Annotated in this window: 55 protein-coding genes, 1 tRNA gene and 1 pseudogene (2 of these 57 running past the window's edge); 28 read left to right on the top strand and 29 right to left on the bottom strand. The window is 62.7% G+C overall.

Going from position 1 to position 55,090, the window contains the following annotated elements; translation table 11 throughout:
• The 3 genes in view from BG57_RS07325 to BG57_RS07315 are tightly spaced (each overlapping or abutting the next) and all read left to right on the top strand, a layout consistent with a single transcriptional unit that may run on beyond the window.
• Positions 1–668, top strand: the 3' portion of a protein-coding gene (locus BG57_RS07325) for a fumarylacetoacetate hydrolase family protein (protein ID WP_035961811.1). The gene continues 31 nt to the left of window position 1, outside the view; 668 of the gene's 699 nt are visible here — the last part of the coding sequence; its start codon lies beyond the left edge, outside the window; it ends in the stop codon at positions 666–668.
• Positions 665–1,309, top strand: a complete 645-nt coding sequence (gene maiA, locus BG57_RS07320; protein ID WP_035961810.1) for a maleylacetoacetate isomerase — start codon at positions 665–667, stop codon at positions 1,307–1,309. Before BG57_RS07325 ends, maiA begins: the two co-directional genes overlap by 4 nt.
• The gene (locus tag BG57_RS07315) at positions 1,306–1,938 is read left to right on the top strand and encodes a LysE/ArgO family amino acid transporter (protein WP_035961809.1); all 633 of its coding nucleotides are present in this window, start codon (positions 1,306–1,308) and stop codon (positions 1,936–1,938) included. Before maiA ends, BG57_RS07315 begins: the two co-directional genes overlap by 4 nt.
• Before the next feature lie 72 nt (positions 1,939–2,010).
• On the opposite strand, the gene ftsY is transcribed toward BG57_RS07315, so the two are convergent.
• Positions 2,011–3,252, bottom strand: a complete 1,242-nt coding sequence (gene ftsY / locus BG57_RS07310; RefSeq protein WP_035961808.1) for a signal recognition particle-docking protein FtsY — start codon at positions 3,250–3,252, stop codon at positions 2,011–2,013.
• 215 nt (positions 3,253–3,467) lie between these two features.
• On the opposite strand from ftsY, the gene rsmD reads away from it, so the two are divergent.
• From rsmD to BG57_RS07290, 4 genes are all read left to right on the top strand, one after another.
• The gene (gene rsmD, locus BG57_RS07305) at positions 3,468–4,103 is read left to right on the top strand and encodes a 16S rRNA (guanine(966)-N(2))-methyltransferase RsmD (protein ID WP_035961807.1); all 636 of its coding nucleotides are present in this window, start codon (positions 3,468–3,470) and stop codon (positions 4,101–4,103) included.
• Between the two features lie 127 nt (positions 4,104–4,230).
• Entirely contained in the window at positions 4,231–4,737 is a 507-nt protein-coding gene (coaD, locus tag BG57_RS07300) for a pantetheine-phosphate adenylyltransferase (protein WP_035961806.1), read from the top strand.
• 254 nt (positions 4,738–4,991) lie between these two features.
• Positions 4,992–5,552 carry a hypothetical protein gene (locus tag BG57_RS07295; RefSeq protein WP_035961804.1) on the top strand — a complete coding sequence of 187 codons (561 nt, stop codon included), beginning with the start codon at positions 4,992–4,994 and terminating at the stop codon, positions 5,550–5,552.
• A 225-nt stretch (positions 5,553–5,777) separates the two neighbouring features.
• Positions 5,778–6,035: a YfhL family 4Fe-4S dicluster ferredoxin gene (locus BG57_RS07290; protein ID WP_035961803.1), complete on the top strand. Its 258-nt coding sequence runs from the start codon at positions 5,778–5,780 to the stop codon at positions 6,033–6,035.
• A 24-nt stretch (positions 6,036–6,059) separates the two neighbouring features.
• Here BG57_RS07290 and hisC read toward each other — a convergent pair whose 3' ends face one another.
• The 8 genes from hisC to BG57_RS07250 all read right to left on the bottom strand — a co-directional run bounded on the left by hisC (position 6,060) and on the right by BG57_RS07250 (position 13,184).
• The gene (gene hisC / locus BG57_RS07285; protein ID WP_035961802.1) at positions 6,060–7,130 is read right to left on the bottom strand and encodes a histidinol-phosphate transaminase; all 1,071 of its coding nucleotides are present in this window, start codon (positions 7,128–7,130) and stop codon (positions 6,060–6,062) included.
• Between the two features lie 21 nt (positions 7,131–7,151).
• Positions 7,152–7,754, bottom strand: a complete 603-nt coding sequence (pth, locus tag BG57_RS07280) for an aminoacyl-tRNA hydrolase (protein WP_035961801.1) — start codon at positions 7,752–7,754, stop codon at positions 7,152–7,154.
• A 141-nt stretch (positions 7,755–7,895) separates the two neighbouring features.
• On the bottom strand, positions 7,896–8,510 hold the full coding sequence (locus BG57_RS07275; RefSeq protein ID WP_035961800.1) for a 50S ribosomal protein L25/general stress protein Ctc: 615 nt from the start codon (positions 8,508–8,510) through the stop codon (positions 7,896–7,898).
• A gap of 148 nt (positions 8,511–8,658) precedes the next feature.
• Positions 8,659–9,612 (bottom strand): ribose-phosphate pyrophosphokinase, encoded by a 954-nt coding sequence (locus BG57_RS07270; RefSeq protein ID WP_035961798.1) that lies wholly within the window; start codon positions 9,610–9,612, stop codon positions 8,659–8,661.
• Positions 9,613–9,660: 48 nt separating this feature from the next.
• Positions 9,661–9,737 (bottom strand) — tRNA-Gln (locus tag BG57_RS07265).
• 54 nt (positions 9,738–9,791) lie between these two features.
• Positions 9,792–10,670 (bottom strand): 4-(cytidine 5'-diphospho)-2-C-methyl-D-erythritol kinase, encoded by an 879-nt coding sequence (gene ispE, locus BG57_RS07260; RefSeq protein ID WP_035961797.1) that lies wholly within the window; start codon positions 10,668–10,670, stop codon positions 9,792–9,794.
• 22 nt (positions 10,671–10,692) lie between these two features.
• Positions 10,693–11,328, bottom strand: a complete 636-nt coding sequence (gene lolB, locus BG57_RS07255; RefSeq protein WP_035961796.1) for a lipoprotein insertase outer membrane protein LolB — start codon at positions 11,326–11,328, stop codon at positions 10,693–10,695.
• Positions 11,328–13,184, bottom strand: coding sequence for a tetratricopeptide repeat protein (locus BG57_RS07250; protein ID WP_035961795.1), 1,857 nt, complete (start codon positions 13,182–13,184; stop codon positions 11,328–11,330). The genes lolB and BG57_RS07250 overlap by 1 nt, the downstream gene beginning before the upstream one ends.
• Before the next feature lie 85 nt (positions 13,185–13,269).
• Here BG57_RS07250 and mutM point away from each other — a divergent pair, with 85 nt between their 5' ends.
• Together mutM and mutY are read left to right on the top strand one after the other, a co-directional pair.
• The gene (gene mutM / locus BG57_RS07245) at positions 13,270–14,100 is read left to right on the top strand and encodes a bifunctional DNA-formamidopyrimidine glycosylase/DNA-(apurinic or apyrimidinic site) lyase (RefSeq protein ID WP_035961794.1); all 831 of its coding nucleotides are present in this window, start codon (positions 13,270–13,272) and stop codon (positions 14,098–14,100) included.
• Positions 14,101–14,105: 5 nt separating this feature from the next.
• A complete protein-coding gene (gene mutY, locus BG57_RS07240; RefSeq protein ID WP_035961793.1) occupies positions 14,106–15,167 on the top strand; it encodes an A/G-specific adenine glycosylase in 1,062 nt (353 codons plus the stop codon).
• Here the strand turns inward: mutY and BG57_RS07235 are convergent.
• The 12 genes from BG57_RS07235 to kdsD all read right to left on the bottom strand — a co-directional run bounded on the left by BG57_RS07235 (position 15,164) and on the right by kdsD (position 24,695).
• Positions 15,164–15,796 (bottom strand): LON peptidase substrate-binding domain-containing protein, encoded by a 633-nt coding sequence (locus BG57_RS07235; RefSeq protein ID WP_035961792.1) that lies wholly within the window; start codon positions 15,794–15,796, stop codon positions 15,164–15,166. The genes mutY and BG57_RS07235 overlap by 4 nt on opposite strands.
• 30 nt (positions 15,797–15,826) lie before the next feature.
• Positions 15,827–16,723 carry an RNase adapter RapZ gene (rapZ, locus tag BG57_RS07230; RefSeq protein ID WP_035961790.1) on the bottom strand — a complete coding sequence of 299 codons (897 nt, stop codon included), beginning with the start codon at positions 16,721–16,723 and terminating at the stop codon, positions 15,827–15,829.
• Positions 16,724–16,799: 76 nt separating this feature from the next.
• Complete coding sequence (gene hprK, locus BG57_RS07225; RefSeq protein WP_008351692.1) at positions 16,800–17,768, bottom strand: HPr(Ser) kinase/phosphatase; 969 nt, start codon at positions 17,766–17,768, stop codon at positions 16,800–16,802.
• A gap of 183 nt (positions 17,769–17,951) precedes the next feature.
• A complete protein-coding gene (gene ptsN / locus BG57_RS07220; protein WP_035961933.1) occupies positions 17,952–18,407 on the bottom strand; it encodes a PTS IIA-like nitrogen regulatory protein PtsN in 456 nt (151 codons plus the stop codon).
• Between the two features lie 140 nt (positions 18,408–18,547).
• Positions 18,548–18,694, bottom strand: a complete 147-nt coding sequence (locus BG57_RS32945; protein WP_160174713.1) for a hypothetical protein — start codon at positions 18,692–18,694, stop codon at positions 18,548–18,550.
• A 123-nt stretch (positions 18,695–18,817) separates the two neighbouring features.
• Positions 18,818–19,180, bottom strand: a complete 363-nt coding sequence (hpf, locus tag BG57_RS07215) for a ribosome hibernation-promoting factor, HPF/YfiA family (protein WP_035961789.1) — start codon at positions 19,178–19,180, stop codon at positions 18,818–18,820.
• Positions 19,181–19,364: 184 nt separating this feature from the next.
• Positions 19,365–20,882: an RNA polymerase factor sigma-54 gene (locus BG57_RS07210; RefSeq protein ID WP_035961788.1), complete on the bottom strand. Its 1,518-nt coding sequence runs from the start codon at positions 20,880–20,882 to the stop codon at positions 19,365–19,367.
• 161 nt (positions 20,883–21,043) lie between these two features.
• Positions 21,044–21,826, bottom strand: a complete 783-nt coding sequence (gene lptB, locus BG57_RS07205) for an LPS export ABC transporter ATP-binding protein (protein WP_035961786.1) — start codon at positions 21,824–21,826, stop codon at positions 21,044–21,046.
• Positions 21,823–22,530, bottom strand: a complete 708-nt coding sequence (gene lptA / locus BG57_RS07200) for a lipopolysaccharide transport periplasmic protein LptA (RefSeq protein WP_035961785.1) — start codon at positions 22,528–22,530, stop codon at positions 21,823–21,825. The genes lptB and lptA overlap by 4 nt, the downstream gene beginning before the upstream one ends.
• A gap of 35 nt (positions 22,531–22,565) precedes the next feature.
• Positions 22,566–23,168 (bottom strand): LPS export ABC transporter periplasmic protein LptC, encoded by a 603-nt coding sequence (gene lptC / locus BG57_RS07195; protein WP_035961931.1) that lies wholly within the window; start codon positions 23,166–23,168, stop codon positions 22,566–22,568.
• Positions 23,169–23,172: 4 nt separating this feature from the next.
• Complete coding sequence (locus tag BG57_RS07190; RefSeq protein ID WP_035961783.1) at positions 23,173–23,712, bottom strand: KdsC family phosphatase; 540 nt, start codon at positions 23,710–23,712, stop codon at positions 23,173–23,175.
• Positions 23,712–24,695 (bottom strand): arabinose 5-phosphate isomerase KdsD, encoded by a 984-nt coding sequence (gene kdsD / locus BG57_RS07185; protein ID WP_035961781.1) that lies wholly within the window; start codon positions 24,693–24,695, stop codon positions 23,712–23,714. Before kdsD ends, BG57_RS07190 begins: the two co-directional genes overlap by 1 nt.
• Before the next feature lie 147 nt (positions 24,696–24,842).
• On the opposite strand from kdsD, the gene BG57_RS07180 reads away from it, so the two are divergent.
• From BG57_RS07180 to purU, 5 genes are read left to right on the top strand one after another with little or no spacing between them, the layout of a single operon-like run.
• Positions 24,843–26,837: a monovalent cation:proton antiporter family protein gene (locus tag BG57_RS07180; protein WP_035961930.1), complete on the top strand. Its 1,995-nt coding sequence runs from the start codon at positions 24,843–24,845 to the stop codon at positions 26,835–26,837.
• 56 nt (positions 26,838–26,893) lie between these two features.
• The gene (locus tag BG57_RS07175) at positions 26,894–27,460 is read left to right on the top strand and encodes an adenine phosphoribosyltransferase (RefSeq protein WP_035961780.1); all 567 of its coding nucleotides are present in this window, start codon (positions 26,894–26,896) and stop codon (positions 27,458–27,460) included.
• A 1-nt stretch (position 27,461) separates the two neighbouring features.
• Entirely contained in the window at positions 27,462–28,076 is a 615-nt protein-coding gene (locus BG57_RS07170) for a LysE family translocator (RefSeq protein WP_035961778.1), read from the top strand.
• Positions 28,077–28,079: 3 nt separating this feature from the next.
• Positions 28,080–28,925 carry an NUDIX hydrolase gene (locus BG57_RS07165; RefSeq protein WP_035961777.1) on the top strand — a complete coding sequence of 282 codons (846 nt, stop codon included), beginning with the start codon at positions 28,080–28,082 and terminating at the stop codon, positions 28,923–28,925.
• 38 nt (positions 28,926–28,963) lie between these two features.
• Complete coding sequence (gene purU, locus BG57_RS07160) at positions 28,964–29,833, top strand: formyltetrahydrofolate deformylase (protein WP_035961775.1); 870 nt, start codon at positions 28,964–28,966, stop codon at positions 29,831–29,833.
• 105 nt (positions 29,834–29,938) lie between these two features.
• Here the strand turns inward: purU and BG57_RS07155 are convergent, their stop codons facing one another.
• Positions 29,939–31,027, bottom strand: a complete 1,089-nt coding sequence (locus tag BG57_RS07155) for an AI-2E family transporter (RefSeq protein ID WP_035961774.1) — start codon at positions 31,025–31,027, stop codon at positions 29,939–29,941.
• A gap of 86 nt (positions 31,028–31,113) precedes the next feature.
• Positions 31,114–33,987 carry an excinuclease ABC subunit UvrA gene (gene uvrA, locus BG57_RS07150; RefSeq protein WP_035961773.1) on the bottom strand — a complete coding sequence of 958 codons (2,874 nt, stop codon included), beginning with the start codon at positions 33,985–33,987 and terminating at the stop codon, positions 31,114–31,116.
• Between the two features lie 227 nt (positions 33,988–34,214).
• Here uvrA and BG57_RS07145 point away from each other — a divergent pair, with 227 nt between their 5' ends.
• The 6 genes and pseudogenes from BG57_RS07145 to BG57_RS07120 all read left to right on the top strand — a co-directional run.
• Positions 34,215–35,417 carry an MFS transporter gene (locus tag BG57_RS07145; protein WP_035961929.1) on the top strand — a complete coding sequence of 401 codons (1,203 nt, stop codon included), beginning with the start codon at positions 34,215–34,217 and terminating at the stop codon, positions 35,415–35,417.
• A gap of 118 nt (positions 35,418–35,535) precedes the next feature.
• Positions 35,536–36,063, top strand: a complete 528-nt coding sequence (locus BG57_RS07140) for a single-stranded DNA-binding protein (RefSeq protein WP_035961771.1) — start codon at positions 35,536–35,538, stop codon at positions 36,061–36,063.
• A gap of 410 nt (positions 36,064–36,473) precedes the next feature.
• Positions 36,474–37,106, top strand: a complete 633-nt coding sequence (locus tag BG57_RS07135) for a response regulator (protein WP_035961928.1) — start codon at positions 36,474–36,476, stop codon at positions 37,104–37,106.
• A 124-nt stretch (positions 37,107–37,230) separates the two neighbouring features.
• On the top strand, positions 37,231–37,911 hold the full coding sequence (locus BG57_RS07130; protein WP_052005659.1) for a response regulator: 681 nt from the start codon (positions 37,231–37,233) through the stop codon (positions 37,909–37,911).
• Positions 37,912–37,949: 38 nt separating this feature from the next.
• Positions 37,950–38,666 (top strand): response regulator, encoded by a 717-nt coding sequence (locus BG57_RS07125; RefSeq protein WP_229753823.1) that lies wholly within the window; start codon positions 37,950–37,952, stop codon positions 38,664–38,666.
• Between the two features lie 301 nt (positions 38,667–38,967).
• A pseudogene (locus BG57_RS07120) lies at positions 38,968–41,823 on the top strand (ATP-binding protein); the annotation flags it as partial.
• 33 nt (positions 41,824–41,856) lie between these two features.
• Here the strand turns inward: BG57_RS07120 and BG57_RS07115 are convergent.
• Positions 41,857–42,792: a LysR family transcriptional regulator gene (locus BG57_RS07115; RefSeq protein WP_035961767.1), complete on the bottom strand. Its 936-nt coding sequence runs from the start codon at positions 42,790–42,792 to the stop codon at positions 41,857–41,859.
• Between the two features lie 438 nt (positions 42,793–43,230).
• Here BG57_RS07115 and BG57_RS07110 point away from each other — a divergent pair, with 438 nt between their 5' ends.
• From BG57_RS07110 to BG57_RS07100, 3 genes are all read left to right on the top strand, one after another.
• Complete coding sequence (locus tag BG57_RS07110; protein WP_035961765.1) at positions 43,231–44,376, top strand: porin; 1,146 nt, start codon at positions 43,231–43,233, stop codon at positions 44,374–44,376.
• A 150-nt stretch (positions 44,377–44,526) separates the two neighbouring features.
• Positions 44,527–44,973: a CHRD domain-containing protein gene (locus tag BG57_RS07105; protein WP_035961762.1), complete on the top strand. Its 447-nt coding sequence runs from the start codon at positions 44,527–44,529 to the stop codon at positions 44,971–44,973.
• Position 44,974: 1 nt separating this feature from the next.
• Positions 44,975–45,898 carry an alpha/beta hydrolase gene (locus BG57_RS07100; protein WP_035961761.1) on the top strand — a complete coding sequence of 308 codons (924 nt, stop codon included), beginning with the start codon at positions 44,975–44,977 and terminating at the stop codon, positions 45,896–45,898.
• Here BG57_RS07100 and BG57_RS07095 read toward each other — a convergent pair.
• A complete protein-coding gene (locus tag BG57_RS07095) occupies positions 45,868–46,716 on the bottom strand; it encodes an EcsC family protein (protein WP_035961759.1) in 849 nt (282 codons plus the stop codon). The genes BG57_RS07100 and BG57_RS07095 overlap by 31 nt on opposite strands.
• 106 nt (positions 46,717–46,822) lie before the next feature.
• Between BG57_RS07095 and BG57_RS07090 the strand changes: the two genes are divergently transcribed.
• Together BG57_RS07090 and BG57_RS07085 are read left to right on the top strand one after the other, a co-directional pair.
• Positions 46,823–48,418, top strand: a complete 1,596-nt coding sequence (locus BG57_RS07090) for an MFS transporter (RefSeq protein WP_035961757.1) — start codon at positions 46,823–46,825, stop codon at positions 48,416–48,418.
• A 20-nt stretch (positions 48,419–48,438) separates the two neighbouring features.
• Positions 48,439–48,903 carry a MarR family winged helix-turn-helix transcriptional regulator gene (locus BG57_RS07085; RefSeq protein WP_035961925.1) on the top strand — a complete coding sequence of 155 codons (465 nt, stop codon included), beginning with the start codon at positions 48,439–48,441 and terminating at the stop codon, positions 48,901–48,903.
• Here the strand turns inward: BG57_RS07085 and BG57_RS07080 are convergent.
• Positions 48,900–50,174 carry an amino acid deaminase gene (locus tag BG57_RS07080; RefSeq protein WP_035961924.1) on the bottom strand — a complete coding sequence of 425 codons (1,275 nt, stop codon included), beginning with the start codon at positions 50,172–50,174 and terminating at the stop codon, positions 48,900–48,902. The genes BG57_RS07085 and BG57_RS07080 overlap by 4 nt on opposite strands.
• Before the next feature lie 143 nt (positions 50,175–50,317).
• Here BG57_RS07080 and BG57_RS07075 point away from each other — a divergent pair, with 143 nt between their 5' ends.
• The 3 genes from BG57_RS07075 to BG57_RS07065 are packed head-to-tail and all read left to right on the top strand — an operon-like array spanning position 50,318 to position 53,121.
• Complete coding sequence (locus BG57_RS07075) at positions 50,318–51,214, top strand: MurR/RpiR family transcriptional regulator (protein WP_035961756.1); 897 nt, start codon at positions 50,318–50,320, stop codon at positions 51,212–51,214.
• Between the two features lie 11 nt (positions 51,215–51,225).
• The gene (locus BG57_RS07070; RefSeq protein ID WP_371875840.1) at positions 51,226–52,704 is read left to right on the top strand and encodes an N-acyl-D-amino-acid deacylase family protein; all 1,479 of its coding nucleotides are present in this window, start codon (positions 51,226–51,228) and stop codon (positions 52,702–52,704) included.
• A 30-nt stretch (positions 52,705–52,734) separates the two neighbouring features.
• Positions 52,735–53,121, top strand: a complete 387-nt coding sequence (locus BG57_RS07065; RefSeq protein ID WP_035961752.1) for a RidA family protein — start codon at positions 52,735–52,737, stop codon at positions 53,119–53,121.
• Between the two features lie 176 nt (positions 53,122–53,297).
• Here BG57_RS07065 and queF read toward each other — a convergent pair whose 3' ends face one another.
• The 3 genes in view from queF to ilvA are tightly spaced (at most 12 nt apart) and all read right to left on the bottom strand, a layout consistent with a single transcriptional unit that may run on beyond the window.
• The gene (gene queF, locus BG57_RS07060; protein WP_035961751.1) at positions 53,298–54,122 is read right to left on the bottom strand and encodes an NADPH-dependent 7-cyano-7-deazaguanine reductase QueF; all 825 of its coding nucleotides are present in this window, start codon (positions 54,120–54,122) and stop codon (positions 53,298–53,300) included.
• On the bottom strand, positions 54,119–55,030 hold the full coding sequence (locus BG57_RS07055) for a 5'-nucleotidase (RefSeq protein WP_035961750.1): 912 nt from the start codon (positions 55,028–55,030) through the stop codon (positions 54,119–54,121). The genes queF and BG57_RS07055 overlap by 4 nt, the downstream gene beginning before the upstream one ends.
• 12 nt (positions 55,031–55,042) lie before the next feature.
• Positions 55,043–55,090, bottom strand: the end of a protein-coding gene (ilvA, locus tag BG57_RS07050) for a threonine ammonia-lyase, biosynthetic (RefSeq protein WP_035961749.1). 1,476 nt of this gene lie beyond the right edge of the window; the window shows 48 of its 1,524 coding nt (coding positions 1,477–1,524); its start codon lies off the right edge, out of view; it ends in the stop codon at positions 55,043–55,045.

The following is a 55,090-nucleotide window of genomic DNA, read 5'->3' as shown; positions in this document are numbered from 1 at the left end:
TGACGGTGCCGGTCGCCGGACTGGACGAGCGGTTTCCCGTGCGCCGCATCTACTGCGTCGGACGCAACTACGAAGCGCATGCGCGCGAAATGGGTCACGACCCGGACCGCGAGCCGCCGTTCTTCTTCAGCAAGCCCGCCGATGCGGTGCTCTACGTCGCGCCGGGCGGCACGGGCGAATTCCCGTATCCGTCGCAGACGAAGAACCTGCACTTCGAGATGGAACTGGTCGCGGCCATCGGCAAGCAGGGCAAGAACATTCCGGCCGACAAGGCGCTCAACTACGTCTATGGCTATGCGCTCGGTCTCGACATGACGCGCCGCGATCTGCAAGCCGAAGCGAAGAAGCTCGGCCGTCCGTGGGATACCGCGAAGGGTTTCGATCACTCCGCGCCGCTCGGCCCGATCCATCCGGTTTCGAAGGTTGGGCATCTGGAGAAGAGCGCGATCTGGCTGACGGTCAACGGTGAAGAAAGGCAGCGCTCGGACATCTCGCAACTGATCTGGTCGGTCGGCGAGACGGTGGCGTATCTGTCGACGCTCTTCGAACTCTTCCCCGGCGATCTCATTTTCACCGGCACGCCCGAAGGCGTCGGCGCGGTCGTCAAGGGCGATCTGCTGAAGGGCGGCGTGGAGGGCATCGGCGAATTTTCCGTGCGCGTCGTATGAAGCTCTACAGTTACTTTCGCAGTTCGGCGGCGTATCGCGTGCGCATCGCGTTGAATTTGAAGGGCCTCGGATACGACTACGAGGCCGTTCACCTGCTGCGCGACGGCGGCCAGCAATTGAAGCCGGAATACCGCGCGCTGAATCCCGATGGCATCGTGCCGACGCTCGTCGACGGCGACGACGTGCTGACGCAATCGCTCGCGATCATCGAATATCTCGACGAGACGCATCCCGAGCCGCCGCTTCTGCCGCGCGGTCCGTCGGATCGCGCGTTCGTTCGCTCCGTCGCGATGCAGGTCGCGTGCGAGATTCATCCGCTCGACAATCTGCGCGTGCTCAAGTACCTGAAGCATCAGGTGAAAGTGCCCGATGAAACAAAGGACGCGTGGTATCGGTACTGGGTGGAGACGGGCTTCGCATCGCTGGAAAAGCGACTCGCGGGCGACAAGCGCGTCGGCAAGCTGACCTTCGGCGACACGCCGACCATCGCGGATCTTTGCATCGTGCCGCAGGTCTTCAACGCGCGCCGCTTTGGTATCGACCTCGCGCCGTATCCGACCATCGAGCGCATCGCCGACAACGCGAATCAGCTCGACGCCTTCGAACGCGCGGCCCCCGCGCAGCAGCCCGACGCCGAATGACGGCTGCGGTGGCGGCAGGGGCGCTCCCGAGCTATCTGTCGGGCGCGGGACTCGGCGCGAGCCTCATCATGGCGATCGGCGCTCAGAACGCCTTCGTGTTGCGGCAAGGCTTGAAGCGGCGGCACGTCGGCATCGTCGTGGCGATCTGCGCGAGCATCGATGTCTTGCTGATCGCGCTCGGCGTCGGCGGAATGGGCGCGCTGATCGCGCGTGCGCCGGTCTTGATGGAAGTGATTCGCTGGGCGGGCGCGGTGTTCCTGTTCTTATACGGCCTGCGCGCTTTTCTGGCGGCGTGGCGCGGGCCGGGGCATCTCGACGCATCCGATGGCGAAGCCCAGACGGCGCTGGGCGCGGCATCGACGGTGCTCGCGTTGTCGCTGCTGAATCCGCACGTTTATCTTGATACGGTGGTGTTGCTCGGCGGGATCGGCGCGCAACATGGCTGGCCGGCGAATGCGTGGTTCGCGGCGGGCGCGATGTGTTCGTCGGTCGTGTGGTTCACCGCGCTCGGCTTCGGCGCGCGCTTGCTGGAGCCGTGGTTTCGCAAGGACGTCTCGTGGCGCGTGCTGGATGTGATCGTGGGCTGCGTGATGTGGTGGATCGCGGCGGCGCTGGTGCTGTCGCGTTAAGCATGTCTTCGCGTCAAGCAAAAGGGCGTTCTTGCGAACGCCCTTTTTTTTCGGATGCTTTAGCCGGGAACCTTAGCCGAGCAGCGCGTCGGCGAATTCGTTCGCGCTGAACGGCTGCAAGTCTTCCACCTTCTCGCCGACGCCGATGAAGTAGACCGGAATCGGACGCTGGCGCGCGATGGCCGCGAGAATGCCGCCCTTCGCCGTGCCATCCAGCTTCGTCACGATGAGACCGGTCAGCCCGAGCGCATCGTCGAACGCCTTCACTTGCGCGAGCGCGTTTTGTCCCGTGTTGGCGTCGATGACCAGCAACACTTCGTGCGGCGCATCCGGCATCGCCTTCGCGATCACGCGGCGCACCTTGCGCAGTTCTTCCATCAGATGCAATTGCGTCGGCAGACGGCCGGCGGTGTCGGCCATCATCACGTCGATTTTGCGAGCGCGCGCCGCGCCGACGGCGTCGAAGATGACCGCGGCCGCATCGCCGCTTTCCTGCGCGATGACCATGACGTTGTTGCGCTCGCCCCAGACCGTCAACTGTTCGCGGGCGGCGGCGCGGAAGGTGTCGCCGGCTGCGAGCAGCACCGATTGATTGAAGCTCTGAAGATGCTTCGCCAGCTTGCCGATGCTCGTCGTCTTGCCGACGCCGTTGACGCCCGCGATCATCATCACGAGCGGCTGCGCGCGGCCGAGCATCAGCGACTTCTCGAGCGGACGCAAGAGGTCGACGAGCAGCGCACGCAAGGCCGCCTTCACCTGCGATGCGTCCGTCAGGCGCTCCGTGCGCACCTTCTCGCGCAGCGATTCGAGCAGGAACTCCGTGGCATCGACGCCGGCGTCGGACATCAGGAGCGCGGTTTCGAGCTCTTCGTAAAGGTCTTCGTCGATCTTCGCGCCGACGAAAATGCCGGTCAGGCTCGAACTCGTTTTGGACAGGCCGTGCTTCAGCCGCGACATCCAGGATTTCTTCGCGGCGGCGTCCGGCTCCGGTGGCGGGACGATTTCCTCGCTCGCCTCGTCGGTCTCGGGACCGCGCACCCATTGCGACTGCGTGCGGCCTTGCCAATAGGGCTTCGGCGCTTCACCGGCGGAAGAGACAGGCGCGACGGGTGTCGCGGTTTCACGGGCGGGTTCCGGATCGGCGGCGAGCGGCGCGTCGGCCGGAATCGCGGCGTCCACAGCGGGTTCGCGGTCCAACTCCGCCTCGATGACGGGCGCGGACGCTTCTTCGTCCGCCGCTTCCGCTGTTTCCTCTGCGGACGTATCGAGCGGCTCGTCAGCCGGCTTTTTGAATCGTTTGAAGAAGCTGAACATGGGTCTGTGACGATGAAGCGCGCGTCATTCGACGGCCTCGCGTGCATTCGAACGAACGCCGCGCGCGACGGCCCGCGCAGGAAGATGGAAGCCGGCTATTTTATCAGGCGTGGCCTGATGCGCTTGTGCGCTATCCGCCTGTGGTAACGTTGGCTTTCATTACGCGCCGCGCGGCCAATGCCGGGCGGCGCGCGCCGATATCACCACTTCTTCTCATGCCCCGTTCCTCCGCTCCACGCTCATCCGCATTCGCCGCCCCCAACCGCGCGCCGTCGCGAGGCAGCAAGCCGCATACGATCCGCATCATCGGCGGAAACTGGAAACGCACGCCGCTGCCCGTGCTCGATCTCGACGGGTTGCGCCCTACGCCCGACCGCGTGCGTGAGACGCTGTTCAACTGGCTCGGGCAGGACCTGAGCGGGCAACGCTGCCTCGATCTCTTCGCCGGCAGCGGCGCGCTGGGATTCGAAGCGGCGTCGCGCGGCGCGGCGCGTGTGCTGATGGTCGAGCGCAGCGGACGCGCCGCCGCGCAGTTGAAGGCGAACCAGGCGCGGCTCGATGCGCGCAACATCGAAATAGCCGAAGCCGATGCGCTGCGGCTCGCGGCCCGTCTCGCGCCCGGTTCGTTCGATGTGATCTTCCTCGATCCGCCCTTCGGCGACGAAGCGCTGCTTTCGCGCGCGCTCGAACTCGCCGCGCCGCTCGCTGCGCCCGATGGGGCGATTTACGTCGAATGTGGCGAGACGCTGGAACCGGGCAGCATCGACGCGTTGGCCGGCTGGAGCGTCGTTCGAGAGGGCAAGGCGGGAGCGGTCCGCTATCATTTGCTGCGTCGCGAAAATGAGGAATAATGCGCCTTCCTCGATCCGGCGCAGCGCGGGGAGCAGTGGCGCCTGCCGGTGCCGGCATCGATCGGGGAAGCGCGGAGAATAACGGTCGCAGCCAGCGGCCCAAAGGTAAATACAAGAGGAGAAGCTCATGGTTGTCGCCGTGTACCCGGGAACGTTCGACCCGCTGACGCGCGGGCATGAAGACATCGTGCGGCGCGCATCGAGCATTTTCGATACGCTGGTCGTCGGCGTGGCCGACAGCCGCGCGAAGAAGCCGTTTTTCACGCTGCAGGAGCGGCTGGATATCGCTCACGACGTGCTCGGCCACTATCCGAACGTGCAAGTGAGCAGCTTCACCGGACTTCTCAAGGACTTCGTGCGCAAGAATAACGCGCGTGTGATCGTGCGAGGGCTGCGTGCCGTCTCCGACTTCGAATACGAGTTCCAGATGGCCGGGATGAACCGCTATCTGCTGCCCGACGTCGAGACGATGTTCATGACGCCGTCCGATCAGTATCAGTTCATTTCCGGCACCATCGTGCGCGAGATCGCGCAGCTTGGCGGCGATGTCAGCAAGTTCGTGTTTCCATCGGTGGAAAAGCGGCTGATGGACAAGGTCGCCGATGCGTTGCAAAACAATCCGACGACGCCGTGAGCAGGAGCTGCGGTTGATTCGATGCGGGCGTGAAGTGTTGCGGTCGAGTTGAACTGACTTTGCGCCGTTATATGCCGCGTGGAAATCCGCTCGCTCTTCGAGGGCATTGAAGGCTGGCCGCGCAAAGCATCGGCAAGTCGAAGAAAGGGTACGCGGTATCGGCGGGGCGCGTCATTCAGTGTGGTTGCTCGGACAGTAATGACCGCCCAAACCATGATGCACTTTCGCAAACAACCAGTGGTCGGCATTCAACCATGTCCAACCTGCGTTTGCATGTCTTCGCGGTGCTCGGCACAGCGCTGGTATTTGTATTGGCCCTCTGGGTGAATCAGGAGATTTTCACGCATACGGAATTCGTGCGCGGTATCAACTGGGTTTATCTGCCATCCGGCGTCAGGCTTCTCAGCACCCTTCTGCTAGGCGGCGATGGCGCCCTGGGCTTGCTGCTGGCAAGCTGGCTCGTCAGCTTTTTCTATTTCTTCCCCCACGATCCGGTTCGCGCATTCGCTGGCGGAATAATCGCGGCGGTGGCGCCTTATGCCGTGTATAGGCTGGCGAAAGAGTGGTACGGATTGAAGGCTTCACTGTCGAATCTGACGGCGCAGCGCCTGCTTATGCTTGCACTGGCTTATTCGATCGCTAATCCGCTCTTGCATCACATCTGGTTTGCATTGCGTGGAGAGTCGCAGCATCTCGTCGAGGGATTCTCCATCATGTTCATCGGTGATTTGCTCGGCGCGCTCATCGTCCTGTATGCGGTGAAAATGGCGCTCTGGTTTGTGAGGAGAAGTGCAGCCGCGCGCACCGGCCTTTAAGTAATTGCCGCGAATAAGAGAATCAGCGAGATCGAACCAAACGGGCTGACGAGCGGAAGCGCATTCTGTAAGAGGAAGTCGAAGCGTGTTGGCGCGCGGTGTTCAAAATTGCTCCCGGCTGTGAACGGTTAGCCAACGGCACTATCGAGGACAAACACCGACCCACCGCCGAATTCGCACCGGCGCTATAATTTATTGTTTTTAAACGAAAAGCCGGTAGCAGCAATGTCCCTGATCATTACCGACGAGTGCATCAACTGCGACGTCTGCGAGCCCGAGTGTCCGAACGACGCCATTTCGATGGGACCGGACATCTACGTGATCGATCCGAACAAGTGCACCGAATGCGTCGGCCATTTCGACGAGCCGCAATGCCAGCAAGTCTGCCCGGTGGAGTGCATACCGCGGGACCCCGCGCACGCGGAAACGCCCGAGCAATTGCTGACGAAGTATCACGCGCTGATGGCGGCGAAGGGCGCGTAAGCCCTTCCGCAAGCGCTCAGCCACTCAACCGCCGATAATCGCCGTCAAAGCCGCGACGAGCGCATCGCATTCGGCGTCCGTGCCGATTGAAATGCGCAGATGCTGATCGATGCGCGGCATCGCGAAGTGGCGCACGAAAATTTCTTGCTGCTTGAGCGCGGCGGCGAGCGCAGCCGCATCGTGGGCCGGATGCTTCGCGAACACGAAGTTGGCCGCCGACGGCACTGACTCGAATCCCAACGACGCCAATCGCGCGATGAGCCGTTCACGGCTCGCCACGACCTTCGCGCAGCTCTCTTCGAACCACGCCTGATCCTCATATGACGCGAGCGCCGCCGCTTGTGCGAGGCGATCTAGCGGATACGAGTTGAAGCTGTCCTTCACGCGCGTCAGGGCGTCGATCAACGCTGCATCGCCGAATGCGAAGCCAACGCGCATGCCCGCGAGCGAGCGTGATTTCGACGTCGTCTGCACGACGAGCAGATTCGGGTACGTGTCGACCAGCGACACCGCCGATTCCGCGCCAAAGTCCACATACGCTTCATCGATGATCACAGGCGAATCCGGATTCGCCTTCAGCAGCGCTTCGATGGCCGCCAGCGGCAACGCACGCCCCGTCGGCGCATTCGGATTCGGCAGCAGCACGCCGCCGTTCGGCGCGCGATAGCCGTCGATGTCGATGGCGAAGTCGTCATCGAGCGGAATCGTCTCGTACTCAATTCCGTACAGCTTCGCGTACACCGGATAAAAGCTGTAGGTGATGTCGGCGAAGCGAATCGGCTTGTCGTGCTTCAGCAGCGCCTGGAACGCGTGCGCGAGGACTTCATCGGAACCGTTGCCCGCGAAAACCTGCTCGACCCGCAAGCCGTGATGCGCCGCGACCGCTTCGCGCAGCGCGCGGGCTGTGGGGTCCGGATACTTGCGCAGCGATGCGCCGTCGCTTCCGAGTTCGCGGCGAATCGCATCGACGACGCGCGGCGACGGCGGATACGGGTTCTCGTTCGTGTTCAGCTTGATCGGGTGTGCCAGCGCGGGCTGTTCGCCCGGTACGTAGGGCGTCAGGCGGTGAACGATATCGCTCCAGAAACGGCTCACGGTCGGCTCCAGGTTCGTGTGTCAGGCATTGCGATGCAGGTTCATCATCGCGCGTTCGGTTTCGCCCGCGACGACGAAGGGCATGACGGCCAGCGCGCGTTCGATCGACCGATCGATGACATCCTGCTCCTCGCGTCGCGGCGGCTTCAGCACGAAGTTCGCGACATCCGGCTTGGCGCCCGCCCGCGCGCCTTCTGGAATCAGATCGCGCGGATGCCCGATGCCGATCCGCAACCGCCAGTATTGCTGCGACGACAGGTGCGCGGAGATGTCCTTCAGCCCGTTATGGCCGCCGCTGCCGCCGCCGAGCTTCATCTTGACGGTGCCGGGGGGAAGATCGAGTTCGTCGTGCGCGACGAGGATCTCGTCCGGCAGAATCTTGAAGAACTGCGCGACGGCAACCACCGATTGCCCGGAGCGGTTCATGAACGTCTGCGGCTCCAGCAGATGAATCTCGTGGCCGTGCAAACGTCCCTTGCCGTAGTGGCCGTGGAAACGCCGCTCGTCGCGCAACGTCGCGCCGGCGTCGCGCGCCAGTTGATCGACGAACCAGAAGCCCGCGTTATGGCGTGTCGCGGTGTATTCGGCGCCCGGATTGCCGAGGCCAACGATCAGCTTGATCATGTCGGATCATCGCGAGCCGCACGCCCGCTTCGTATAGTGCGAAAAAAACCCGCCGGGGCTTGCACACCGGCGGGTCACGTCGACCGTTCATCAGCAACGGATCGAGAGGATACTACAGCGTGCTTGCGAAGCCGCTAGGCCTTAGGCAGCGGGCGTTTCGCCAGCAGCGTCAGCGGCTGCATCAGCTTGCTTCGCAGCCGGAACGGTCGCCGATGCCACCACCGGGTTTTCAGCTTCGACGTGCGCGGTCAGCGCGACGCCCTTCGGCAGTGCGATGTCCTTCGCGTGCATCGTCTGGCCCGCTTCGATCTTGGCCAGATCGACTTCCAGGAACTCCGGCAGATCGCCCGGCAGGCATTCCACTTCCAGTTCCGTTGCGACGTGCGAGATGACAGCGCCCGCCAGCTTCACAGCCGGGTTCGTCTCTTGATTCATGAAGTGCAGCGGCACCTTGGTGTGCAGCTTCTTCGTCGCGTCGACGCGCTGGAAGTCCACGTGCAGCACGAGCTGCTTGAACGGGTGATATTGCACATCGCGCAGCAGAACTTGTTGCGTGCTGCCTGCGACTTCCAGGTCGAGAATCGACGAATGGAACACTTCCTTCTTCAGGGCGTGCCACAGGGCGTTGTGGTCGAGTTCGACCAGTTGAACGTCCGCTGCACCACCGTACACGATACCCGGGGTCTTGCCCGAGTTACGCAGGCGGCGGCTCGCACCCGTACCTTGCTTGCTACGCTCAAAAGCGACGACTTTCATGTGTGACTCCTTGATCTGCCCGCGACCAGGCAGGGAAACAGGGACCATCGATTGTGCGGTCCCAATACAAACGGCGCGAACCTTCGTCCGTTCGCGCCGATCATGCAAAAACGCGAAGCTCGAGCCTCGCGTTCCTTGCCAATACTTTTTAACCTTCGGCGAAAAGCGACATGACCGAGTCGCCGCGCCGGATTCGGGAGAAGGTCTCCGCGAGCAGGCCCGCGCTCGACAGCGGCCGAATCTTCGGGCACGCCAGCGATTCCGCGGACAGCGGGATGGTATCGGTCACGACGAGTTCGTCGAGTTGCGATGCCGTGAGGCGCTCCGCCGCGCCGCCCGAAAGAACCGGATGCGTTGCGTAGGCGAAAACCTGCTTTGCGCCGCGATCCTTCAGGACCTGCGCTGCCTTGCAGAGCGTGCCGGCGGTATCGACCATGTCGTCCATGATCACGCAGGTGCGGCCTTCCACTTCACCGATGACGTTCATCACCTCGGCGACATTCGCCTTCGGACGGCGCTTGTCGATGATCGCGAGGTCGGTGTTCATCTGCTTGGCGAGCGCACGCGCGCGCACCACACCGCCGACGTCCGGCGACACGACCAGCAGGTGATCGTGATTCTGCTTGCGCAGGTCGCCAAGAAGAACCGGGGTAGCGTAGATGTTGTCGACGGGAATGTCGAAGAAGCCTTGAATCTGGTCGGCGTGAAGGTCCATCGTGATGACGCGATCGACGCCGGCGATTTCCAGCATGTTCGCCACGACCTTCGCCGAGATTGCCACGCGCGCCGAACGCGGACGGCGATCCTGACGTGCATAACCGAAGTAGGGGATGGCTGCGGTGATCCGGCCTGCTGATGCGCGCTTGAGCGCATCGACCATGATCATGAGTTCCATCAGGTTATCGTTCGCCGGTGCGCAGGTGGACTGAAGAACGAATACGTCTTTGCCTCGAACGTTTTCCTGTATCTCCACCATGATCTCGCCGTCGGAGAAACGGCTGACCATCGCTTTGCCGAGAGGAATTCCAAGGATTTTGACGACTTCCTGAGCAAGCGCGGGATTTGCGTTGCCAGTAAAAACCATCAGGCCGTCACTGCTCATCGTGCACCTGTCTGCGGCTGGAGGCGAGAGGAAATGCTAGAGAAAGAATGGCAGGGGAGGAAGGACTCGAACCCTCGCATGCCGGAATCAAAATCCGGTGCCTTGACCAACTTGGCGACTCCCCTACACTCAACTTGAATCTTGCCGGGAAGTGTAGGACATACCCGACAAAACAAAACCTATGACGCGAAAGCGAAGAGAGGATGAGAATCCAGACTGCCTGTTACGACGCTCTTCCAGCTTGCCGGCAGTTTGGCTTGCGCCATCTCTGCTTCGGCTTGACTGGCAAAAGCAGCAAACACGCTTGCTCCAGACCCTGTCATTCGCGCCGGTGCGAGATTGGAAAACCACTCGAGCACCTTGGCAACTTCCGCGTACTTCCCTGCAACTACAGCCTGCATGTCGTTTCGACCGAAGCTGTCTGGCCAGTTTGTGTCTGACCTTTGCTGTGCAAGAAAGTCCGTAATTTTGGCGACTTCGGTGTTCCTTGTCAAGGCCTTTTCCGAAAAAATCGCCGCGGTCGGAACGTGAACATCGGGAGTGACTACCAGGAAGAAACGTTCGGGCAGTTTCACCGCCTGAAGCGCCTCGCCAACTCCTTCAGCAAATGCATTTTGCCCGAAGACAAAAAACGGCACGTCCGCGCCGAGTTGCAGGGCGAGATTCTGCAGAGTTTCACGCGAAAGGTCAACTCCCCAAAGACGATTCAACGCCAAAAGAGTTGTCGCAGCGTCGGAACTCCCTCCGCCCAAGCCTGCACCCATCGGCAGGCGCTTGTCGATTTCGATCTCGACACCGTAACGGCTGCCCGTATGTTGCTGGAGCAATCGCGCGGCCCGCACGACGAGATCGTCATCCTGCGCGACGCCGGGAACGTCCGTCTTGCGCACGATGAGGCCATCATCGCGGCGGCTGAAGTGCAGCACATCGCCCCAGTCGAGCAACTGGAAGACCGTCTGCAGCGAATGATAGCCATCCGGACGCCGGCCCGTAATATGAAGGAACAGGTTCAGCTTCGCGGGGGCGAGGCAGTCACGGATCGATTCGTTCGAAGACATGCGAAAAGCGGCGGATAGCGTGTTATTGGTCGATCACGAGCTTGATGTCGAGCGGGGGCTCGTTGCGCGTGAGATTCAGGCGCTTGACGCCCGCAGCGGGCGCGTCGGCATAGGCGAGATAGTCGATTGTCCAGCCATCCTGCCTGATTTCCTTAGGACGACCATTGGACGATTCGGCATCGAGCGTCGTTTCAGCGCGCGATGTCGGTGCAGCGGATGGCTGCAGCCAGTAACGCAAGCCTTCGACCGGCAGCGCGAAACCGAGCGTGTTCTGCATCAGGTCGGATACGTTGTCCGCATTGACCGGCTGACGATTCGGCAATTCGAGCGTGGCCAATGACGGCGACGACGTCACGATCGCCATTGTCTGCCCGAGCGGATTGCGCAGCTGGAGCGTGACCGTATCGCCTGTTTCCTGCCAGTCGAAGTTGCCGTAGGCGTTGCGCTGAACGCCGTTCTGGTCGTTGTACTGCACCGCGAAGCGTCCGTGATACGCACGGCTCGTCTGCGTCGTGAGTGACGTCGATGCAGCCGATGTGGTCGGCAAGCGCGGCTGAATTGCACAGCCGGACAAGACGAACGCGGCCGTCGCCGCAAAGCCGAGCGCGACGCGGCGCGCCGTATGACCGCGCGAGCCGGCGAAGAAATCGAATGCCATCAAAGGTCGTTCACCTGGAGTCGTTTTAGCGTTTTGACGAGCGTGTCGTTATCCGGCTCGAGCTTTTGCGCCTGACGCCACGTGGCGCGCGCCTGGTCTTGCTGACCAGACCTCCATTGCACTTCGCCGAGGTGCGCGCCGATTTCGGCATTCGGCTGGAGATCGTAAGCATTCTTGAGGATTTTCTCGGCTTCGGCCGAGTTGCCCTGACGGAAGCGCGCCCAGCCCAGACTGTCCATGATGAACGCGTCGTTGGGCGCAAGCGCGGCAGCTTTTTCGATCAACTGCACGGCTTCATCGAGCCGCTGATTGCGATCCACCAGCGAGTACCCAAGTGCGTTGTACGCCTGCGGATTCGCCGGCTGCGTGCGCATCAGCGTGCGCAATTGCGTTTCCATCACATCGAAATGGCCGTTCTTCTCCGCGGCCATCGCGTAGTCGTACACGAGGTCGGGATCGTCGGGAAACGCGGCGACGGCCTTCGCGAGATTCTCCTCGGCTTCCTTGTAGCGATGCGCTTCGAACAGAAGCGCGGAATCCGTACGGGCGAGCAGTGCGAGTTCGCGCGGATCCGAGCTTTGCAGGCTGCCGATCAGCGCACGCGCTTCGTCGACCTTGCCTTGCCTGGCGAGCAATTGCGCGCGCGTCACCTGTGCGGGCAAGTACTGCTGACTCGTGCGCGGAATCTTGTCGAGCCATTGGCTTGCGGCCGCTTCGTCCTTCTGTTCCAGCGAAAGTTGCGCGAGATAGATGTACGCCTGTCCCGGATCGCCGCCCGGCGTGTTTTCGGCGCCCTTCGCGTATTGATTCAGATAGTCCTTGGCCTTATCGAACTGCTTCTTCTGAATGTTGATGAGGGCCAGCGCCATCAACGGCGTCAGGTCCTTCGAATCGTTCTTGCGCATGATTTCGAACTGCTTCTGCGCGTCGTCGAGCCGGTCGGACGACAGATACAACTGCGCCAGAGCGAGCCGCGCATCATGCGACTTCGGGTTCTTGTCGAGATACTTCTCGAACGAAGCGATGCCCTCGGCGCGCTCCTGCGGTCCCATGCGCGCGAGCGTCAGCGCCGCGGGCAGATAGTCCGGCCGAAGCTGCAACGCCTTTTCGAGCGATGCCTTCGCGCCCGGCTGATCGTCCGCGAGCAATTGCTGGCGAGCAAGCGCGAGTTGCGCTTCGGGACGGTCCAGATCGTTAGCGATCAGATCCTTCAGCACATTGAGGCCGCCGACGCGATTCGGGCCTCGCGAGAGCAAGCTCTGCAGCGAGAGGATGGCTTCGCCGCGCTGCTCAGGCGATACCTTCGCGAGTTCGCGCTGAAGCGTAGGCTTCGCGTCGTCCGGCTTGCCCGACACGATCAGAAGCGACGCGCTCAGTTGCGCCGCGCGCTCCGAATGCGGCGCGAACTGCTGCCAGACTTGCGCGGACGTGAGCGCATCGTTGGGACTTTGCGCGGCGATGGCGATTTCCGTCGCGCGCTGCGCGAAGCGGGGATCGTGCGTGTCGCGGGCGAGCGAGAGATACGTCTGATAAGCGGGCGCGGGCTGGCCACGCTGCAATGCGACTTCGGCCGCCAGCACCTGAAACACGATCTGGCTGGACATCGCGACGTTCGGCAGGTCTTGCTGCTCGGAGCCGCTGACCGGCGCGGTCAGCGCGTCTGCGGCGGTCTGGGCGGCGGCATCGTCGTCGCTCGGAACGGGCGTCGCGTTGGGCGACTGCGCATGAGCAGGCGCGAACGCGAGTGCGGCCATGGCGAGCATCACCGCACCGGCGACGCGCGACATTGGCATGGCGAACGATTGCGCCAAGCCGGTCTGACGCTTCGTAAACAGCTTCATGACGAACGAGTTCATGGAAATCCAGACGATGTTTCAGTCGATTGTAACGCGGTGGCTAAAATACCGGCACACTCGCCCCAGCAAGTCTCTCTCCAGGAAAATGCCCGAACTGCCGGAAGTCGAAGTCACCCGACGGGGAATCGAACCCTACGTCGCCGGAAGGCGCGTCGAGCACGTCGACGTGCGCACGCCGGCGCTGCGCTGGCCCATCCCGCCGCATCTTGCGAAGACGCTTGCAGCGTTGAAGATCGACAAGGTCGAGCGGCGCGGCAAGTATCTGCTGTTCGAAACGGCGGAAGGCTGGCTCATCGTGCATCTCGGGATGACGGGCACGCTGCGTGTGCTGCGCAACGTGCCGCGCCCGCCGGATGCGGCGAAGCACGATCACGTCGATTTAATCTTCGACGACTTTATCCTGCGCTTTCGCGATCCCCGCCGCTTCGGCGCGATCCTGTGGCATCCGCGCAGCGACGGCGACGTGCTCGATCATCCGCTGCTCGCGAGTCTCGGCGTCGAGCCGTTCTCGCCGGAGTTCTCGGGCGCGGTCCTGTTCCGGGCGACGCGCGGGCGCAAGGTATCGGTGAAACAGGCGCTGCTGGCCGGGGATATCGTCGTGGGCGTCGGAAACATCTATGCATCGGAGAGCCTGTTTCGCGCGGGCATCCGGCCGACGACCGCAGCCGGGCGCATCTCGCTCGTGCGCTACGATCTGCTCGCTGACGCCGTCCGCGCGACGCTGGCCGCGGCCATCGAGAAAGGCGGCAGCACGCTGCGCGATTTTGTCGGCAGCAACGGCGAGTCGGGATACTTCCAGCTCGACTACTTCGTCTATGATCGCGCGGGCCTGCCGTGCCACGTATGCGGCACCGCGATCAGGCAAATCGTCCAAGGGCAGCGGTCGACATACTTCTGTTCGCGCTGCCAACGCTAACTTCCATGCTCGCACTCACAGATTTCTCCGCGCGTCTGATCGCGTGGCAACGCATTCACGGCCGGCATGACTTGCCGTGGCAGAACACGCGCGACGCATATCGCATCTGGCTCTCGGAAATCATGCTGCAGCAGACGCAGGTTTCGACGGTCATCCCGTACTACGCCCGCTTTCTCGAACGCTTTCCGACCGTGACCACGCTCGCCGATGCGCCCATCGACGACGTCATGGCGCTATGGGCCGGCCTCGGTTACTACTCGCGCGCGCGCAATCTGCATCGGTGCGCGCAGGTCGTCGCCCATGAGCATGGCGGCGCGTTCCCGGAGACCGTCGATGCGCTTGCGGAACTGCCGGGCATCGGCCGGTCGACGGCTGCGGCGATCGCATCTTTCGCATTCGGTGCGCGCGCGACGATCCTCGATGGCAATGTGAAGCGCGTGCTTGCGCGCGTCTTCGGCGTGGACGGCTTCCCCGGCGAGAAGCGTGTCGAAAACGCGATGTGGACGCTGGCGGAATCGCTGTTGCCCGACGCCGCCGAAAAGGAAGACGTGACCGCCTACACGCAAGGGCTGATGGATCTCGGCGCGACGCTCTGTGTGCGCGGCAAGCCGGATTGCGCACGATGTCCGTTCGCGCCGGATTGCGTCGCGAACGTCGAGGGAAGGCAGCGCGAGTTGCCGGCTGCGCGGCCGAAGAAGGCGGTCCCGACGCGCAATACGTGGATGCTGGTGCTGAAGGACGGCGATTCGATCCTGCTCGAGAAGCGTCCGCCGACGGGCATCTGGGGCGGCTTGTGGAGCCTGCCCGAAGCGCCCGACGAAGCGACGCTCGTGGCCGTCGCGCAGAACTTCGGCGGCGAAGCGCATCTGGAGCGCCTCGCTCCGCTGTCGCACACGTTCACGCACTTCAAGTTGCAGATCGAGCCTCGGCTCGGGCAAGCGAGCGGCGCGCCGGCACAAGCGATGGACGCGGCTACGGTCTGGGCGCCGTTATCCCGCATCGATTCGTTCGGCGTTCCCGCGCCCGTGCGCAAGCTGCTCGACGCGCTGACCGGCTCGCTGATTTAAAGCAGTTGATGATGCTGCATATAGTGATGCACCACGTCGATGCGCGCGCCGGCGTCGAGCAGTTCCATCAGCTTTTGCCGGGCGCGCATCGGAATCGGCAGGATTTCGGCGAGGCGATTCGATACCCACGTGGGGTCGTCGAAAAGGAAAGGTTCGACGAACGGCAGGTTCTGCGGCTCGCGCGTCTTGATCGTCTCGATGATCCGCTCCAGCACTTCCGCGCACGCGCCGAACTTTGCGAGCGCCTCGGCGCCCTGCAGCGGCCGGTCTTCCCCGTATAGCTCCGCCGTGCCGACGAGCAGATTGCTAGGCTCGACGCGATGCGTGATCAGCTGGAAGCGCTCCGTTCCGCGCGCCTGCACGAGCAGCAGCCCGAAGGTGTCGACGTCGCATTCGGTGATTTCCGCGAGGCACCCGACGGTTTCGGGCACCGAAGGATCGCCCGGCGAGGCGACTTCATGCCCGCTCTTGAGCAGACATACGCCGAACGGCGTGCCTTCGCGCAGACAGGCGCGCGCCATGTCGAGATAACGCGCCTCGAAGATCTTGAGCGGCAGCAGGCCGCCGGGAAACAGGACGGTGTGCAGCGGAAACAGCGGCAAGTCGGCTAGAACGGGATTCGAGGACATCGCGCCCCTCCAGGGTGACCGCAAGCGCGATCAGTTTTGCATGTGCGTCGCGCTCTCGTCCACGGGGATGGGCGCATCACGATGCCGCACGATCACGTTTGCCTGCGCGCGAAAGCGCGCGGCAAGCGCCTCCGCGATGTACACCGAACGGTGCTGCCCGCCCGTGCAGCCGATCGCGACCGTCAGATAGCTGCGGTTGTCGTCGCGAAAACGGGGCAGCCACTTGCCGACGAATCCGCCGATATCGTCGATCATTTCGCCCACCAGCGGCTGCGCGGACAGATAGTCGATGATCTGCTGATCGCGGCCCGTGAACGGGCGCAACTCGCGGTCGTAGTAGGGATTCGGCAGCGTGCGCACGTCGAAGAGAAGATCGGCGTCGAGCGGCACGCCGCGCTTGAATCCGAACGATTCGAACATCAGCGTGAGATCGGCGGCGTCCGTTTCGACGAAGCGTTTCACCCATGCGCGCAGCACGTTCGCGCGCAGGTTGCTGGTGTCGATGTGATGGCCGTATTCGGCGAGGCCCGCGACCAGTTCGCGCTCGCGTTCGATCGCTTCGCCGAGCGAGTTCAACACGCCGACGCTCGCATCGTGCACCGGCGGCCCGGACAGCGGATGACGGCGGCGCGTCTCCGAAAAGCGCTGAATCAGCGACTGCGTGCTTGCGTTGAGGAACAGCACGCGCAAGTCGTACGCGCTCGAAAGATTGTTGATGATCGCCGGCACTTCGTCGAGTGAGAGACTCGAGCGGGCGTCGATCGCGACGGCGAGCCGTTGCTGTCCTTCGCTCGCGAGGTACGCGGCGAGTTCGGGCAGGAAGCGCGGAGGCAGGTTGTCGACGCAGTAGTAACCGCCGTCTTCGAGCGCGTTCAGGGCGACGGACTTGCCGGAGCCGGAAATGCCTGTGATCAGGATGATACGCATGGGATTGTGCTCGTTCGCTTTATCTTAGCACCGGCATATATCCGTATCCGGCGCGGCTCCATCCGGGCCGCGCGGGTCAGATCAGTTTGCCGGGAAACTGGCTGTCCGGGTCCTGCATCGCGAGCCGTTGCCGATCCATGAAGTCGCGCAAGGTATCGATACCGCGCAGTTGCAGGATGGTATTGCGCACGGCCGCCTCGACCAGCACAGCAAGGTTGCGGCCTGCCGCGACCTGAATCGTCACTTTGCTGATCGGCAGCCCGAGCACATCGACCGTCTGGCTCTCGAGCGGCAAGCGCTGAAATTCGCCGTCCGGACGACGCACGAGCTGCACGATCAGCTTCAGCTTCATCTTCCGGCGCACGGCGGTTTCGCCGAAGATCGTCTTGATGTCGAGCAGGCCGAGGCCACGCACTTCCAGCAGATTCTGCAGCAGGGGCGGGCAGCGTCCTTCGACGAAATCCGGGCCAAGCCGCACGAAATCGACGGCGTCGTCGGCAACCAGGCCATGGCCGCGGCTGATCAGTTCGAGACCAAGCTCGCTCTTGCCGAGGCCGGAATCGCCGGTGAGGAGCACGCCCATCCCGAGGATGTCGATGAACACGCCGTGCAGCGTCGCACGCGGCGCGAGAATGCGCGACATATAGGCGCGCAGGCTGTCGATGACCGCCGCCGCCGACATGCGCGTCGTGAAGAGCGGCGTCGACGAGCGCGTGCAGCGAAGCACGAGTTCCGGCGGCGCGCCCACTTCGCCCGCGACGACGAGAAACGGCGGCTCCAGCGCGATCAGTTCGGCCATGTGGCGCGAGCGGTCTTCGTCGGACTGGCGCTGGTAGTAGTTGATTTCGGCGTCGCCGAGCACCTGAATGCGGTTCGGGTGAATCAGGTTCAGGTGGCCGACGAGGTCGGCGCTCGATGTCGCGTTCGCGACGGTCTCGCTCGAGAAGCCGCGTTCCCAGCCTTCATGCCCGGTCAGCCAGCTGAGCTTCAGAGCGGCGGCGTTGTCGTCGAAAATACTTTGGGCGTTGATGCTGGACGTATCCATGAGGCCGGGACTCCGTTGGAAGCCGGGAGCAGCCTTCGCGTGCCGGAACGGTTTGCACCGATCCACCGCATGGCGCTGCTTTTGACCGATTGTGCCGCAGAAGCACCGCCTGCGCGAGACGCCCGTGCGCAACGAGCGGCGCGGGGCGTGCGTCGGATGCGTTGTTTGCCAGTGTGTGCCCGATCAGGGCTGCCATTGCGTGAGGACCTGATACAGCGCCTCACGATTTTCTTCCTTGTGCAGACGCTCGCGCGCCTCACCGTCGGAGAGCAGTTGCGCGATCTCCGAGAGGATCTCCAGATGCTGCTGCGTGGCCTGTTCGGGCACGAGCAGGAAGATCAGAAGCGACACCGGCTGGCCGTCCGGCGATTCGAACGCCACCGGCTCCGCCAGACGCACGAAGGCGGCGAGCGGCTGCTTCAGCCCTTTGATGCGGCCATGCGGAATGGCGACGCCTTCGCCCAGGCCGGTCGAGCCGAGGCGTTCACGAGCGAAGAGGTTGTCGGTAACGGTACTGCGGGCGATGCCGTTCTGGTTCTCGAAGATCAGGCCCGCTTGCTCGAATACGCGCTTCTTGCTTGTAACGGACAGTCCGAGAACCACGTTCTCGATGGGAAGAAATTTGGCTAAACGATTCATGTTGGCAGGCTGATGCGTGGCCTGATAGCTCCTCATCGTGGCTGCTGTCTGAAAGCGCTCACGGCGATGATGAAACAAAAGGTGCGCTTGGCGGCGTTCCCTGCAGCGTTCTGTTCGGCAAGCCGAAATTAACCGGGCCATTATAGAACAGGCCATAGCGCGATGGTGCGCCGCGCCATGACGTATCGCTGCATTGAAATGTGCAGCACAAAGTTCGGAAAATCAATGCTTTGTGCCACGCTGCCACGCAAAGTGCAACAAAAAAGCCGCCGATTGGCGGCTTTCATGGCTTGCAGCTCCGCCCGGGCGTTCCGGCGATTCGAGGAACTCTTCAAATCACGCCCGCCGTTTGACGGGCGGGCCTGCCGGTTCCGCGCCTCCCGGCGCTCGCGGATTCGCGTGCTGCGCGCTCAGGGCGACGGTGCTTCGCTTTGATGCACTTCCTCGCGGTACTTCACGGCTTCATGGGCGTGGCCCTGAATCTTGTCCTTGTGCCTGATGACTTGCCGGTCCAGCTTGTCGACCATCAGGTCGATCGCCGCGTACATATCAGCGTCACAACTCTCGATGAAGATGTCCTTGCCCTTCAGGTGAAGGTTGATTTCAGCCTTGTTGCGCTTGTCCTTTTCCCTACTATGAGTGTCGACCGAGAGGACAACGTTGGCATCCATCACTTGATCGAAATGACGGAGCACTCTGTCCAGCTTCGTGATCACGAACTCGCGCAACGCAGGCGTCAATTCGAGGTGGTGTCCACTGATCTTCAGATTCATAGTTGCTCTCCAAGCTAATGGCCGTTGAATCACGGCGGCTTGCCCGATACCGGTCGGCGGGGCGCCCGTCCGTGTGCTGTCTGACGACGCGCAAGGAGCGGACCGCACCGGCCGGCTCGTACTCGCTCGCGCGATACGGCCGGTAAAAATCCGCCACGACATGCGGCGGATCACAGAGACGGGATCAAAGAGACTTGCGCAGATTCACTGCGGGGATTCTGAGGGCTTCGCGGTACTTCGCAACGGTGCGCCGCGCAACCACGAAACCCTGTTCCGCCAGCAGTTCGGCAATGCGGCTGTCTGAAAGAGGAGTTTTGGGGTCTTCCGCTCCTATCAGTTGCTTGATGAGGGCCCGGATCGCCGTTGACGACGCCGCACCCCCTGTGTCGGTTGAAACGTGCGATCCAAAGAAGTACTTAAATTCAAGCGTCCCGAATGGGGTGAGCATGTACTTCCCGCTGGTCACGCGCGAAACCGTTGATTCGTGCAAGCCCAGCGTATCAGCAATTTCCCTTAAAACCAAGGGCCGCATGGCGATTTCGCCATGTGCAAAGAAGTTCTTCTGACGTTCGACAATGGCCTGTGCGACACGAAGAATCGTCTCGAAACGCTGCTGGATGTTCTTGATCAGCCAGCGTGCTTCCTGCAGTTGCTGACGCAGCGAACCGCTGCCCGGATCGCCGCGATTGTTCCGCAAAATGTTCGCGTACAGATGGTTGATCCGCAGCTTCGGCACGATTTCCGGATTCAGCTCCGCCGTCCAGCCGCCCGACGTCTTGCGCACCAGAATGTCGGGTACCACGTAATCCGCTTCGCTTTTCCCGTACGCGGCGCCCGGAAACGGCTCCAGCGACTTGATCAGCAAATGCGCGTCCCGCAGCGCGTCGTCGCTTGCCTTGAGTTGCTTGCGCAGGCGCGTGAAGTCGCGCGCCGCAAGCAATTCCAGATGATTCGTGACGATATCCAGCGCCAGCGTTCGCGTAGGCGACGCATCGAGCCGGAGCAACTGCAGCTTCAGGCATTCCGACGCGGACCGCCCGCCGACACCCGGCGGGTCGAAGCTCTGTAGCAACGCCAGTGCCGCGCTGAGTTCGTCGACATCGACTTCGAGTTCGTTGGGCAAGTCCGCCTGGATCTCGTCGAGCGAAGCGGTGAGGTAACCGTCCTCGTCCAGCGATTCGATCAGGAACGTGATCAGCGCCCGGTCACGCTGATTCGCCTGCGTCATGCGCAGTTGCGCGGTCAGATGATCGCGCAGCGTGGTCGTGGATTCGTGGATTTGCAGCGGCGGGAGATCGTCGTCGTCCGATGCGTTGTTCGAGCGGCCATAGTCTTCGAGATTCCACGAACTGGAATCCGTGCCGCCGTCCGAACTCATGCCGTTGTATTCGTCGACGCCCTGCGGCTCGCTGTTTTCCGAACGTTCGGAACTCGATGAACTCGAGCTCGAGCCGTTGCTCGTCATCGGCTCGGACGAGGCGCCGCTGGGAGCCGGCGACGTGATGAGCGAACCATCGGCTGCGACGCGCAGCGGGCTTGCGATCCAGTCGTCCTCGTTTTCCAGCAGCGGGTTCTGCGCGACGGCCATGGCCACTTCCTGCTGCAATTCGAGCGTCGACAGCTGCAGCAGCCGGATGGACTGCTGCAGTTGCGGGGTGAGCGCAAGATGCTGCGATAGGCGGAGTTGGAGGCTGGCTTTCATGGCAAAGTTTTATTTCATTGTAGAGAGTTTGCCACGCGCGCGAAACCTCGCAGCGAATCCAAAAAAGCGCGTGCCGCCTCGGCGGGCGGCACGTAAGTTTTGCTACTCTCGTTGCGATGCGGCGCGCTGACCGGTCGATCATCCGCATCGCCGGACGGGCGCTACATGCGGAAATGCTCCCCGAGATACACGCGGCGCACGCTCTCGTTTTCGATAATCTCGCTCGGTGCGCCGGCCGCGAGCACCGAGCCGTCGCTGATGATGTACGCGTGGTCGCAGATGCCGAGCGTTTCGCGCACGTTGTGGTCCGTGATGAGCACGCCGATGTTGCGCTGCTTCAGGAACTTCACGATCTTCTGAATCTCCAGCACGGCGATCGGATCGACGCCCGCGAAGGGCTCATCGAGAAGGATGAAGCTCGGATTCGTCGCGAGCGCGCGGGCAATTTCCACGCGACGCCGTTCGCCACCCGACAGCGACAGCGCCGGATTCTCACGCAGATGCGCAATCTGCAGTTCGTCGAGAAGCGCTTCGGCACGCTGCGTGATGACGTCTTTCGCCAGCCGCTTGCCCGATGCGTCCGTCTGCAGTTCGAGCACCGCGCGAATGTTCTGCTCGACGGTCAGCTTCCTGAACACCGACGCTTCCTGCGGCAGATACGACAGCCCGAGATGCGCGCGCTGGTGAATCGGCAGCAGGCTGATGGAGTTGCCGTCGAGGTCGATTTCGCCAGCATCGAGCGGCACGAGGCCGACGATCATATAGAACGACGTGGTCTTGCCCGCGCCGTTCGGACCGAGCAGACCGACGACCTCGCCGCTCTTCACGTCGAGCGACACGTCCTTGACCACCGTGCGCGAGCCGTAACGCTTCTTTAGATTGCGGACGGCGAGCGAGCTCGACTTGCCGTCCGGCTTGGCTTGAGGCGTGGCGGAGGCGTTCACTGCTGCGGCGTTCCTTGAATGGTGGTCGACGGGGCGAGGGTGGCAGGCGCGCCGTTGAGCGGCGCGGCGCCGCCCGAACGCGGCGCGAGCATCGCGCGCACGCGGCCGCTCGGATTGCCGGGGCCGGCGACGTCCTTGCCGGCGGATGCCGTATAGAAGTCCTTCTGGCCGTCGTAAGTGATGACGCTGCCGCGCACTTCGTCCTGAACCGTCGTCAGGCTCTGCAGGCGGCGCACGACGGCGCGCGTCGTGAGCTTGGTGAAGTCGTTCTTGCCGTCGTAGTCGATACGCACGGCATTGCCTTCGATGTACTCGTTGACGTTGTCGCGCTTCTGGCGGAAGTACGAGAGCGAATTGCCGCTCGATGTGCCGGTCGCGTATTGATAGCCCTGCGGGTCCTGCGTCACGTCAACGCGATCGGCGCGGATGATGATCGTGCCTTTCGTCGCGACGACGTGACCGGTGAAGACGTTCTTCTGGTTCAGATCGTCGTAGGACATATTGTCCGCTTCGATGTTGAGCGGCTTGTCGCGGTCGGCCTTTTCGGCGTGCGCGGCCGGCGCGAAACCCGCGAGCGGCAGCGCGACGAGCGTGGCGACGGCGGCGCACAGCGCGGCTCGCATCACCCGCTTGGCGCGTGCAGCGCGGTGCGCGAGCGTTGCGCGCACGGGGCCGCCATCGGGATGAGGGAAGCTTTGATTCATGCAGTCACAGTTCGGATGGAATGCCCGGGATGGGCTTACTTGGAAGCGCCGCCGTTGATATCCGAGGCGGCGATGGCGCCGCGCACGTTACCGAAGAGCTTCATTTCCCGGGTGACGTTGTTGTAGTTCATGCCGTTGGCGGTCATCACCGACGGACCGCGCTGAAGTTTAACCGGCTTTTCCGTTTCGATGACATCGTCGTTCACCAGCACGCGAAAATGCTGCGAATCCGCCTGCATCTGCGGATCGCCGAAACCGGCGGCGCGGAGGATGCGCGCGTTGTCGTAAAGATCGACGATGGACACGTCCCCGTTCACCGTGCCGCGCTCCGCCGTGGCGGTCACGGTCGGCTTCTGCGGCTGGAACATGCGCATGGCGGGCAGCGTCAGCTCGCTGATTTCGTCGTCCTCGTAGTGCAGCATCGACTTCGCGGTGAGGCGATATTGCGTCGTGCCGGTCGTATCGAGTTCGGAGACGGAGAAGTTCTCCGCGAAATAGTCGGGCGTGTGGCGCTTGGCCTGCTCGGGCGCCTGCGGTGCGGAAGGAAGCGTCGCCTGCAGGAGCCAGTAGGTGATGCCCGCGAGCGCCGCCATGGCGAGGAGCGGCAGGAGCGAGGCGAGGCGTCGGGTCTGCGGCATCGCGTCAGGCTCCGAGCGCCGCGGCGAGCAAGTCGTCGTAGCGGCCTTGCGCGCGAAGGATCGCATCGCAGACTTCGCGCACGGCGCCGTGGCCGCCGCGAAGCGTCGCGACAAAGTGCACGCGCTGAATGACTTCGGCGTGGGCGTTGGCCGGCGCGGCCGCGAAGCCGCAGCGGCTCATTACCGCGAGATCGGGCCAGTCGTCGCCCATGTAGCCGGCGTCGGCGGCCGAAATGCCGGTCTTCGCGAGCAATTCATCGAGCGCGGCCGTCTTGTCTTCCACGCCCTGATACAGATGCGTGATGCCCAGTTCCTTCGCGCGCGCCGCGACGATGCCCGACTGCCGGCCGGTGATGATCGCCGTCTGCACGCCGATGCGCTCCAGTTGCTTCAGGCCATAACCGTCGAGCGAATTGAACGACTTCATCGTGTCGCCGTCGGCGCTGAAGTACAGGCTGCCGTCGGTGAAGACGCCGTCGATATCGAACGCCATGAGCCGGATGCGGCTCGCGCGCTCGGCGGCGGGGGAAGGCTTCTGCGCCATCAAATTACCTTCTTGGAGAAGAGGTCGTGCATGTTCAGTGCGCCGATCAGCGTCGCGTTCTCGTCGACGACCAGCATCTGATTGATGCGATAGCGCTCCATCAGTTCCACGGCTTCGACGGCGAGATGGTCCGGTCCGATGGTGCGCGGATTGCGCGTCATCACGTCGGCGAGTTTCATCGAGCGGAAATCGCCGTCGCGCTGAAGGATGCGGCGCAGGTCGCCATCCGTGAAGATGCCTTCGACGTGACGGTTTTCGTTGACCACGGCCGTCATGCCCATGCGCTTGTCGGTGATCTGAAACAGCGCGTCCGATACGGTCGCGCCGAGCGGCACGACGGGCACTTCATCGCCCACGCGCATCACGTCGCGCACGTAGGTCAGCAGACGCCGGCCGAGCGCGCCGCCCGGATGCGAGCGGGCGAAGTCGTCGGGGCCGAAGCCGCGTGCGTCGAGCACGGCGACGGCGAGCGCGTCGCCGAGCGCCATCGCGGCCGTGGTGCTCGCGGTGGGTGCGAGATTCAGCGGGCACGCTTCCTTTTCGACGCGCGCGTTCAGATGCATGTCCGCCAGTTGCGCGAGGCTCGACTCGGGGCGTCCCGTAATGGCGATGAGTTTTGCGCCGAGGCGCTTGATGAGCGGCAGGATGGCGACGAGCTCTTCCGTTTCGCCCGAGTTCGACAGCGCGATGAAGATGTCGTCGGCGGTGACCATGCCCAGATCGCCGTGGCTCGCTTCGGCGGGATGCACGAAGAACGCCGGCGTGCCGGTGCTCGCAAGCGTCGCCGCGAACTTGCGCGCGACATGTCCCGACTTGCCGATGCCCGACACCACCACGCGCCCACGGCAGCCGAGCAGCACTTCGACAGCGTTCGTGAAATTGTGGTCGAGAAGGTCTGAAAGCCCGCGAACAGCGTCGGCTTCGATCTGGATTACGTTGCGAGCCAGCGCCAGCGCCCGGTCGCCATTGATTTTCGCTATCATTCGCTGAGTATACCAAAGGCGTTTCTTCGCCGCGCCGCATGGGGCGTGGCGTTCGCCCGCGAAACTCCCTGGCGCCAGGGGCTTTTCAAGACGCCGGATGCGTCTTCGACGCGTTTCGGAAACCTGACGAACGAGGACGCTGGACGGATGACCTCTCCGCTGGAATTGACGCTGCTGTTGCTGCTGTGTTCGGTGGCGGGCGTCGTGATCTTTCGCTTCTTCAATCTGCCGCCAATGCTCGGTTATCTGGCGGTTGGCATCATCGTAGGTCCGCATGCGGCCGGCATCGCGCCGGACACCGAGCAGGCCCAGCATCTCGCCGAATTCGGCGTGGTGTTCCTGATGTTCTCCATTGGTCTCGAATTCTCGCTCGCCAAGCTGCGGACGATGCGGCGCATCGTGTTCGGCCTCGGCGCGAGCCAGGTCGCCGCGACCGTCGTGCTCGCGCTGCTGTTCGGCTGGATCGCCCACTTCTGGGTCACCATGTCGTGGCAGGCGAGCTTCGCACTCGGCGGCGCACTGTCGATGTCTTCCACTGCGATCGTGAGCAAGCTGCTGGCCGAACGGCTGGAACTCGAATCGGAGCATGGCCGCAACATCTTCGGCGTGCTGCTGTTTCAGGATCTGGCGGTGGTGCCGCTGCTCATCATCATCGCGGCGTTCGGCAACGGCAATTCGTCGCAGCTTGCGATGTGGCTCGGCATCGCGGCGGTGAAGATCGTCGTCGCGTTGACGGTGCTGCTGTTCCTCGGCCAGAAGTTCATGACGCGCTGGTTCGACCTGGTCGCGCGCCGCCGCTCGCAAGAGCTCTTCATGCTTAACCTGCTGCTGGTCACGCTCGGCGCGGCGTTCATCACGGACAAGTTCGGGCTGTCGCTCGCGCTCGGCGCGTTCATCGCGGGAATGCTGATCGCGGAAACGCCGTACCGGCATCAGGTGGAAGAGGACATCAAGCCGTTCCGCGACGTGCTGCTCGGCCTGTTCTTCGTGACGACCGGCATGCTGCTCAACCCGCGCGTGATCTGGGAGCATCCGTTCCTCGTGCTCGCGTTCTTCTTCGTGCCGATTCTGCTAAAGGCCGTGATCGTCACCGGGCTCGCGCGGCTGTTCGGCTCGCCGCCCGGCGTTGCGATGCGTACGGGCCTCGGGGTCGCGCAGGCGGGCGAATTCGGCTTCGTGCTGCTCAATCTGATCCTCGATTCGCATCTCGTCGACCCGATCATCCTTCAGGCGCTGCTCTCCGCGATGCTGCTCTCGATGCTCGCCGCGCCGTTCATCATCCAGAACGCGGACCGGATCGTGCTGCGGCTGTCGTCGACGGAATGGATGCTGCAATCGCTGCAAATGACGAAGATCGCGACGCAAAGCCTGAAGCAGAGCGGCCACGTGATCATCTGCGGATACGGCCGCGCGGGACAAAACCTCGCGCGCATGCTGGAGCAGGAAGGCATCGCTTACGTGGCGCTCGACCTGGACCCGGATCGCGTCGCGGCGGCGGCGGCGGCGGGCGAATCGGTCGTGTTCGGCGATGCCGGGCGGCGCGAATCGCTCGGCGCGGCGGGCCTGAACCGCGCGGCCGCGGTCGCCATCACGTATGCGAACACGCCGTCCGCGATGCGCGTGCTGCACAACATCCACGAACTTGCACCGACGCTGCCCGTCATCGTGCGCACCGTCGACGACGCCGATCTCGAAAAGCTGACCGCCGCAGGCGCGACGGAAGTGATTCCGGAGATCGTCGAAGGCAGCCTGATGCTCGCATCGCACACGCTCGTGCTGATGGGCGTGCCGATGCGCCGCGTGGTGCGCCGCGTCGAGGAAATGCGCGACGCGCGCTACAGCCTGCTGCGCGGCTACTTTCACGGCGCGGACGACTTCGAGGACGACGATGGCCACGAGCAGGTGCGGCTACAATCCGTACCCATCGACGAAAAATCGGACGCCGTCGGGCACTCGCTCGACGATCTCGGGCTCGTCGGCAATGGTGTCGAGGTGACCGCGATCCGGCGTCACGGCATCCGGGGCGTCGAACCCGACCCGGAAACGAAGTTGCGCGCGAACGATATCGTCGTTCTGCGCGGGCTGCCCGAAGTGCTCGCGCAAGCCGAGGAACGGCTCTCGCGCAATCGCCGGGCGGCGTAATCTCATCCTGATTCAGGCGGCGCGCGGCCTCACAGCGCGGCTATCCCGGAGAAGTCATGTCTCATACCCCTTCGAGCGCCCCGTCCGACGCCGCGCGCTTCATCAAGGAACGCGTGCGCACCGTCGAAAACTGGCCGCAGCCCGGCGTGCAGTTCCGCGACATTACGCCCGTGCTGCAAGACCGGAAGGCGCTGCGCACGCTGATCGACCTGTTCGTGCAGCGTTACATCGACGCCGGCGTGAACGTGATCGCCGGCATGGATGCGCGCGGCTTCATCATCGGGCCGATTCTCGCGTACGAACTGAGTCTCGGCTTCGTGCCAATCCGCAAGAAGGGCAAGCTGCCGTATCGCACGCTGGCGCAGTCGTATGAGCTGGAGTACGGCAGCGCGACGGTCGAGATTCACGAGGATGCCTGCAAACCGGGCGATCGCGTGGTGATCGTCGATGATCTCGTCGCGACCGGCGGCACGATGATGGCCGGCAAGATCCTGCTCGAGCGGCTCGGCGCGGAAGTCGTCGAAGCGGCGGCGATCATCGACCTGCCCGATCTCGGCGGCTCGAAACTGCTGCGCGACGGCGGCGTGCCGCTCTACACCGTCTGCGAATTCGGAGGGCATTGAGATGCCGCACTTCCTGCTGTTTCTCGCGGCATCGGTTGCAATCACCGTCGCGCCGGGGCCGGACAACCTGCAGGTGCTCGCACGCGGCATCTCGCAAGGGCGGCTGGCGGGCGTCGTCGCCGCGCTCGGCTTTGCGTGCGGCGTGATCTTCCACACGACGCTTGCCGCGCTCGGCGTCGCCGCGCTGCTGCGTTCATCGCCGGTCGCGTTCCAGGCGGTGAAGCTCGCCGGCGCCGCTTATCTGGTGTGGATCGGCATCAAGGCGCTCAGAAGCCACGGGCTCGCGACGGCGCACGAGCGCCCGAGCCAGCCACTGTCGACCGTGTTCCGCCAGAGCGTGATCGGCAATCTGCTGAATCCGAAGGTCACGCTGTTCTTCATCGTGTTCCTGCCGCAATTCGTCGATCCGCACGGCGCGCAAAGCGTGATGCTGCAAATGTTCGAACTGGGCGGCCTGTTCATGCTGCAAACCGTCGTCGTGTTCTCGGTGTTCGGCATCGGCGCGGGAATGATCGGCGCGTGGCTCAAGCGCCGTCCGCGCGTCGGCGCGTGGCTCGATCGGCTCGCGGGCGTCACGTTCATCGCGCTGGGCGTTCGCGTCGCGTTCAAGGACTGACACATGAGCTTGCCTTCGATCATCGCGGCCCGCCGCTTCGACGCTTCGGCGCATTTGCCGTTTCTGTTCGGCGATGAGCGCGTCGGCTGGATTCGCCGCACGGACGCCGGGCTGCTCGCGCGCTGGCCGGAAACCTTCGTGATCGACGACCAGACCGTGCGGCTGCATCCGACGCTCACCAACGTGGACACGCGCACGGCGGCGCTCGCAACGGTCATCGCCGCGCTCCGCGCCGACGGCAAAATTCCCGGCTGGCGCGACGAGACGTTCGCGATCCGCAATCACTTCGACGCCGCGCCGCTCGCGTTCATCGAGCGCGCGGCATCGCGCTTCTTCGGCACGATGACCTACGCGGTGCATCTGAACGGCATCGTAAAATATCGGGACAGTGCGCCGCAGTTGTGGATTGCGCGCCGCAGCGACACGAAGGCGGTTGACCCCGGCATGCTCGACAACGTCGTGGCGGGCGGCATCGGCTGGGGAATGGGCGTCGAGCCGACGCTCGTGAAGGAATGCTGGGAAGAGGCGGGGATGCCCGCGGAACTGGCGTCGACGGCCACGCCGGGCGGTGTGTTCCATGTGCTGCAATCCATTCCCGAGGGCACGCAGGCAGAGCAGCTTTTCGTGTACGACGTCGTGTTGCCGGAGAGCTTTGTCCCGCGCAATCAGGATGGCGAGGTGGGCGAGCATCGGCTTGCGCGCATCGAGGATGTCGCGCGGTGGATCGAAGAAGGCGCGCTCACCGTCGATGCGAGCCTCGCGACGCTCGATTGCCTGCTGCGCCATCAATGGATCGACGCGGACGCCTGCGAAGGTCTCGACGCGATTTACGCGCCGCCCCAAGTGTGAAATCAAGCATCAACGAATGAGCAAGGAGTGACCGGTTCATGTCGACCGAACATAGTTTCATCCTGAAGTTGTCGTGCCCGGATCGTCCGGGAATCGTGCATGCCGTCTCTGGTTTCCTGTTCGATCTCGGCGCGAACATTCTCGATTCCGCGCAATTCGGCGACAGCCGCACCGGCGAGTTCTTCATGCGGGTGCATTTTCAGGAAGTGGGCGGCGATCCGGGCGTGGACGCGCTGCGCCGCTCGTTCACCGCGCTCGCCGATGAGTTCGGCATGCAATGGGAATTGCACGATGCATCGGTGAAGCCGCGCGTGGTCATCATGGTGTCGAAGATCGGCCATTGCCTGAACGACTTGCTGTTCCGCTATCGCACGGGTCAATTGTCGATTGAGATTCCGGCGATCGTGTCGAATCACAAGGATTTTTACCAGCTCGCCGCAAGCTACGACATTCCTTTCCATCATTTGCCGCTGATGAACGCGACGCCAGAAGGAAAAGCGGCGCAGGAATCGCGCGTGATGGAGATCATCGATCAGCACGAAACGGATCTCGTCGTGCTCGCGCGCTATATGCAGATTCTGTCGCCCGAGATGTGCGACAAACTCGCCGGCCGCGCGATCAACATTCACCATTCGTTCCTGCCGAGTTTCAAGGGCGCGAAGCCGTACTATCAGGCGTTCGATCGCGGCGTGAAGCTGATCGGCGCAACCGCGCATTACGTGACGACCGATTTGGACGAAGGCCCGATCATCGAGCAGGAAGTGGAGCGGGTGGACCACAGCATGACGCCGGACCAACTGACGGCGATCGGCCGCGACGTCGAATGCGTGACGCTCGCGCGCGCGGTGAAGTGGCATGTGGAGCATCGCATCGTGCTGAACGGAAGTAAAACCGTCGTGTTTCGTTAAAGCGCCGGTTTCTGGCCGGACACGAAAAAGCCCGCTGGTCATTCGACTCAGCGGGCTTTGTCTTTTAGTCTTTTAGTCTTTCAGTCTTTCAGTCGCGGCAAAGAATCAGACGAGCCGCAGGTAAATCAGTTCGCGCTTGATATACGCATAGAAAATAGGCGCGGCGATGACGCCTGGCAGGCCGAATGCGGCTTCCATCGCCAGCATCGCGAGAAGCAATTCCCACGCGCGCGCTTCGATCTGGCCGCCGATAATGCGCGCGTTCAGAAAGTATTCGAGCTTGTGAATGACGATGAGAAAGGCGAGCGATGCGACCGCTGTTCCGAACGACACGGACAGTGAGATGCCGACGATGATCGTATTGGATATCAAATTACCGATTACCGGCAGCAAGCCGACGATGAACGTGATCAACACGAGCGTCTTCGAAAGCGGCAGGCGTTCGTGAAATAGCGGCAGTGCGACGAGAAGATAAAGCGCGGTAAAAACCGCGTTGATCGCGGAAATCTTGATTTGCGCAAAAACGATGCGCCGGAACGCATCTGAAAAACGCTGAACGCGCGTGACGAGCGCCGTCGAAAGCGGCAGCCGATGCGATTGCTTCGGCACGCCCACCGCGACGATCGCGCCGATGATCATGCCAATCAGGATATGCCCGAAGCCGCGCGCCATCTCGCGGCCGCCCTGCTGCAATTGCTCGGCGTGGCGGTGCATCAGATCGGCGGCGCGTTCCTTCATCTGGCCGGCATCGACGGGCAAGTAGGTGGCGATCCAGTTCGGCACGCGCAGCCGCGCATGGGAGGTGATCGTCATCAACTGGTCGAGCAGTTTCTGCATGCTCGGGACGTCGCGTTCGAAGTGCTCGATCGTCGCGATGGTCGCGCCCGTCAGCCCGCCGATGATGATCGCCGATATCAGCACCACCGCAATGAGGCGCGCGCCCTTGCTCATCACATGACGCTCGATGACCGGCGCGATCATGTGGACGAGCTGGAACACGAGCATGCCCGCGAGGAGCGCGCCCAGCAGTTTGAGATGGAGCACGGAGAACATCGCGAGAAACGCCACGAGATAGCTGCCGATCTCGACCGCCGAGAGTTTCGGCATGCTCATGTCGCTCGTCAGCCTGACGGGGCGCGCGGGAAGGTCCCGTACGCGTCGCTCCTCGTTGGCCGCTTCGTTGCGCTTCCCCATGACTGCGTTCCCTTTCGCTGCTGGTTACAACGGTTGTCCGTACCGCGGCGCGCGGCTTTTGTCTTGTCACCGCGCCCGCGCCGGCATCACGCCGCCGATTTCGGACGCTGCAGCAAGGGCGCGAGATACCTTCCGGTAAAGCTCGCCTTCGTCTTCGCGACCTGCTCCGGCGTCCCCTGCGCGATGATCTGCCCGCCGCCCGCGCCGCCTTCCGGACCGAGGTCGATGACCCAGTCAGCGGTTTTGATCACGTCGAGATTATGCTCGATGATGACCACTGTGTTGCCCTGATCGCGCAGCCGGTGAATCACTTCGAGCAGCAGCGCGATGTCGTGGAAGTGCAGCCCGGTGGTCGGTTCGTCGAGGATATAGAGTGTCCGACCGGTGTCGCGCTTGCTCAGTTCCAGCGAGAGCTTGACGCGCTGAGCCTCGCCGCCCGACAACGTGGTCGCCGACTGGCCGAGCCGGATGTAGCCCAGGCCGACGTCGAGCAGCGTCTTGAGCTTGCGCGCGACCACCGGCACCGGCTTGAAGAACTCGTGCGCGGCTTCTACCGTCAGGTCCAGCACTTCGCTGATGTTCTTGCCTTTGTACTGGATGTCCAGCGTCTCGCGGTTGTAGCGCTTGCCGTGGCACACGTCGCAAGGCACGTAGACGTCCGGCAGGAAGTGCATTTCCACCTTGAGGACGCCGTCGCCCTGGCACGCTTCGCAGCGTCCGCCCTTGACGTTGAACGAAAAGCGGCCCGCCTCGTAGCCGCGTTCCTTCGCGGCCGGCACGCCGGCGAAGAGTTCGCGGATCGGTGTGAAGAGACCGGTATAGGTGGCCGGATTCGAGCGAGGCGTGCGGCCGATCGGCGATTGATCGACGGCGATCACCTTGTCGAAATGCTCCAGACCTTCGATCGATTCGTATGGCGCCGGCTCCGTCGACGAGCCGTAAAGATGCTGCGCGACCGCGTGCTGAAGCGTGTCGTTGATGAGCGTCGATTTGCCCGAGCCCGACACGCCCGTCACGCACGTCAGCAACCCGACGGGCAGATCGAGCGTCACGCGCTTCAGGTTATTGCCGTAGGCCTCGACGATGCGCAGCCGCCGCTCGTCCGGCGTATTGCGCTTTTCCGGGTAGCTGATCGTGCGCTTGCCCGACAAATACTGCCCCGTGATCGAGTTCGGGTCTTTCTGCACCTGATTCGGCGTACCCTGAGCGACGATCACGCCGCCATGCTCGCCTGCGCCCGGCCCCATGTCGACGACGTAGTCGGCCATGCGGATCATGTCCTCGTCGTGCTCGACGACGATCACCGAATTGCCGATATCGCGCAGATGCTTCAACGTATCGATCAGACGGTCGTTGTCGCGCTGATGCAGGCCGATCGACGGTTCATCGAGCACGTACATCACGCCCGTCAGTCCGGAGCCGATCTGCGAAGCAAGCCGGATGCGCTGCGCCTCGCCGCCCGAAAGCGTTTCGGCGCTGCGCTCGAGCGACAGGTAATCCAGCCCGACGTTATTCAGAAACGAGAGCCGCGCGACGATTTCCTTCACCACTTTGTCGGCGATCTCGGCCTTCGAGCCTTCGAGCCGCAGTGACTCGAAGTAGCCGAGCGTGTCGCGCAACGGCCAGCCGCTGACTTCATAGATGCCGCGTGCGTGCTCGCCCGTGCCGATTTTCACGAAGCGCGCCTCGCGCCGCAAGCGCGTGCCGTCGCACGCGGGGCACGGCTGATTGTTCTGATACTTGGCGAGTTCTTCGCGCACGGCGGCGGAATCCGTCTCGCGATACCGCCGCTCGAGATTCGGAATGATGCCTTCGAACGCATGCTCGCGAACCGACGCGCGCCCGCGCTCGTTGATGTACGAGAACGGAATCGACTGTTTGCCCGAGCCGTAGAGCAGCGTCTTGCGCACTTTCTCCGGCAACTCTTCGAACGGGGCGTCGATGTCGAACTCGTAAAACGCCGCAAGGCTCTGCAGCATTTGAAAATAGAACTGATTGCGGCGGTCCCAGCCCTTCACGGCGCCCGCGGCCAGCGACAGCGACGGATGCGCCACCACGCGCTTCGGATCGAAGAACGTGATCTGGCCGAGGCCGTCGCATTCGGGGCACGCGCCCATCGGATTGTTGAACGAGAACAGGCGCGGCTCGAGTTCGGGCAGCGAATACGAGCAGATCGGGCACGCGAACTTCGAGCTGAAGAGCTTCTCGCGATCCGTGTCCATCTCGAGCGCGATCGCGCGGCCGTCCGCGAGACGCAGCGCCGTTTCGAACGACTCCGCGAGGCGCTGCTTCATGTCCGGGCGCACTTTCAGGCGGTCGATGACGACGTCGATCGTGTGCTTGTCGTTCTTCTTGAGCTTCGGCAGCGAATCGACTTCATAGATTTTCGCGACGCCTTCGTTCGCCGTGCCGCCGCCCGACCGAATGCGAAAGCGGATAAAGCCCTGCGCCTGCATCTCCTCGAAAAGCTCGGCGTGCTCGCCCTTGCGGTCGGCGACCACGGGCGCCAGGATCATCAGCTTGGATTCTTCGGGCAGCGCCAGTGCGGCATCGACCATTTGGGAGACGCTTTGCGCTTCGAGCGGAATCAGGTGATCCGGGCAATACGGCGTGCCGACGCGCGCAAACAGCAGACGCAAATAATCGTGGATTTCCGTGACGGTGCCGACCGTCGAACGCGGATTATGCGACGTGGCCTTCTGCTCGATGGAAATGGCCGGCGACAAACCTTCGATCAGATCGACGTCCGGCTTTTCCATCAACTGCAGGAACTGGCGCGCGTAGGCGGAAAGACTTTCGACGTAGCGGCGCTGACCTTCGGCGTAAAGCGTATCGAAGGCGAGCGACGACTTGCCCGACCCGGACAACCCCGTAATCACGATCAGCTTGTGACGCGGCAAGTCGAGACTGACGTTCTTCAAATTGTGGGTGCGAGCCCCACGAATGCGAATTTCTTCCACGAGTTTGTTCCAGCTGCGAGCGGGAAAGGAGAAGGGCCAAACCTGTTACTATAACGACTTTTGCAGGGCGCGGCGCCCGTGCGCGGGTGCCGAAGACAGGCGCCACAAAGCCGGCGCGCCACGAGCCGTCCGTCGCATGTGGTGCCGTTTCGAGCAAGAACAAGGCGGCCGCGCCTGGCGTCCAGCCGGCCGGGCTAGACGCGACTCTCATCCATTTCCCGTTTCTGATGTCCAATCCGTCTGCCACGTCCACACGTCTGAGCGCGCCGGAACTGCGCGCGACCGTGTCGCTCGCTGCCATCTTCGCGCTGCGCATGCTCGGCCTCTTCATGATCATGCCGGTGTTTTCCATCTACGCGAAAACGATCCCCGGCGGCGACAACGTGCTGCTCGTCGGCATCGCGCTGGGCGCTTACGGCGTCACCCAGTCGATGCTCTATATCTTCTACGGCTGGATCTCGGACAAGTTCGGACGCAAGCCGGTGATCGCCTTCGGGCTGCTGGTGTTTGCGCTCGGCAGCTTCATCGCCGCGATCGGGCACTCGATGACGTGGATCATCGTCGGGCGCGTGATCCAGGGGATGGGCGCGGTGTCGTCGGCGGTGATCGCGTTCATCGCGGACCTGACGCACGAGGAAAACCGCACCAAGGCCATGGCGATGGTCGGCGGCAGCATCGGCGTCTCGTTCGCGGTGGCGATCGTCGGTGCGCCGATCGTGTTTCACTGGGTCGGAATGAGCGGACTGTTCACGGTGATCGGCGTGCTGGCGATCCTCGCGGTCGGCGTGGTGCTGTGGGTCGTCCCCGATCCGCCGATGCCCCCGGTGCACGTGAAGGCGCCTTTTGCCGAAGTGCTGCGCAACGTGGAGTTGTTGCGCCTGAACTTCGGCGTGCTGGTGCTGCACGCGACGCAGACCGCGCTATTTCTCGTCGTGCCGCGCATTCTCGAGGCGGGCGGCCTGCCGGTCGCATCGCACTGGAAGATCTACCTGCCCGTGATGGGGCTCGCTTTCGTGATGATGGTGCCCGCAATCATCGCCGCCGAAAAGCGCGGAAAAATGAAAGGCGTCATGCTGGGTGCGATCGGGCTTATCCTGTTAGGACAGTTGTTATTGGGCGCTGCTCCCCATACGCTATGGTCCGTGGCCGCCATTCTGTTCGTGTACTTCCTCGGCTTCAACGTGCTCGAGGCGTCGCAGCCGTCGCTCGTGTCGAAGCTCGCGCCGGGCACGCGCAAGGGAGCGGCTGCGGGCGTTTACAACACGACGCAGTCAATCGGGCTGGCGCTTGGCGGCGTCATCGGCGGCTGGCTGCTGAAGGTGGACGGGTCGAGCGCGGTGTTCTTCGCGTGTTCGGCGCTGGTGCTGGCCTGGCTCGTCGTGGCGGCGTGGATGAAGCCGCCGCCGCGAAAGGCCGGGCGTGCGGCATAGAAAAAGTTTTTATCATTCGAATTCAGTCAGTGCGGTGCTTTTCTAAACTCAGCCGATAAAAGATCGGCCCGGAAAGCGTCGTATCGCTGACAGTGGCAAGGAATCAACCGGAGAAATCATGGCATCTGTCAACAAGGTCATTCTCGTAGGCAATCTGGGCGCCGACCCGGAAACGCGCTACCTCCCGAGCGGCGACGCCGTGGCGAACATTCGCCTCGCAACGACCGATCGTTATAAGGACAAGTCGTCCGGCGAAATGAAGGAACTCACGGAGTGGCATCGGGTTGCGTTCTTCGGGCGTCTCGCGGAAATCGTCAACGAATATCTGAAGAAGGGTTCGTCGGTTTATATCGAGGGACGCATTCGCACGCGGAAATGGACGGATCAGGCGGGGCAAGAGAAGTACTCGACCGAAATCGTCGCAGACCAGATGCAAATGCTCGGCGGGCGCGGCGGCGCGGGCGGCGGTGGCGATGACGGCGGATACAGCCGCAGCGCGCCGATGGAACGTTCGGGCGGCGGCGGACGTGCTGCGTCCGGCGCAGGCGCAGGCGCGCGTGCAGGCGGTGCAGGTGGCGGCGCGAGCCGTCCTAGCGCCCCAGCGGGCGGCGGCTTCGACGACATGGACGACGATATCCCGTTCTAAAGCGGGCATCTGCTGAATAGCAAGAATGGGTCTTCGGCTGCTGGCTGAAGGCCCATTTTTTATTTTGATTTGCATCAAACATATTTCGATTCTCTGCACCTTCGCCGATATTCAGCGGTTGCAAATAAGCTGCCATTAGACAAGAAAAAAATAATATTAATCTAATGGGACTTGTCCTATGGCTTGCGCATTATTAGCGTCTTATGTTGAAAAACATATTCCGGCTGCGCGGGCGTTTGCTTGTTTGATGTCATCGAATACTTGATGAAGTAATGCGGTTTGCGTGCGGTCCAGTAACCGCAAAGCAATAGGAAGCGCTCCCGGATTAAAACGATTCTCGCGGCACGATATGTCGCGAGATATTCGCAAAAAATAACGGTAATGCCGGGGGATCTTTGAAGCTTCGTATAGTGTTGGCTGACGACCATCCCTTCGTACTTCTTGGGATGAAGGCGCTCTTCGACGCCGATGACGGACTGGAGGTCGTCGGCGAAGCGACGAACGTGAGAGGTTTGCTCGATGAACTCGCAAAGACATCCTGTGACGTATTGGTCACCGATTTTGCCATGCCCGAGCCCGGGCTGATTGCCAACGATGGCTTACGGCTCATCCGAAAGGTCAGGCAGGATTGGCCGCACGTAATCATCGTTGTGTTGACGAGCGTCAGTAATGTCGCGATTCTCCGATCCATTTTGAACGCAGGCGCTATGGGGCTGGTCAATAAGGCCGAGCCGATTGAACTCGTTCCTGCGGCCGTGCGGCATACGAGAGTCGGCCGTCGTTATGTAAGCGCCTCTTTCGTCGCGGCACTGGCTGAAGCGGGCAGTGAAACCGATTTTTCTCCCGAGCCGCCGCGACTTTCGCCTCGAGAGATTGAAGTGGTGACACTTTTCGCAAAAGGCCGGTCGATCACCGAAATCGCGAACGAACTCGAGCGCGACGTCCGGACGATCAGTCGTCAGAAACGCGATGCAATGAATAAGCTGGGTGTAAGGAATGACCCCGGTTTGTTTGCATTTGTAAGAGCGCGAGGACTTGGCTGAGTTTACGGCCCGTCATTTTAATTTCAGATGCATCTTATGTATTTTGACGTATGGATATCCGATGATTATCTTTCGGGAATCCGAATCAGATATGAGTTTGCACAACGCGTTGGGGTATGAGGCGATGGAATTCGGGAATGGTAACGAAGTCTTTTCGAGCGAAAGAATAACAAGGCTGGCGATCGCGGATGACCATCCGCTGGTTGTCTTGGCAATCGAACGGTTCGCTGCAAACTTTCCTAATGTCGAAGTCGTTAGCCGGAGCGCGAATTCAACGGAACTCGACGACGCACTCGCTAATAACGAATGCGACGTCGCAGTCATCGACTTCTACATGCCGGGCGGACGCCATGGCGACGGCATAAAGCTGATCCAGCACATTGCGGACACTTATCCGAATGTTCGCATCGTGGTGTTGTCGCGGACTGATAATGCCGCGCTGGTTAAAGAGGCACTCGACGCCGGAGCGCATGCGTTTCTCAGCAAAGAGGACCGGCTGGATCTCTTGTACGTGGCAATCGTCTCGGCAATCGCGAACGAAACGTATCTCGGCCCCGCCATTCGCCGCACGCTGGCTGTTGCCAACGTCGAGAGTCGAGCGCGCTTTATTCGCCAGCGGCTGACGGGGCGTGAACTGGAAGTCATCGAGCGTTATGCGCGCGGCGCGAATGTCACGGAAATCGCGAAAGATCTGGATCGCAGTGTGAAGACCATCAGCGCGCAAAAATGCGCGGCCATGCGAAAACTGGATCTTGCAACGGATGCGGATTTGTACCGTTTCATCGCAGACAGCGATCGTATTTAAACGGGGCGCAGACAGATAAGATCGCAGTAAGACCGGCATTGTGGAGACAGCGCGGTCAATCGAGGGCTTCGACTTCCTCGGTCACAAACATAATCAATAACAATATGACAGTAAAAGCACCACTTCGGGCCATCGTTGCGGACGATCATCCCGCAGTAGTAAAGGGAATCAAAACGTTTCTCGAACGAGACGGCGCAATACAAGTGATCAGCACGGCGGAAGACACGCTTCAACTCGCCGAAGCTCTCGACACCACTTCTTGCGACTACGTTTTTTGCGACATCGGCATGCGCGGTATGGATGGCGAAAGCAGTTCCATCGCATTTCTCAGGCGTTTGTCGTGGCAGGAAAGGCGTCCGAAAATCATCGTCGTCACGATGATTTCCCACAGCCGCATGCTGGCCGGCCTGCTTCAATTGGGAATCGACGGAATCATCGACAAGCGGGACCCGATCGAATGCTTGACTGAAGCCGTTTCGGTCATCGGAAACGGCGGCCGTTTTCTTTCGCCTTGCGTCGCCGAAGCAGTCAGCCATCTTCCCCACAGCTCGCCCGCGCGGGCAGGCGTGTTGAGCCGGCGCGAATGGGAAGTCTTCCGGCTCTACGCGAGCGGCCTTCTGATCCATGACATCGCCAAGCGTTTCGGCAGAAGCAGCAAGACGATCGCGACGCAAAAGCGCAGCGGCATGCGCAAGCTCGGCCTCGAAACCGAAACAGAACTCATCGAATATTTGCGGCAGGTCGGCCTCGTCTGACACCTGACGATCCCGCTTTTCGGAGCAGCTTAAGCCGTATTTGAGAAGTGTCCGATTTTCCTCTGATGCATCGACGCTCAGACTCATGCGACGCCGTCGAGACGAACCTCGACGCCTCGCCGTGAGCGCACATGCCGCACTCGCCCGCTGAAGATCGTCGGCGCGGCTGCGCGCCGCTGTGCCCTGCCGCAGGGGCACGCGTCTTCCTGAGAGAGTCGAATTGAAATCGTTGCTCACGCGTCATTGGTTCCTGCTGCTTGTTCTCTCGTCGCCAGCGTGCATGGCGGCAAATCCCGATGTTGCCGCGCCGGTTTGCGGATGGGACATCAGCGCGCTCCGCCTGCTGCCCGCGCTCATTGGTGTGGTGGCCGTGTTCGGCGTGACGCTGCGCGCGTTCGTCCTGCTACAGCGCGAGGTGAACCGGCGCATCCTGACCGAGCAGCGACTCGCGACCCAGCTCAGCTTTCAGCAGACGATGATGGAAGTCGTGCCCTATCCGCTCGTCGCGAAGGACATGAACAATCGCTACATCGCCGTCAACCGCGCGTTCGAAGAGGCGCTCGGCGTGCGGCGCGAGGACATCATCGGCCGGACGAGCATGGAAGCGGCCGCGTGGGGCGACGTCAACAGCCGCCTGCTGAACGATATTTGTGTCGCAACGCTTCACACGGGCGAACGGCATGAGGTAGAGGCGGAATTCATCGATAATCGCGGCCGCTCGCGCTATGGCCTGTTCTGGACCGGGGCGTTCTGCGCGTCCAATGGCGACCGGGCGGGCATCGTCGGAACGATGATCGACATCACCGATATCCGCGATGCCGAGATGCGCGCACGGCGCACCGAACAACGGCTTCACGATGTCACGCGGTCCCTGCCGGCCGTTGTTTTCCAGTTGCGCCGCGAAAGCAACGGGCGATACAGCCTGCCGTATCTCAACGGCGATACCCGGCAGTTGCTTGGGATCGACCTCGCAGCGCTCGCCGACGGGCCGATCAGCGTGCTGCATCATGTCCACGTCGAAGACAGCGCGCGCCTGCTCGCGGAAATCGAAACGTCGTCGCGCACGCTGCGACCCGTACATACCCAATTCCGCGTCAACGTGGAAGGCGGGACGCGATGGATACGTGCCGACCTCGTCGCGCGTCAGGAAGACGAGGCCGGCGCGGTGGTCTGGAGCGGCTACTGGGCCGATGCGACCGTCGACCATGCACGCGCAGAAGAACTCGCGCGCGCAAGAGACGCGGCCGAAGCAGCATCACGCGCGAAAGACGATTTTCTCGCCATGATGAGCCATGAAATCCGCACGCCGATGAATGGCGTGCTCGGACTCGTCGAAGTGTTCGAAAACACGCCGCTCAATCCGGACCAGTCGCAGATGCTCGGCATGATTCAGGATTCCGCGAGCGCACTGCTGCAAATTCTCGATGACCTGCTCGATTACACGAAGATCGAGGCAGGTCGACTTACCATCGAATCGACACCGATCGACCTGCGCGAACTGGTGGACAACGCCGTCGGACTGCTCGCGGGACGTGCTCACGAGAAAGGCTTGCGCGTGCGTGTCGATGTCGCTCCCGACGTGGCGGCCAGCCTTCGCAGCGACAGCGTGCGGCTGCGTCAGATTCTCTTCAATCTGATGAGCAACGCCATCAAGTTCACCATCAGGGGCGAGGTCGCGCTGCAGGTTCGCGCGGTCGAACGTTCCGTGTCCGAGCAAGTCATCGAAGTGCGGGTGACGGATACCGGCATCGGCATCGATCCCGCGGCGCAGCACAAGCTCTTCGAGCCGTTCGTGCAGGCAGAGACGTCGATCACGCGGCGCTTCGGCGGCACAGGGCTCGGGCTGACGATCTGCAACAGGCTCGTCGCGTTGATGGGCGGAACATTGAAGCTGCACAGCGAAGTGGGCGTCGGCACGTCGATGACGGTGCGTCTCACGATGCCCGTCGAAACGCAGCAGTATCAAATGGAAGGATTGCGCGGCAGGCGCGGCATCGTTGCCGTCGACGACGACTCCGTCGCTAGGGCGTTGCTCAACTTCGGCCAGGCGCTCGGGCTGCACCTGGAGCGAATCGAGCCCGATCATCCGCGCCTGCATTCGCCGGGCACATTCGACGGCGTCAATCTCATCTTTCTCAGCGACGCGCGCAATGTTCGCCTGCCGATGGGCCTGCGGGTAATTCACGTGACGGAGAAGCCGAAGCCCACGGGTTATCGCGTCCTCGAAGACGACGTTCGCGTGAGCGTGAATCCGCTTTCGTGGCGGGGACTGGGCGCGGCGTGCGTCGCTGCGCTGACAGGCATGCCGCAAGTCGCGGTCAACGCGACGCTTGGGCAGCCTGCCAGGCTGGAAGCGCCCAACCGCGAGCAGGCGTTGCGCAGCGGCCGGCTCGTGCTCGTGGCGGAAGATCATCCGGTAAATCAGGAGTTGATCCGGCATCAGCTTTCCTTGCTCGGCTTCGCGTGCGATGTGGTGCACGACGGCGTCGAGGCGCTCGCGGCCCTGGAGACGACGCGCTACGGCTTTCTCATCACCGATTGTCATATGCCCAACATGACGGGTTATGAACTCGCGCGGCGCGTGCGGGCCAAGGAGAAAGGCACGCCGCGTCGCTTGCCGATTCTTGCCATCACCGCGAGCACGTGCTCTGACGAGTCGACGAAGTGCCGGGAAGCCGGCATGGACGATTGCCTCATCAAGCCCACACGCCTCGCGACGCTACGCGAACACCTGAACCGCTGGAAGGCGTCGGAGCGGCCGGGGCAAAGACACCAGGCGCGAAGGCACGACACGCACGCGCAACCAAGCGAAGCTGTCGAAGCGCTCGATATCAGCGGCATGGCGCAACTATGGGGCAGCGAAGCGACCGTCAAGGCGTTGCTCGATGCGTTCGTTTCATCTTTCCGCGACGATCTGTCGGCGCTCGAAGAACTGCTCGACCACGGCACCGTCGACCATTTGCGCGACTGGCATCATCGCGTGGTGGGGGCAGTGAGCGTCCTGCAATATCGGCCATTGCTCGATGCACTGGAGGCGTACCGTCGTGATCTGCCAGAGAAAAGCCGCGAAGTCAGGCGAAGCGAAGGCCGCGCACTGATCACGCGATGCAAGGAACTGCTTGGACGTATCGAGGCGCAAGGGGCGTCGATCACCTGACGCGACGCAAGCTCACTGCGCGCTGTTCAGGGTTCAGTCCGAAGCCGCGACGAGGCCCGCTTCGGCGGGCGCGCGATCGCGGAAATACGCGAGCGCGAAGTCCACGAAGGAGCGCGTCTTCGCGGAGACATACCGTCGGCCGGGATAGACGATGGACACCTGCTTGTCCGCGTCCTTGATCGAATAGTCCGGCAAGACGCGCACGAGCGCGCCCGTTTCGATGTCTTGCGCGACGTAGCTTTCCGGCAGCACGGCGATTCCCATCCCCGACACCGCCGCCTGGCGCAGCATCGGCGAACTGTTCACCATGTACGCCGGATCGAGCGATACGTCTTCGTGGACTCCTGACAATCCGCTGAACGTCCACGTTGAACCGTGAATGTCCGTCGATGGAGCGAGGAACTCGTGCTTCGTCAACATGGCGGGCCGCGTGGGCATGCCGCGCCTTTGCAAATATTCCGGCGATGCAACGAGCGCCGCCGCCACCTTGAACAACGGGCGGTTGATGAGCGTGCCGCTGTTCACGAGATGCGGCACGACGATGCCGGCATCGAAACCTTCATCGACGAGATCGACCGGGCGATGCAACAGCGTGAGGCGCAGTTTGACGCTCGGATAGCGATCGCGAAACGCGCGCAGCATCGGCGTCAATTCGAACAACGAAAACGAAGCGGACGCAACGAGCTTGAGTGATCCGGACGGATCGATAGAACTGTTCGCCACTGTTGCCTCGATTGTCTCGACCTGTTCGATCACTGCGCGACAGCCGTCGGCATAGGCTCGTCCGGCTTCGGTCAGCGACACGCTGCGCGTGGTGCGATTCAGCAGGCGCGTGTTCAGGTGAGTTTCGAGCAGTGAGACGTAGCGAGTGACGACCGCGTTCGAGAGGTCGAGCGCCGCAGCCGCGCGACCGAAGGATTCGGTTTCGGAGACTTTGAGAAAGACGCGCATCGCCTGGAGCTGATTCATGACGCGGAAAACCTCGAGCGATGGACAGGTGCTTGTTTCCTTGATCGGAGCGAGCGGAAGATAAGCGCCGCTTTCGCGTGCGCGATGTTATGCGGGTGTGAAGGACAACGTAATCGGAGGACTCTGACTATTGCAGCATGTGGCTATGAGACCACTGTCGCGTGTCCGCAACTAAGGGGGAATAAGACTGGTTGCGGCAACATTTTGGTACTGCGGTAAGTGCAAGATGCCTAAGCGTTAACTCATATTGAAATTCGATTTTTCGAATTGTTCGAAAAGATTTTTGTGTTCCTTTGGGGTGGTGGCGGCAAAAAGGGGAGCCATACACTTTGGGCTGCCGAATATCGGTGGATGGCATACGGCGGGATGTGGTCCCGAACATGCCGAGACGCCGCGAGCAACCCTATCGAGTCATATGACTCTTCCAAAGGAACACACATGAAAAAGACTCTGATTGTAGCGGCCGTCGCCGCATCGTTCGCAACTGCCGCGAGCGCGCAGAGCAGCGTTACGCTGTATGGTCTGGTCGATGCCGGCTTCACGTATGTGAATAATGTGCAGGCTCCGGCTAGCGCCGATTACTACAAGACGAACTCCTGGGGCGTGACGGGCGGCAACGTCCAGATGAGCCGTTGGGGCCTGCGTGGCAAGGAAGATCTCGGCGGCGGCATGGCTGCTATCTTCACGTTGGAGAACGGCTTCGACGTTTCCAACGGCAGTTCGGTGGATAGCCGTCAATTCACCCGTCAAGCGTACGTCGGTCTGTCGACGCAGGCTGGCACGCTGACGCTCGGTCGCCAAACGGACGCCGTCGCTGACTACCTCGGTCCGGTGAGCGCAACGGGATCGTGGGGCGGCACGTACTTCGCTCATCCGGGTGATATGGACAACCTGGACGGCAATGCTTTCCGCGTCAACAATTCTGTCAAGTTCGTGAGCGCGAACTACGCTGGTCTGTCGTTCGCCGGCGCGTACGCCTTCTCGAACGCCGCAGGCGGCTTCGCGAACAACCGTGCATATAGCTTGGGCGCTGGCTATGCGAATGGTCCGTTCAAGCTCGGTGCAGCCTATACGCAAGCGAACGGCTTCAACGCGAACAGCACCGGTGCGATCACTGAAGGCGTGGTTACATCGCCTGCTGTTGCTGCTGTTCAGCGCACCGAGCGTATGCGCGTATTCGGCGCAGGGGGCAGCTTCTCGGCCGGCGCGATGACGTTCGGTTTGCTGTGGACTCAGACGCGTGAAGACAACAACTCGTACGACCCGTACTCCGACATCGTCAACAACTACGAAGTCAACGGCCGCTACGCGCTGACCCCGGCGCTTTCCCTGGGTGCCGCCTATACCTTCACGAACCGTAAGCTGAGCTTCGACGGCGCGACGGGCCGTGCACGCTACCACCAGTTCGGTCTGCAGACGGACTACGCACTGTCGAAGCGCACGGACATCTATGCTGAAGGCGTTGTCCAGATCGCTAGCAGCCCGGACGAGCGCGTGAATCCGTACGCCGGCATCAGCGGCGCGCCGCTGTCTTCGAGCAGCCGTCAGGTTCTCGTGACGACGGGTATCCGTCACCGCTTCTAAAGCGGGCTGAGCAGTACGCAGTTCTGTAGTTAAGTAGCAAGGAAAGGGCGCCGCGAGGCGCCCTTTTTGCGTTTATCCGGATGCACTACCATGACGATGCAGCCGACGCCCGCATCCGCGCGTCCGGCGCAAAGAAACGGAGGATGAAAAATGCTCTCGACATGCAGGCTACATTTCCTTCGGACCGCAGCCATCGTTCTGGCGCTGACGGCATCGGCCGTCGCGCATGCCGATGTCGTCGCCCTAAAAGCGAACCTTCAGCCTTCGAGCGAAGTCCCGCCGCGCGTGAGCAAAGGCCACGGCTTGCTCGACGCCACATTCGACACGCAGACCCGCCAACTCACCTGGACCGCCACCTACGCCGAGCTATCCGGGCCGGTCACGATGGCTCATTTCCACGGCCCCGCGCCGGTCGGCCAGAACGCCAAAGTGCAGGTGCCGGTCGATAAACGCGCATTGTCCAGCCCGATGAAAGGGCAGGCGACACTCACCGAGCCGCAGGTAACCGATCTGATGGCGGGCCAGTGGTACTTCAACATTCACACACAGGAAAACCCAACCGGCGAGCTTCGCGGTCAGGTGATGCCGTTGAACTGAGATGAGCTGGCAAAGTGCGCTGGCGTGCTGGGCGGTGCGGCGCCGCATGCGTCCTGAGACGGCCAGACCGACGCTCGACGTCGATCGCGCGCGGGTGTACACATCGCGGCGAATATGGTCGCCGGGCGTGCCCAAGAGCCACCATCTGGAGATATGCGCCGACGGCGAATGGCTCCGTACAGCCGAACCGCGCAGCACGATTCTCTATCTGCACGGCGGCGGCTATTACTTCTGCTCGCCGCAGAGCCACCGCGCGATCAGCTTCGGCCTTGCCATGCGCGCGCACGCGAACGTCTTTTCGCTCGATTACCGCCTCGCGCCCGAACATCGCTTTCCGGCGGCAGTCGATGACGCCGTCGCCGCTTACCGAGCCCTGATCGCGAATGGCGTTGCGCAGCCATCGATCGTCATCGCGGGCGATTCAGCCGGCGGCGGCCTCGCGCTCGCGACACTGCTCGCCCTGCGCGATGCCGGCGATGCCCTGCCGGCCGGCGCCGTGCTGTTCTCACCGTGGACGGACCTGACGTGCAGCGGCGCATCGATGCGGACGAACGAGGGCCGCGATCCCATGTTCCATGCGGCGGTGTTCCCGAAAGTTGCAGCGCAATATCTGGGCGATGCCGACGCAAGGCACCCCTACGCCTCTCCGCTGTTCGGCAAGTTCGAAGGCTTGCCGCCGCTGATGATCCACGCCGCCGATACAGAACTCCTGCTCGACGACTCGACGCGCGTCGCGGACAAAGCGCGCACCGCGGGCGTACGCGTCGATCTTCGAATCTGGCGCGGCGTGCCGCACATCTTCCAGATATGGGCGCCTTTCATGCCCGAAGCGCGCGAGGCGTTGTCACAGGCGGCCCAGTTCATCGACGCAGTGACATCGGCATCCGCGCGCACTCACCGCCCGCCCATGACTTCGATGGTCTGATACGCGCGCTCGACCGCCGCCGTCCCATACTGGCGCTCGAGCCGCCGAACGGTGAAGTGTCCGTGCGCCATCTGCTGAAAGTGGTCGATGAAAACGGTGTTCACCATCGCGCCGAGCACCGCGCCGATCGCCGGAACGGACTTCGCGGCGACCTGCTCGCTGACCTGCACCGAGAAACGCGATGCGATCGTCTGCAGGAATTTGAGCAGCGCGGTGGAACCGTGCCCCGCCAGCCCCTTCGCCGAAATCTCGGTCGTTGCGCGCGATACGGACTGCGCGAGCGCCCCGCGCACGATGAAATAGCCGAGATCGGCGTTGTCGTCGTCCTTTCGCGTGCCGCCCATGCCGAGCACCATCAGGCATTGCAACTGCGTGTCCACACGATGCACGTCTTCGCCTTCGCTTCGCGCAATGTCGCAGATCGAGCGGAACATCAGCGTCGTCGTGACCGGCAACTCCACCGGCAACGCGAACAGCCCGAACGCGCCGCCCGCCGCGCCGGTCGTCGCGACGGCGAGCTTGTGGAGCAGGTTGCTCGGTTTGTCGGGCGGCGGCGCGAGCAGCGAACCGGCCGACGCGCCCTTGCCCAGCGTGCGCAGCGCGATCTGCAGGCATTTCTTGAGTGCGAGCTGCGTCGCCTCGTCGATTTTTTCCTGAGCCGCGTTGGGCAGGCGGCCCATGAGTTTTTCGATCGGCGCGCCGATGACGCTCGCGAGCTTCATCGTCAGCGACGGACTTTCGAGTGCTTCCTTGGCGCGGGAGAGGGCGGCGAAGTCCTCGGCCGTAAGCGGCGATGTGATGATCGGCGTCGGTTCCATGCGATGTTTCTTGTATAGAAATGAGAAGTTGACCACGCAGCTTAGAGCGCAACAGCGTGCTATGATTCACTTTCCGTTGACTAGTCAACAATTGCGCTTGCAAAAAATGGCCGTTCATACAGCCGCGCATCATTCGAGCGGGCAAGTTTTGCCGTTCCGCGAATCGCTCATGGCGATGCTCGGCATCTCATTCGTCACGATGCTCGTCGCGCTCGACCAGACGGTCGTCGGCACTGCGCTGCCGACCATCGTCGCCGAGCTTAGGGGCTTCGACCTCTACGCGTGGGTCGCTACCTCCTATCTTCTGACATCCGTCATCACCGTGCCGATCTTCGGGCGGCTCGGCGATTACTACGGCCGCAAGCCGTTCGTGATCGCGTCGATCGTCGTGTTCACGGTTGCGTCCGTGTTCTGCGGGCTCGCCAACAGCATGATGTTCCTCGTGCTCGCGCGCGGCTTGCAGGGTATCGGCGGGGGGATGCTGGTCGGCACTGCGTTCGCGTGCATCGCCGATCTCTTTCCGGACAATGTCGTGCGCCTGCGCTGGCAAGTGCTGATGAGTTCGGCTTTCGGCATCGCGAATGCCGTCGGGCCGTCGCTCGGCGGTTTCCTCACGCAGTACACCGGCTGGCGCTCCGTCTTCTACGTCAATTTGCCGGTAGGCGTGCTGTCGCTGTTCTTCGTGTGGCGTTTTCTTCCGCATCTCCGGCATGTGGCGCACGAAGGAAAGATGCGGCTCGACTGGCCCGGCGCGGTGTTGATCGCCGTGGCGCTCGGCGCGTTGCAACTGTTCGTCGAATTGCTGCCGAAACACGGCCTCGGCGTCGAAACGCTGTCCCTGCTCGCAGCAAGCGTGGTGGCGGCGTACGCGCTGTGGAAATGGGAAACGCGGTGCAGCTACGCCATCCTGCCGGTCGAGATGTTCCGTAACCCGAGCCTCGCCGCGCTGTTCACGCTCGCGGTGATGGGCGGCTTCACCATGTTTTCGCTGCTCTTCTACGCGCCGCTGCTGTTTCAGGGTGGATTCGGCATGTCGCCGAAGGACGCGGGCCTGATGATTACGCCGCTCGTCGTGTTCATCACGATCGGCAGTATTCTGAACGGGCGCATCGTGACGCGGCTGTCGAATGCGAATCCGATGCTTTACATCGGCTTCAGCCTGCTCGTCGTGTCGTGCCTCGGCGTGGTCGTGGCTACGCACGCGATGCCTCGCGCGCTGCTCCTCGTCTTCATGCTGCTCGGCGGCCTCGGGCTCGGCTTTGTCATGCCGAATCTCACCGTATTCGCGCAGCAGACCGCGGGGCGCCAGCATCTCGGCATTGCGACGGCGCTGTTGCAATCGCTGCGCATGATCGGCGGGATGATCGGCACGGCGCTGACCGGCACGCTCGTGAGTCATCTGTATGCGAGCGGTGTCGAGCTTGCGCTTGCAAAGGATCGCGCGACGCAGTGGCTCGCCGATCTGTCCGATCCGCAAATTCTCATCAATCTCGATGGTCAGCGCACCGTGCTCGCTCAACTGACGGCAGCCGGCCATGACGGCGCGATGCTGCTCGAAGCGGCGCGCGAGGCGCTCGTCGCGGCGATCCACATCGGTCTCGCGGTGGCGGCGGTGGTCGCGGTGCTGTCCGTGTGGCAATCGCGCCGCGTGCCGCCGGTGCGCTTGAAAGGGCCGCAAGAACCGGTCATTCTCGCCGAATGAAGATCGAGGAAGGTACGAGCATGAACGAACAGGATCGTATCGCCGTGGTGCAACAGTTTGGGCGCACGTATCGCGCGTTCATGTCGGCGTTCGAGTCGGCGGTGGGTCAGCCGATGCCGCGCTGGCGAATCCTCCTCGCGCTGCACGAGCACGCCGGCGTGGTGTCGCAGAAGATGCTGGTCGAGCGACTGCGCGTCGATCCGGGCGCGCTGACGCGCCAGTTGAAGGCGCTCGAGGCGCTCGGGTGGGTCGTGCGCAGCGTCGATGCGCGGGACAATCGCGTATCGAACGTCGCGCTGACGGACGAGGGCCGCACGGCGACGGAACAAGGTCTGCCGCGCCGCAACGCGTTCCTGCACGACACGATGGCCGCGATGCCCGACGACGCAATCGAAGCGCTGTCCAGCGCGCTTCACATGCTCGAAGCGCGCATTCAGGACGTGGCCGCATCGAACGCGGCGGCGAGCATCGAAGATAAGGCTTAGAAGAACGTCTCGATGACTTCGGTCACGCGATACTTCGCGTCGACGACGAGCACCTGACGCCACTTGTCGAACGTGAGGCACGGGTGCGAAATGTCGAACGCAATCATGTCGCCTACTTTCACGTCGTCGCCCGGCTTGATGCGCAGATACGCGTGCTGATCCATCAGGCCGAACACTTCCCAGCCTTCGTCCGCCGATACATCGCGCGGCGCCTCGTTGCCCGGACGATAATGCTTCGCCGGCTCCGGCATGCCCGCGTCGAACGCGGAATCGCGCTTGCCGAGCCCGATGATCGCGCGATCCGGTTCCGGAATGGACTGCACGTAGGCCCACAATTGCAGCGCGGGCTTGAGGCCCTGGCCCATCTTCTTCGCAATCGGATTGCGCGCGAAGATTTCGTTCTGCGCTTTCTTGTAGATGCCGACGTCATGCGTCAGATAGCAGCCGGGGCGCAGCACGACTTCGATCGCGTCGCTGTTGGCCTTCGCGAATTCATCGGCGACGACGTCGTACCACGCCGAACCCGCGCCTGACAGAATCGCCGGCTGACGCGCAATGCGGCCTTCCGCGCTCAGCGTGCGCGTGATATCGACGGCGCTCTGCAGGAACTCGCGCACTTTCGACTCATCCTGCAGCACGCCTTCGTACAGTTCCACGCCCGCGAGTTCGATCGTGCCCGGCCAGCGCGCGATTGCCGCGAGCACGGCTTCGCGTTGCGCATCGTCGCGCACGCCGGTGCGCCCGCCCGGCACGCCAAGCTCGATCAGCACGTTCAGTTTCTTGCGGACATCGCTGAAGAACGCGCCGAGCTGATCGACGCCATCGGCTGAATCGACCAGGCAAAAGAACTCGAAGTCCGGATCGGTCAGCAACTCCGCGATCATGCCCATGTTGCGCTTGCCGACGAGCTGATTCGCCATCAATACGCGATGCACGCCGCCGCGATACGCCGCGCGCACCTGATGCGCCGTCGCGAGCGTGATGCCCCACGCACCGGTGTCGAGCTGACGGCGAAAGAGTTGCGGCGCCATGGTCGTCTTGCCGTGCGGCGCGAGCTTTACGCCGTACTCGCCGACGAACGCCTGCATCCACTTCAGATTGTGCTCGATGCGTTCCGCGTACAGCACGGCGGCCGGCAAACTCACCTCTTCGTCGAGCAGGTTCCATTGCAGACGGCCCGCATCCTTCAACTGGATGCCGGTGCCCGGCACCATGCCGAGGCCTTTGCCGAACGGGTCGATTGTCGCGTTCTGATAGTTTGTAACTTTCATGTGCTGCTGCTCCATCGTGCGTTTGGGTGCATTTCTGTCGATGCTTAAAGACGCTGCGGTTGACGGCACTATGGTACCCAAAGTAGCATCGGCGATGGAATTGTTATTTAGTAACACGCGCACAGCGTAAACCCGACCCCACGATGAACGGCCACGCCGACCCGCTCAGTTTCGATATCGTCGCGCGCATTGCCGAACGCGCGCCGGAGTTGCGCAGCGCCGAGCGCAAAGTCGCGGCGTTGATCCTCGACGATCTGACGGGCGCGTCGCGGGCGAGCATCGGCGCGCTCGCGGACAAGGCCGAGGTCAGCATCGCGACGGTGACGCGCTTCGCGAAGGCCGTCGGCTGCAACGACGTGCGCGAACTGAAGTTGCGGCTCGCACAGGCGGCGGCGGTCGGGCAGCGTTTCCTGAAAATCGACACCGATCAGGGCGACGCCGAGCCCGCGTCGCTCGCTGCGCGCATCTTCGACGAAGTGCAGGCGACGCTCGCGCAAAACCAGGGTGCGCTGCGTTCCGCGCCGATCGGCGGAGCCGCCGACGCGCTCGCCGCCGCGTCGATGATTTACGTGTTCGGCATGGGCGGAGGCTCGACCGCGCTCGCCGACGAAATGCGCTTTCGGCTCGTGCGGCTCGGGCGCCCGGTGGCTTCGTATCAGGACGGGCTGCTGCAACGCATGGTGGCCGCGACGCTGTCGAAAGAGCAGGTGGTCGTCGCGCTGTCCGTGACCGGGCAGACGCCCGAAATGCTCGAAAGCTGCCGGCTCGCACGCGAGTACGGGGCGCGCGTGATCGCGTTGACCGCGCCGGCCTCGCCGCTCGGCGCGCTTGCGGACTGGCTGATTCCGGTCATCGCGATAGAAACGGATTTCATCTACAAGCCGTCGTCGTCACGTTACGCGATGATGATGGCGCTCGATCTGCTCGTCACGGAACTGGCCGTCAAACAGGCCGACCGCAGCCGCGAACTGCTGCGCCGCATGAAGCACGCGCTCGATGCGCATCGCGGCGGCGGCGAGCGTCAACCTTTGGGAGACTGATCATGGCGATCATGGAGAAGGCCGACACGCTGATCGTCGGCGCGCGCGTGATCGACGGCACGGGCGCGCCCGCCGTCGAACGCGATGTCGCGGTGCGCGACGGACGCATCGTGGCGATGGCCGAGCCGCGCGGCTTGTCGACGTGGACCGCCGTCGAGGTCTTCGACGCGCGCGGCAAGGTGCTCGCGCCCGGCTTTATCGACGTTCACACGCACGACGACACGCATGTCATCCGCTCGCCGCAGATGATGCCGAAGATCACGCAGGGCGTGACGACGGTGATCGTCGGCAATTGCGGGATCAGCGCGTCGCCGGTGACGCTGAAGGGCGAGCCGCCCGACCCGATGAACCTGCTCGGCGATGCATCCGCGTTTCAGTATCCGACCTTCGCCGCGTATGTCGATGCCGTGAACGGCGCGCGTCCGTCGGTGAACGTCGGCGCGCTGATCGGCCATACGGCGCTGCGCAACAATCACATGGACCGGCTCGATCGCGCCGCAACCGCCGATGAAATCGCCGGCATGCGCGCGCAGCTCGAAGAGGCGCTCGATAACGGCGCACTGGGGCTGTCGAGCGGGCTCGCATACGGCTCGGCCTTCAATGCGCCGCCCGAGGAAGTGCAGGCGCTGGCGGAGCCGCTCGGCAAAGCGGGCGCGCTTTACACGACGCACATGCGGACCGAATTCGACGCGATCCTCGACGCGATGAACGAAGCGTATGGCGTCGGCCGTCATGCGAGCGTGCCGGTGGTGATTTCGCATCTGAAGTGCGCGGGGCCATCGAACTGGGGGCGCAGCGTCGAAGTGCTCCGGTCGCTGGAGACGGTGCGCGACGGACAGCCGGTCGGCTGCGATTGCTATCCGTATAACCGCAGTTCATCGACGCTCGATCTCAAGCAGGTGACGGGCGATATCGACATCACGATCACGTGGTCGGAGCCACATCCGGAGATGGCGGGCAAGCTGATTCGCGAGGTGGCGGCCGAGTGGAACGTGAGCCAGCAGGAAGCGGCGAAGCGTCTGCAACCGGCGGGCGCGGTGTATCACAACATGTCGGAGGACGACGTGAGGCGCATCCTGTCGCATCCCGCGACGATGATCGGCTCCGATGGCTTGCCGAACGATCCGCTGCCGCATCCGCGCTTGTGGGGCGCGTTTCCGCGCGTGCTCGGCCACTATGCGCGCGATACGGCGTTGATATCGCTCGAAGAAGCGGTGCGCAAGATGACGAGCTTGTCGGCGCGACGCTTCGGCCTGAGCGAGCGTGGCGAAGTGAAGGTGGGTTATCACGCGGATCTGGTCGTGTTCGATCCCGAGCGCGTGCGCGATGCCGCGACGTTCGCAAAGCCGCAGCAGGCGGCCGATGGCATCGACGCGGTGTGGGTAAATGGCGTATTGACGTATCGCGAGCAGGCCGTGACGGGCGCGCGCGCGGGACGTTTCGTGGCGCGCGGCGCGGCATCCCGACTGGATGCGGCCGGCGCCTTTTGAGAATCTGTTGCGTTAAGAAGGAGTGGAAAGATGAAGCGTTATGGCGTGGAAGGCGGCAAGGGACAAGGCGGCGCGCATATGCCGTTCGCACGCGCGGTCGAAGCCGATGGCTGGCTCTTCGTGTCGGGCCAGACGCCGATGCAGGACGGCGAGGTGATCAATGGCGGCATCGTCGAGCAAACGCACAAGGCGATTCAGAACGTGATCGCGATTCTCGAAGAAGCGGGATACGGCACGGAGCATGTGGTGCGCTGCGGCGTGTGGTTGGACGATCCGCGCGACTTTGCTTCGTTCAACAAGGTCTTCAAGGAGTATTTCGGTGCGAATCCGCCGGCACGGGCTTGTGTCGTGTCGTCGATGGTGATCGATTGCAAGGTCGAGGTCGATTGCGTGGCTTATAAAAAGCCTGGGGCGTAACTGGGCTGTGCAGGCGGCTTTGTCTCGGTGAGGCGATGCTGCTTTTATCACTGCGACGAGCGGTCAAAATTTTTTAATCGACACCTGTCAGCGAATGCCTTGTCCGCGCAAGCTTCGCCACACTCTGATCACTGAGAGCAGAAACGCGCCTGCGCGCTCCTGCTCTCATCCAGAAATCACTGCCTCGCCAGCCGCGCGTTATCCGGCATCGGCAAATTGAAATTCGTCCGGAACGGGTTGATATCCAACCCTCCTCGACGCGTATACCGCGCATAAACCGCGAGCCTCTCGGGCTTACACTCCCGCATGATGTCCATGAAAATGCGCTCCACGCATTGCTCATGAAACCCCGTATGCTCGCGATACGAAACGATATACCGCAGCAAGCCCGCGTGATCGATCTGTCCGCCGTAATAGCGAATCTGCACGCTTCCCCAGTCGGGCTGTCCCGTCACCGGGCAATTCGATTTCAGCAGATTGGAGAACAGCGTCTCGTCGACCGGCGCTTCGTCATGCGATGCCTTGAGCAGCGATGCATCCGGCGAATAGACCTCGCAATCCAGATCGAGCCGATCCAGCGACAAACCATCGAACTCTTCCATCGAGAGCTTGCCGAAATCCGGCGGCGGCGTGAGCAACACTGAAACCGTCGCGCCGCAAATCGCGGAAACATCGCGCTTGATGGCGGCGCGCACCTCATCGATGGAATCGAACCGCGTCTGAGCGAACGAGCCGAGATACAGCTTGAAGGACTTCGACTCCACGATATTCGGCGATTCCGCCGGCACGAAGAACGTCGCCACGGCAATTTGCGGCTTGCCATTCCGGTTCAGCCACGACAATTCGTAGGCGTTCCAGATATCGGTGCCGAAAAAGGGCAGGCGCGCCGGAACGCCGATCGCATCGCGCGCACGCTTGCGATCGATCGGAAAGAGCAGCGAAGAGTCGTATTGTTCGGTGTAGTTGACGGCCTTGCCGAGCGGAGATTGGTCGGGTGTCATGATGCGTTCGCTATGCCGCTGAGAACGTGCCCGGTCGCAGTCACGACGCGAGCCGATTCGCAGTGGCGGATTTGGTCGTCGAAGAAAAAGTCGGGTTCGAATTCGCGCAGGAATTCGCCCTTGTCGAGTCCGCCCAGGAACATCGCTTCGTCGATTTCGATGTCCCACGCCATCAGCGTCCGGATCGCGCGTTCGTGCGCGGGAGCGGAGCGCGCCGTGACGAGCGCGGTGCGGATGTGCATCGACGACGCCTTCTCGTTGTCGTCGGCGATGCGTTGCAGCTTGTTCAGCGCCGCCAGCAGCGGCTTCAGTGGCCCGCCCGGCAGCGGCAAATCCTTCTTGTCGATCTCATGGCCGACGAACGCCGATAAACCATCGGCCTGAAATACGCGCTCGGCTTCGTCGGAGAACAACACGGCGTCGCCGTCGAACGCAATGCGAATCTCGTCAGCATAACGGCTCGCGGCGCGCGGCGTTTCCGGCAACACGCGTGCAGCCGGAAAGCCAGCCGCGAGCGCGTCGCGTACATCGTCGGGATTTGCCGACAGAAATAGCGACGCCCGCAGCGGTTTCAAGTACGCGAACGGCGAGCGGCCGCGCGTGAACACGCCGCGCTCGATCGTCAGGCCATGCTCGCGGCATGAATGAAACGCGCGCAGCCCGCTGATCGGATCGCTGCGCGAGAGGATCACCACTTCGACGCGCTGCTCTTGCGCGTTCAATGCGAGCAGCTTGCGAATCAGCCCGAACGCGACGCCCGGTTTCGCGGGCGTATCCAGCCGCGTGCGTTGCAGCGCCTCGTAACGGGAGAGATCGCCCGTCTCATAGACGCGGTTCTCTTCTTCGAAGTCGAAGAGCGCACGCGACGAAATCGCGACGACGAGCTTGTCTTCGAGCGTGAAGGCCATCGGCTGGCGCGCTCAGGCGAGAAACAGCTTGTACACCGGATTCCCGCCCTCGTCCCACCA

This window comes from Caballeronia grimmiae (assembly GCF_000698555.1).
Taxonomy (GTDB): Bacteria; Pseudomonadota; Gammaproteobacteria; order Burkholderiales; family Burkholderiaceae; genus Caballeronia; species Caballeronia grimmiae.
This window is presented reverse-complemented; position numbering and strand designations above follow the sequence as displayed.

What these genes read in the sequence shown, in the direction of transcription:
- maiA (WP_035961810.1), top strand. Translation starts at nt 665, where the DNA reads ATGAAGCTCTACAGTTACTTTCGCAGTTCGGCGGCGTATCGCGTGCGC.
- BG57_RS07315 (WP_035961809.1), top strand. Translation starts at nt 1,306, where the DNA reads ATGACGGCTGCGGTGGCGGCAGGGGCGCTCCCGAGCTATCTGTCGGGC.
- ftsY (WP_035961808.1), bottom strand. Translation starts at nt 3,252, where the DNA reads ATGTTCAGCTTCTTCAAACGATTCAAAAAGCCGGCTGACGAGCCGCTC.
- rsmD (WP_035961807.1), top strand. Translation starts at nt 3,468, where the DNA reads ATGCCCCGTTCCTCCGCTCCACGCTCATCCGCATTCGCCGCCCCCAAC.
- coaD (WP_035961806.1), top strand. Translation starts at nt 4,231, where the DNA reads ATGGTTGTCGCCGTGTACCCGGGAACGTTCGACCCGCTGACGCGCGGG.
- BG57_RS07295 (WP_035961804.1), top strand. Translation starts at nt 4,992, where the DNA reads ATGTCCAACCTGCGTTTGCATGTCTTCGCGGTGCTCGGCACAGCGCTG.
- BG57_RS07290 (WP_035961803.1), top strand. Translation starts at nt 5,778, where the DNA reads ATGTCCCTGATCATTACCGACGAGTGCATCAACTGCGACGTCTGCGAG.
- pth (WP_035961801.1), bottom strand. Translation starts at nt 7,754, where the DNA reads ATGATCAAGCTGATCGTTGGCCTCGGCAATCCGGGCGCCGAATACACC.
- BG57_RS07275 (WP_035961800.1), bottom strand. Translation starts at nt 8,510, where the DNA reads ATGAAAGTCGTCGCTTTTGAGCGTAGCAAGCAAGGTACGGGTGCGAGC.
- BG57_RS07270 (WP_035961798.1), bottom strand. Translation starts at nt 9,612, where the DNA reads ATGAGCAGTGACGGCCTGATGGTTTTTACTGGCAACGCAAATCCCGCG.
- ispE (WP_035961797.1), bottom strand. Translation starts at nt 10,670, where the DNA reads ATGTCTTCGAACGAATCGATCCGTGACTGCCTCGCCCCCGCGAAGCTG.
- lolB (WP_035961796.1), bottom strand. Translation starts at nt 11,328, where the DNA reads ATGGCATTCGATTTCTTCGCCGGCTCGCGCGGTCATACGGCGCGCCGC.
- BG57_RS07250 (WP_035961795.1), bottom strand. Translation starts at nt 13,184, where the DNA reads ATGAACTCGTTCGTCATGAAGCTGTTTACGAAGCGTCAGACCGGCTTG.
- mutM (WP_035961794.1), top strand. Translation starts at nt 13,270, where the DNA reads ATGCCCGAACTGCCGGAAGTCGAAGTCACCCGACGGGGAATCGAACCC.
- mutY (WP_035961793.1), top strand. Translation starts at nt 14,106, where the DNA reads ATGCTCGCACTCACAGATTTCTCCGCGCGTCTGATCGCGTGGCAACGC.
- BG57_RS07235 (WP_035961792.1), bottom strand. Translation starts at nt 15,796, where the DNA reads ATGTCCTCGAATCCCGTTCTAGCCGACTTGCCGCTGTTTCCGCTGCAC.
- rapZ (WP_035961790.1), bottom strand. Translation starts at nt 16,723, where the DNA reads ATGCGTATCATCCTGATCACAGGCATTTCCGGCTCCGGCAAGTCCGTC.
- hprK (WP_008351692.1), bottom strand. Translation starts at nt 17,768, where the DNA reads ATGGATACGTCCAGCATCAACGCCCAAAGTATTTTCGACGACAACGCC.
- ptsN (WP_035961933.1), bottom strand. Translation starts at nt 18,407, where the DNA reads ATGAATCGTTTAGCCAAATTTCTTCCCATCGAGAACGTGGTTCTCGGA.
- BG57_RS32945 (WP_160174713.1), bottom strand. Translation starts at nt 18,694, where the DNA reads ATGAAAGCCGCCAATCGGCGGCTTTTTTGTTGCACTTTGCGTGGCAGC.
- hpf (WP_035961789.1), bottom strand. Translation starts at nt 19,180, where the DNA reads ATGAATCTGAAGATCAGTGGACACCACCTCGAATTGACGCCTGCGTTG.
- BG57_RS07210 (WP_035961788.1), bottom strand. Translation starts at nt 20,882, where the DNA reads ATGAAAGCCAGCCTCCAACTCCGCCTATCGCAGCATCTTGCGCTCACC.
- lptA (WP_035961785.1), bottom strand. Translation starts at nt 22,530, where the DNA reads ATGAATCAAAGCTTCCCTCATCCCGATGGCGGCCCCGTGCGCGCAACG.
- lptC (WP_035961931.1), bottom strand. Translation starts at nt 23,168, where the DNA reads ATGCCGCAGACCCGACGCCTCGCCTCGCTCCTGCCGCTCCTCGCCATG.
- BG57_RS07190 (WP_035961783.1), bottom strand. Translation starts at nt 23,712, where the DNA reads ATGGCGCAGAAGCCTTCCCCCGCCGCCGAGCGCGCGAGCCGCATCCGG.
- kdsD (WP_035961781.1), bottom strand. Translation starts at nt 24,695, where the DNA reads ATGATAGCGAAAATCAATGGCGACCGGGCGCTGGCGCTGGCTCGCAAC.
- BG57_RS07180 (WP_035961930.1), top strand. Translation starts at nt 24,843, where the DNA reads ATGACCTCTCCGCTGGAATTGACGCTGCTGTTGCTGCTGTGTTCGGTG.
- BG57_RS07175 (WP_035961780.1), top strand. Translation starts at nt 26,894, where the DNA reads ATGTCTCATACCCCTTCGAGCGCCCCGTCCGACGCCGCGCGCTTCATC.
- BG57_RS07170 (WP_035961778.1), top strand. Translation starts at nt 27,462, where the DNA reads ATGCCGCACTTCCTGCTGTTTCTCGCGGCATCGGTTGCAATCACCGTC.
- BG57_RS07165 (WP_035961777.1), top strand. Translation starts at nt 28,080, where the DNA reads ATGAGCTTGCCTTCGATCATCGCGGCCCGCCGCTTCGACGCTTCGGCG.
- purU (WP_035961775.1), top strand. Translation starts at nt 28,964, where the DNA reads ATGTCGACCGAACATAGTTTCATCCTGAAGTTGTCGTGCCCGGATCGT.
- BG57_RS07155 (WP_035961774.1), bottom strand. Translation starts at nt 31,027, where the DNA reads ATGGGGAAGCGCAACGAAGCGGCCAACGAGGAGCGACGCGTACGGGAC.
- BG57_RS07145 (WP_035961929.1), top strand. Translation starts at nt 34,215, where the DNA reads ATGTCCAATCCGTCTGCCACGTCCACACGTCTGAGCGCGCCGGAACTG.
- BG57_RS07140 (WP_035961771.1), top strand. Translation starts at nt 35,536, where the DNA reads ATGGCATCTGTCAACAAGGTCATTCTCGTAGGCAATCTGGGCGCCGAC.
- BG57_RS07130 (WP_052005659.1), top strand. Translation starts at nt 37,231, where the DNA reads ATGGAATTCGGGAATGGTAACGAAGTCTTTTCGAGCGAAAGAATAACA.
- BG57_RS07115 (WP_035961767.1), bottom strand. Translation starts at nt 42,792, where the DNA reads ATGAATCAGCTCCAGGCGATGCGCGTCTTTCTCAAAGTCTCCGAAACC.
- BG57_RS07110 (WP_035961765.1), top strand. Translation starts at nt 43,231, where the DNA reads ATGAAAAAGACTCTGATTGTAGCGGCCGTCGCCGCATCGTTCGCAACT.
- BG57_RS07105 (WP_035961762.1), top strand. Translation starts at nt 44,527, where the DNA reads ATGCTCTCGACATGCAGGCTACATTTCCTTCGGACCGCAGCCATCGTT.
- BG57_RS07100 (WP_035961761.1), top strand. Translation starts at nt 44,975, where the DNA reads ATGAGCTGGCAAAGTGCGCTGGCGTGCTGGGCGGTGCGGCGCCGCATG.
- BG57_RS07095 (WP_035961759.1), bottom strand. Translation starts at nt 46,716, where the DNA reads ATGGAACCGACGCCGATCATCACATCGCCGCTTACGGCCGAGGACTTC.
- BG57_RS07090 (WP_035961757.1), top strand. Translation starts at nt 46,823, where the DNA reads ATGGCCGTTCATACAGCCGCGCATCATTCGAGCGGGCAAGTTTTGCCG.
- BG57_RS07085 (WP_035961925.1), top strand. Translation starts at nt 48,439, where the DNA reads ATGAACGAACAGGATCGTATCGCCGTGGTGCAACAGTTTGGGCGCACG.
- BG57_RS07080 (WP_035961924.1), bottom strand. Translation starts at nt 50,174, where the DNA reads ATGAAAGTTACAAACTATCAGAACGCGACAATCGACCCGTTCGGCAAA.
- BG57_RS07075 (WP_035961756.1), top strand. Translation starts at nt 50,318, where the DNA reads ATGAACGGCCACGCCGACCCGCTCAGTTTCGATATCGTCGCGCGCATT.
- BG57_RS07070 (WP_371875840.1), top strand. Translation starts at nt 51,226, where the DNA reads ATGGAGAAGGCCGACACGCTGATCGTCGGCGCGCGCGTGATCGACGGC.
- BG57_RS07065 (WP_035961752.1), top strand. Translation starts at nt 52,735, where the DNA reads ATGAAGCGTTATGGCGTGGAAGGCGGCAAGGGACAAGGCGGCGCGCAT.
- queF (WP_035961751.1), bottom strand. Translation starts at nt 54,122, where the DNA reads ATGACACCCGACCAATCTCCGCTCGGCAAGGCCGTCAACTACACCGAA.
- BG57_RS07055 (WP_035961750.1), bottom strand. Translation starts at nt 55,030, where the DNA reads ATGGCCTTCACGCTCGAAGACAAGCTCGTCGTCGCGATTTCGTCGCGT.